Raw genomic sequence first — 56,624 nt, forward strand, 5'->3', positions numbered from 1 at the left:
TACTGCAGGGGGGACCCTGTGGGAGAGTAGGACGCCGCCGAACAATCATTGCGAGGAAACCCCGCACCGGGAACGGTGCGGGGTTTTCTGCGTTTACTGTCTTTGTATGCACTACGACCTGGTTATCTTCGACAACGACGGCGTCCTCGTCGACAGCGAGCCGATCTCCAACCGGCTGCTGGCCGGCTATCTGACCGAGCTGGGGCATCCGACGTCGTACGACGACTCCTTGAGGGACTACATGGGTGCGGCGATGCACCGGGTTCATGACCTCATCCTGGAGCGGACGGGCCGACGGCTGCCTGTGGACTTCGACGACGTGTTCCACGGGCGGGTGTTCGCCGCCTTCGAACGGGACCTGGAGCCCGTGCCAGGGGCCGTCGGTGTGCTCGAGAAGCTGGCGGCGGACGAGGTGGCGTACTGCGTGGCCTCTTCGGGGAGCCATGAGCGGATTCGGGTGGGGCACCGGAAGACCGGGCTGGACCGGTGGTTCGACGACGCACGGATCTTCAGCTCCCAGGACGTGGGGCGGGGCAAGCCGGCGCCGGATCTCTTCCTGCACGCCGCCGAACGGATGGGCGTCGCGCCGGAGCGGTGCGTCGTGATCGAGGACAGCCCGCTCGGGGTGCGGGCGGCTGTCGCGGCCGGGATGAAGGTGTACGGGTTCACCGCGATGACACCCGCCGCCAAGCTCACGGAGGCCACCCGCCTCTTCGGGGACATGGGGGAGTTGGCCGACCTGCTGGCGCGCTGACGAAACTGAGCGGAATTCAGCTTTGGCTGGATCTACCCACGGGTAAGCCAGAGCTCTACGCTCGCCGCCATGACTGATGTGCTGCGGCGCGGCAGGGTCTCGTTGGCGTTCGGCTTCTTCGCCCAGGGCGTGGCCTTCGCTCTGCTCGTCACGCGCATCCCGGCCATCCAGGACCGGTACGGCGTCTCCGACGCGCTGCTGCCCGCCTTTCTCGCCGCCGTGCCGATCCTGGCCGGTGCCGGGAGCGTGGTGACCGGGCGCCTGGTGCGGCGGGTGCGGCCGAGCCGGCTGCTGCGCTGGTCCCAGCCCGTGGTGCTGTTGGCGCTGCTCGGCGTCGGGGCCGGGGACCGAGTGGCGGTGCTGGCCGTCGCGCTGGGTGTCTTCGGGCTCGCCGTGGGCGCGTTGGACGCCTCGATGAACATGCTCGGGGTGAGCCTGCAGCGGGCGTACGGCCGCAGCATCATGCTGGGATTCCATGCGGCGTACAGCCTTGGCGGGATTCTGGGGGCCTCGCTGGCCTGGGTGGGGGCGCACTGGGACCTGCCGCTGTGGGTGTCGTATCTGCCGGTCGTGGCCGTGCTGTTGCCGGCCGCGTTGGTGGGGAGCCGGTGGTACGCCGACAGAGAGGGTGGTGGTGGCGAGGCCGGGGCCGTGGGGCCGCGGAAGGGGGAGGGGGAGGGCCGTGCCGGCGTCGGGTTCAGGGTGCTGTTGCCGCTGTGTCTGGTGATGACGGTCGCGTACATCGGGGACTCCACGGTCTCCAACTGGAGTGCCAAGTACCTCCAGGACGTGTTGGGGAGTTCGGAGCAGCTGGCCACCGTCCCGTACAACGTGTACATGGTGACCACGCTGGTGGGACGGGCCGTCGGGGACTTCTGGGTGCGGCGGTTCGGGGCCGTGGCGGTGGTGCGTGGTGGAGCTGTCGTCGCCGCTGGTGGGTTTGCCGTGGTGGCGGGGGCCCCGGGGGCTTGGATGGGGATGCTCGGGTTCATGCTGCTGGGGCTGGGGCTGTGTGTGCTGGTACCGCAGACGTTCGCGGCGGCGGGGCGGCTCGCGGCGGAGCGGGACGGCCGTCCAGGGGCGTCCGATGCGGCGGTGGCGCGGCTCAATGTCTTCAACTACCTCGGCTTCCTCATCGGTTCGCCGTTGGTGGGGGCGCTCGGAGACGCCTGGAGCTATCGCGGAGCCATGCTCGTACCGATGGTGTTGGTGCTGGTGACGGTCGTGTACGCCCGGTCGTTCGAGGCTCAACCGGACCGATACGGTGACGGGCATGAGCGGCCGCGCACAGCTGATGTGGGACGAGGCAGTAACGGGCTATGACTTCGGTCCGGACCATCCGATGGATCCGGTCCGGCTCGCCCTGACGCGGGGACTGGTCGGTGCCCTGGGGCTCGACCGGGAGGTGGAGGTCGTCGCGGCGCCGCCGGCCGGGGAGTCGACGCTGCGGCTCGTCCATCGGGAGGACTACATCGACGCGGTGAAGGCGGCGTCGGTGGATCCCGGGGCGGCGGACGGGTCGTACGGGCTCGGGACGATCGACGATCCCGCATTCGCGGGGATGCACGAGGCGTCCGCGCTGATCGCCGGGCAGTCGGTGGGGGCGGCGGAGGCGGTGTGGCGCGGGGACGCGACGCACGCGGTGAACTTCGCGGGCGGGCTGCACCACGCGATGCCGGGCGCGGCTTCGGGCTTCTGCGTGTACAACGACGCGGCGCTCGCGATCGCCCGGCTGTTGGAGCTGGGGGCCGAGCGGGTCGCGTACGTGGATGTGGACGTGCATCACGGCGACGGGGTGCAGGCGGTGTTCTGGGAGGATCCGCGGGTTCTGACGGTCTCGCTGCACGAGCATCCGCGGACGCTGTTCCCGCAGACCGGGTGGCCGGAGGAGACCGGGGCGGACTGCGCGGAGGGCTCGGCGGTGAATGTCGCGTTGCCGGCCGGGACCGGGGACGCGGGGTGGCTGCGGGCGTTCCACGCGGTGGTGCCGGAGGTGATCGCGGACTTCCGGCCGCAGGTGCTGGTGACGCAGCATGGCGCGGATACGCACTTCGAGGACCCGCTGGCGCACCTGGCGGTGTCGCTGGACGCGCAGCGGGCGGTGCAGGTGGCGTGCCATGAGCTGGCGCACGAGTACGCCCGGGGGCGGTGGGTGGCGCTGGGGGGTGGTGGTTACGCCGTGGTGGATGTGGTGCCGCGGTCGTGGACGCATCTGGTGGGGATCGCGGCGGGGCGGCCGGTGGAGCCGGAGACGGTGATCCCGGAGGGGTGGCGGCAGGAGGTGTTCGCGCGGACGCGGCAGCTCGGGCCGATGCGGATGACCGATGGGCGGTGGCCGGTGGGGTGGGCTTCGTGGGAGGCGGGGTACGACCCCGCAGATCGGCTGGACCAGGCGGTGGTGGCGGCTCGGCGGGCGGTGTTTCCGTTGCGGGGGCTGTTGGCGTAGCGGGCTTTGATACCGGCTCCGGCTCCGGCTCCGGCTGCCGCTGCCGCAGCCGGAGCCGCAGCCGGAGCCGCAGCTGCCGGGGCGGCCGGAGCCGGCCGGGGGGTGGGTGTCGCAGCCCGGCGTTGTGGGGCGCCCCCCAGAGGAAGTCCCTCCAGCGCCCGCCCGTGCAGCCCGCGGGGGTACCTTTCGGGCCGTTCAGGAACTGAGGGAGGCATGACCGCCCGCGGCGGAGGGCCGGAACGTTACGCCGACCGTGGGTGGATTCACGCGTTCCCCGGGCCGGGGGCGGGCGGACCCGGCAGCATCGTTTTCGTGCTGACCCGCGGAGCTCTTCGGGCTCATCTTCTGGACGTTCGTCTTGCCGGGGTCGTGGCGACTTCTCGGGAGGCGAGTCTGCGGAGTTACCGGTTGTTCGCCGCGCGGGATCCGCGTGTGCTGATCGGGATCGACCCGGCGGGCGACTGGGGGCAGCGGGACCTGCTGGGGCTGATGGCGGAGAGGTGCGGGGTTTCGGCCGATCCGTACGACACTTCGGGCCAGGATGTGATCGATCCGGAGAGGACACTGGCGGCCCTGGACGCGTTCGCCGGTCGGCTCGCCGCGGTCGCTCAGCGTCGCGGGCCGGTCCTCCTCGGCACCGGGCACCCCCATCGACTGCTCGGCTTCTACGCCGCCTTGGCCGAGGCGTTGTCGGCGGCGGGATGTGCTGTCCTCACTCCGGCGCAGGGTCGCTGTGTCGACATAACGACCCGGTTCGGTCTACGCACGTACAACCTCGACTACGTCCGGGGAGTCGCGTTGGTGCGGGAGCCCGGCGCCGGGCGCGCCGGTGGTGAGCCCGGCGCGCACACGCATTCGCCGCTCCCGGTTCGTACCGCGCTGGCCGCCGCGGCGGAGGCGGGCGGGCCGCTTCCCGAGCTGGTGATCGGGGACCACGGTTGGGCTTGCGGAGCAGGTCAGCTGGGGTTCGAGGCCATCGGGCCGGCCGATACGAACGATCCCGCGCTCTTCGTCGGTGAGTCGGAGGGGGCCGTGTCCGTCGCCGTTCCACTTGATGACGCTGTGCGGTCTGAGCACTACCGACCGCTTACCCGCTACGTACTCAATCGGGCGTGTCTGTCACGGTAGGGAAGCGATGGGTGTACCTCTTCCCCATTCGCATCACCCGCCCCTACATTGGGGAGTGAGCACGCAGCGACGAAGAGTCACCGGAAGGGGAAGCCGGTGGCCGTCGAGTGCGGAAGGTTCAGGTGTGACATGGCTGCAGCTGGCGAAAGGCCTCTGAACGAGGTTCAGTTCCTTACCGTGGCGGAGGTCGCCTCGGTGATGCGCGTGTCCAAGATGACCGTGTACCGGTTGGTGCACAGCGGTCATCTGCCCGCGATCCGGGTGGGACGGTCGTTCCGCGTCCCGGAGCAAGCGGTTCACGAGTACCTCCGCGAGAGTTACGTGGGGGTGGAAACGGCCTGACGACCTCGATTACGAGCTCAGCGCTCGGGCGGGTAGGCTGGCCCCTCGTAGGTCGTGTGGGCCCATGGCGCCCAACAACCGAGTGATGAGAAGTGAGCGAGGGTAGTCGTGGGCTCTGTTATCAAGAAGCGGCGCAAGCGGATGGCCAAGAAGAAGCACCGCAAGCTGCTGAAGCGCACGCGCGTTCAGCGTCGCAACAAGAAGTAGGCGACGCTGCGCCGTCAGCGTGTCCTGTGGCCCCCCACCGCATCCGGTGGGGGGCCACAGTCGTATCCGCGACGCGGGCGTGCGGCACGACCGCGAATTCTCGTCACCTGCTGCATCCGGCGGTCATCACAGCGCGACACCGACCGGCTAAGTTGGCCCGCGGACGGGGAACGCGGCAGGCTACGGAGTAGTGCGGAAGGAAGGCGCTGATCTTGGGCAAGGTCGTGCTCGTGACCGGAGTGGCCCGTCAGCTGGGGGGCCGTTTCGTACGGCGCATCCAGCGTGATCCCGACGTGGACCGGGTCGTCGGCGTGGACGCCGTCGCGCCGGAGCACCATCTGGGCGGCGCCGACTTCGTCCAGGCCGACATCCGGCAGTCGGCCATCGGGCGGGTGCTGGCGGAGACGGGCGCCGACACGGTCGTGCACCTGGATGTCACGGGAACGCCGCTGGGCAGCGGCAGCCGTACGTCGGTCAAGGAGACCAACGTCATCGGCACGATGCAGCTGCTCGGGGCCTGCCAGAAGTCGCCGACCGTGCAGCGGCTCGTGGTGAAGTCCAGTACGAACGTCTACGGGTCCGCGCCCCGCGATCCGGCCGTCTGCACCGAGACCACCGCGCCCAAGTCGCTGCCGAGTGGCGGCTTCGCCAAGGACGCGGTCGAGGTGGAGGGGTATGTGCGCGGGTTCGCGCGGCGTCGGCCCGATGTCGCGGTGACCGTGCTGCGGTTCGCCAACATCCTCGGCCCGGCCGCGGACACGCCGCTCGCCTCGTACTTCGGGCTGCCGGTGCTGCCGACGGTGTTCGGCTACGACCCGCGGCTGCAGTTCGTGCACGAGGACGACGTGATCGAGGTGCTGCGGATCTCCTCGCACGAACCGCGGCGGGGCACGCTGAACAGCGGCACCTTCAACATCGCCGGAGACGGTGTTCTCCTGCTCTCCCAGTGCTCGCGCCGGCTGGGCCGCCCCACGGTGCCGCTGCTGCTGCCCGCGGTCACCTGGGCGGGCTCGCTCGTGCGTACGCTGGGGATGACGGACTTCTCGCCCGAGCAGATCCGGTTGCTCACCCACGGGCGGGCGGTGGACACCACGCAGATGCGCGAGACCCTGGGTTTCCGGCCGAAGTACACGACGGCCGGGGCGTTCGCGGACTTCGCGCGCGGCCGCGGCGCCGGACTGCTGCCGCCCGAGGCCCTCGCGGGGGCCGTCGACCGGATCGTGGAGCTGTCCCTGCGGGGCAGCGGCCACCTCCCGACGCAGAGCGCCAACTGAGGAGCGCATCAACGATGGCGGACGCCAAGGTCATTCCGTTCGACGACGACCGGTCGCGGGGGAGCGGTGGGAACGCGGCGCAGCGCCCGGCGCGGCGCCGCGGCACGGGAAGCCGGCGCAAGGGCACGGCCGAGTCCGCGCCGGTGCGCGGCGTGGAGCCCCTGCCGGTGCGGGGTGCCGCGCAGGATGACATGCCCGTGACGGAGGAGCCGCCGGGGGAGCCCGATCCGGGGCCGGAGGAAGCGGAGGGCGGCCTGGAGCGGCGTATCGCGGGCGGGCTGGCCTTCCTGCGTCGCCGGCTCACCGGCGACTACGAGGTCGACGACTTCGGCTACGACGAAGAGCTCACCGACCAGGTGCTCATGTCCCTGCTGCGGCCGGTGTACGAGAAGTACTTCCGGGTCGAGGTGAAGGGTGTGGAGAACATCCCCGCCGAGGGCGGTGCGCTGATCGTCGCCAACCATTCCGGGACGCTGCCGCTGGACGGGCTGATGATGCAGGTCGCCGTCCACGACCGCCATCCGGCCGACCGGCATCTGCGGCTGCTGGCGGCGGACCTGGTGTTCGTGCTGCCGGTGGTCAACGAACTGGCACGCAAGCTCGGGCACACGCTGGCCTGTGCGGAGGATGCCGAACGGCTGCTCGGTCAGGGCGAGCTGGTCGGGGTGATGCCGGAGGGCTTCAAGGGCGTCGGCAAGCCGTTCAGCGAGCGGTACAAGCTCCAGCGCTTCGGGCGCGGCGGCTTCGTGTCGACCGCGCTGCGGCAGGGGGTGCCGATCGTCCCGTGCTCGATCGTCGGCGCGGAGGAGATCTACCCGATGATCGGCAACTCCAAGACGCTGGCGCGGCTGCTCGGGTTCCCGTACTTCCCGCTCACGCCGACCTTCCCGTGGCTGGGTCCGCTGGGTGCGGTTCCCTTGCCGACGAAGTGGACGATCCAGTTCGGGGAGCCGATCCCCACGGACGGCTATCCGCCGGAGGCGGCCGAGGATCCGATGCTGATGTTCAACCTGACCGACCAGGTGCGGGAGCAGATCCAGCACACGCTCTACAAGTTGCTGGTGCAGCGGCGGTCGGTGTTCTTCTGAGGAGCGGTGGTACGGCGGTGGGGGCGCCCCTGGTGTGCGGCGCGGGGCACCCCCACCGGACTCAGTCCGCGTCCTCCGCCTCGATGCCCAGGCCGGGCAGGAGGCCCGGCAGGAGGGGCGGGAGGGTGACGTCCGGCTCGGTGGGCGGGGTGTTTCCGCCCGTCGGCGGGGAGGCGCTGCCGGTGTCCTTCGGCGGGTCGAGCAGGCCGCCCGTGTTGCCGCCGAGCAGGCCGTCGTCGTCGCGGCCGGAGTCGGCCGACTCGCTGGGACCGCCGCTGTCCGTGCGTCCGCGCTCGGACGTCCCGTCGTCGCCGTGGCTGGGGGCGGACGAGTGGCCGGAGCCGGGGACGTCGGTGGTCGCCGACTCGGAGCCGCCCTGCCGGCCGCCGGCTCCCTCGTCGTCCTGGGCGGGCGGCTGCGGCAGCATGGACTGCAGTGGCGCCACGTCGTCCTCTATGGCGTCGAAGACCGACGACACCTGCTCGCTGACGTCCCCGAGCTGCACGGGCAGTCGCTCGCGCAGTGCTCCCCAGGCCTCCCGGTGGGAACGGGAGAAGGCGGAGAGGGCCTGCATGGGGGCCAGTGAGTCGGGGTCGCGGGCGTAGGCCGCGCTGAGGAGGCGATGGCCCTCGGACGCGTCGTGCCGCATGCCGGACAGGGCACGGCGGACCTCGCCGAGGGACTCGTGGTCGAGGGGCCCGCTGCGACCGCGCTCCATCAGCCGGCGTGCTTCGTTCAGTCGGGTGGACGCCAGGTCCAGGTAGGCCCGGCCGCGCTCGTCGTCCCCGTCGGCGAGGCCGAGGCGGAAGTCCTCTATGCCGCGTTTGAGGCCGTAGAGCGAGTCGCCGGGCAGGGCGTCCGAACTCGCTGCGGCGACTCCGCCGAAGGCTCCCGCGGCCACGCTCACGCTCAGTCCGCCCGCGGTGAGGCCTTTGGCCAGCCTCGAGCGCGGCCGGAACCTCTTCAGCGGGGCCGCCCGGTGGGTGCCGCGCGCCCGGCGTTGCTCCGGGACCGAAGTGTCCGCCGCCCCGTCGCCCGCGGTGCCCTCCTGGAGCATGGCCTCGAACGCGGCCACCAGCTGGGCTCGCTGGACGACCTTGACCTCGGGATCCAGCACGGGCCGGGGCAGCGTCTCCAGGCCGGTGGCGAGGGTCAACAGACGACCCTGCTCGGTCTGTTCCGCGGCGGCCCCGGCAGCTGCCGGTCCTCCGGACTGCTCGGCCGCCGCCCCGGGATCGGACTGCTCCTCCAGAGCCTGGGCGAAGGCGTTCGCCCGCCGGTGTGCCGATACGTTCGCGATCACTGGCGGCACCTCCTCTCGTCATGACGGTCGACTCCCCAGGGGGTCCTGAGGGTTGCACCCCCTGATCGGAACCACCCGATCGTGTGATCGGAGCCGGCCAGGGAGTGACCACAGGGAGCCTGCATCCCGCACAACGAGCGTCGCGGCACTTGGGTTACGGACGGTGGATGAGCGGACCGCGGACCCCAACGGACTTTGACCGTTGGTGATTTGGCGAACGCGGAGGGTGGCGGTGACGGATGGCTGCGGCGGGTCGTGGTGGTCGCGGCGCCCCGGAGCGCCGGAGGCTCAGCGGGCGTCGTCCGGCAGCAGCCGGGCGAGGGTGCGTACGGCCCGGTACTGGAGCGTCTTGATGGCGCCCTCGTTCTTGCCCATGACCCGGGCGGTCTCGGCGACCGAGAGGCCCTGGAGGAAGCGCAGGGTCACGCACTCCTGCTGCTGCGGGTTGAGCCGGCGTACGGCCTCCAGCAGGGCGGCGTTGGAGAGTGATTCGAGGACGGAGTCCTCGGGGGACCGCTCGACCTCGTTGGCGTCGAGCATCTCGCCGGTGGTGACCTCCAGCCGGAAGCGGCTGGACTTGAAGTGGTCGGCGACGAGGTTGCGGGCGATGGTCACCAGCCAGGCGCCGAAGTCGCGGCCCTGCCAGGTGAAGGTGCCGATGCGCCGCAGGGCCCGCAGAAAGGTCTCGCTGGTGAGGTCCTCGGCGGTCGCCTTGCCGCCCACGCGGTAGTAGATGTAGCGGTACACGGTGTCGCTGTACTGGTCGTAGAGCCGCCCGAAGGCGTCGGCCTCGCCGGCCTGGGCGCGCTCGACCAGGTCCATCATGCGGGCGCTGTCGCTGTCCGCGGCGGGGCGGCGGTGGGTGGTGGCGGCGGCCCCGGACGAGGACGACCGCGCTCGTCTGCCGACGGCGGCGCTTCCGTCGGCCAGTGCATAGCACGGGCCCACGGGGGCGGTGGCCGCGGCGAGGGCGGGGACGGCGTACGCGGTGGGGACGAAGCCGCGCAACAGGTCTTGGGCTGATTTGACCGTTGCGCGCAGCGTAGCCAGGCCCGAGGCGTCAACCCCGACGTGTGGGTACACGGGACTCCCAGAGGCAGAGCTTCCATCACGTGCAGTACGGAACCATTCACCCGTCGTAGCGAAGGTGGGGTACCGGAATGCGTCTGAGGAGAATAACGCTTCGTGCAGGCCCTGCTACGCCCAGTTGCTCAAATCATCGATTACGTCGCTTCTGTGGCCGATTGACGCTCGATCAGTTGCGACAGAGTGATCAGTTAATGACCGGAATGGTTCGGGTTCCTTGTGACTACAGAGCGTGTTGTGGTCGATGTGAGGAAAGGGGACTGGAGAGGGTGTCCTGCGGGTACATCACACCGATTGGCTCAACGGCCGGCGTTCAACGGCCGGCGCGGGTCAACGGCGGCGGCGGTGCAGGGCGATGGCCGCCGCGGTGCCACCGGCCACGGCGCCGACGCCCGCGGCCGCCGGGATGCCGACCTTGGCCGCCTTGCGGCCGGTGCGGTAGTCGCGCAGGCGCCACTCCAGTTCCCGGGCGTGCTTGCGCAGCTTGGAGTCCGGGTTGATCGCGTACGGGTGGCCGACCAGCGTCAGCATCGGGATGTCGTTGTGGGAGTCGCTGTAGGCGGCGCAGCGGGTCAGGTCCAGGCCCTCCGCCGCCGCCAGCGCCCGTACCGCCTCGGCCTTCGCCGGGCCGTGCAGCGGTTCGCCGACCAGCTTGCCCGTGTACACGCCGCCGATCGACTCGGCGACCGTGCCCAGCGCGCCGGTCAGGCCGAGGCGGCGGGCGATCACCTGGGCGATCTCCACCGGGGCCGCCGTGACCAGCCAGACCTTCTGGCCCGCGTCCAGGTGGGCCTGGGCCAGGGCGCGGGTGCCGGGCCAGATCCGCTCGGCCATGTACTCGTCGTAGATCTCCTCGCCGATCGACCTCAGCTCGGAGACGCGGTGGCCCTTGACGATCGACAGCGCGGAGTCGCGGGCGTCCTGCATGTGCTCCGGGTCCTCGAACCCGGCCAGCCGGAACCACGCCTGCTGCCAGGCGAACCGGGCCAGGTCGCGGGTCTCGAAGAACTTCCGCTTGTACAGGCCCCGGCCGAAGTGGAAGATCGCGGCGCCCTGCATGACTGTGTTGTCCAGGTCGAAGAAGGCGGCTGCCCGGTCGTCGCCGTGGACGGGGAACTCGGCTTCCGCGCCCGTGTCGGGGACCGTGTCCGCCGCGGACTGTGCGGATTTGCGGGCTGCCTCCGCCGAGGCCTCGCCTGCCAACACGCTCCGCGCCGTGGCGGAGCGCCTACGGGGGGTGAGCCATCGAAGAGCGGCCATGCCCGTGAGCATAGCCAGTTTGTTCGGAGGGTTCGGAGTCGAGAGGTTCGGGGGCCGTGAACTCTGGGCGACCGTGTCGTTAAAGGGCTCGCCGAAGGAGCGGCCGCGCGGGCGCGTCGGCGGGCCGGTCCGGCAGGCGGCCCGGCCGTCGCCGAGGGCTCGGCCCGCGCCGCCGCGCGCGCGAGAATGGCCGGCATGAGTCCCCTCTTCCGCCGAAAGCCCCCGCAGACCCCGGGGGCCCCGCAGCCCGCGCAGTCTCATGAGCACTCCGAGAACCATCTCGTCACCCTCATCCGCAAACCCGGCTGTCATCTGTGTGATGACGCACAGCTCGTCGTCGAGAAGGTGTGTGCCGAACTGGGTGTCCCCTGGGAGGGGAAGGACATCACCCGGGACCGCCAACTCCACGACGAGTACTGGGAACAGATTCCGGTCGTCCTCGTGGACGGCAGGCAGCACACCTTCTGGCGTGTGAACGAGGAACGCCTGCGCAAGGCACTGACCGAGCAGTCCAAGTAGTCCGGATGGTCGCTTAGGATCGATGGTGACTTGGTCTCGGGGGCGTTGATCGTGAGGAGCGTGTGCGGCTTTGCCCCCGATGGGAGAGGAACGCGTGTACGCGTGCGCCGGTTCCCGCTTCGTGCGCCGGGCGCGCGTGAGCCCGGTCACGTTGGCCGGGCAAATCGGACACCATCTTTGTGCACGCGTTCACAAAGACATAGCCTGCATTCGACGGGGCGGTCATGTAGGGACGTATGACCGCCTACAGCCCCGCTCTACCCGCAGGAGCACCGTGGCAACTGGCCGAACACACCGACCGGCGACCCGCAGCCGAGGGATTCCCGAGGCCACCGTCGCCCGGCTTCCGCTGTACCTCCGCGCCCTCACCGCGCTCTCCGAGCGCTCGGTGCCCACGGTCTCCTCCGAGGAGCTGGCGGCCGCGGCGGGAGTCAACTCCGCGAAGCTGCGCAAGGACTTCTCCTACCTCGGCTCCTACGGGACCCGGGGGGTCGGCTACGACGTCGAGTATCTCGTCTACCAGATCTCCCGCGAGCTGGGGCTCACCCAGGACTGGCCGGTAGTGATCGTCGGTATCGGCAACCTCGGCGCCGCGCTCGCCAACTACGGAGGGTTCGCCTCCCGCGGTTTCCGGGTCGCGGCCCTCATCGACGCCGATCCGGGAATGGCCGGAAAGCCCGTCGCCGGCATCCCGGTGCAGCACACCGACGAGCTGGAGAAGATCATCCAGGACGACGGTGTCTCGATCGGTGTGATCGCGACCCCCGCCGGTGCCGCCCAGCAGGTCTGCGACCGGCTCGTGGCCGCCGGTGTCACCTCCATCCTCAACTTCGCGCCGACCGTCCTGAACGTCCCCGAGGGCGTCGACGTGCGCAAGGTCGACCTCTCCATCGAGCTGCAGATCCTCGCCTTCCACGAGCAGCGCAAAGCGGGCGAGGAGGCCGCGGGCGACGCCGGCGTCATGCCGCCCGTCGCCGCCCGCAAGCAGCAGCGCTCCGCCGACTCCGCCGACAAGGGACCCGACGGGGACGTGCCCGCCGTGATGCCGGCATGAGCCTCCTCGTCGTCGGGCTGAGTCACCGCAGCGCTCCCGTCAGCGTCCTGGAGCGGGCCTCGCTGAGCGCGGACGCGCAGCTCAAGCTGCTCCAGGACACGGTCGCCACCGAACCGGCCACCGAGGCCGCGGTGCTGGCCACCTGCAACCGCATCGAGCTGTACGCCGACGTGGACAAGTTCCACGCCGGTGTCGCCGAGCTGTCCACGCTCCTCGCCCAGCACAGCGGGGTCGGCCTGGAGGAGCTCACTCCTTATCTTTATGTGCACTACGAGGACCGGGCCGTCCACCATCTGTTCTCGGTGGCCTGCGGGCTCGACTCGATGGTGGTGGGCGAGGGCCAGATCCTCGGCCAGATAAAGGACTCCCTGGCCCGCGCGCAGGACCTGCACAGCGCCGGCCGGCTCCTGAACGACCTGTTCCAGCAGGCGCTCCGGGTCGGCAAGCGGGCCCACTCCGAGACCGGCATCGACCGCGCCGGGCAGTCCCTGGTCACCTTCGGCCTGGAGCAGCTGTCCGCGGGAGCCGACGTCCAGCAGTGGGCGCGGGGCAGGAAGGCCCTGGTCATAGGCGCCGGTTCGATGTCCTCGCTGGCCGCCGCCACGCTGGCGCGCGCCGGTGTCGCCGAGATCGTCGTCGCCAACCGCACCTTCGAGCGCGCCGAGCGTCTCGCACGGATCCTGACCGAGGGCGACGACACGGACGTGCTGGCCCGCGCGGTACCGATGGACTCGGTGCCGCTCGAGCTGACACGTGCCGACGTGGCCGTCTCCTGCACCGGTGCGACCGGGCTGGTCCTCACGGCCGACGCCGTGGCCGCGGCGGTGGAGGGGCGCACCGGTGCGTTCGCCGCTGAGCCGGACGGTGGGCGTCCCGCCGTGGACACCGCCGCCCCCACCCCCGTACGGGAGGGTGGCGAAACGGCACTGCCGAGCGCCGGCGCCGACGAGAACTGCCCGCTGGACCTGTCCTCCGTGCCGTCCGGCTTCTCCGTCATGGGGGAGGCCGCCGTGGCCGGCATGGACGCGGCGACGCTGGAGCAGCACGGGGCCTGGGCCGCGAGCGGTACGACGGTGGACCGGTCGCGCGAGAACGGGCGGACGGGCGCCGAGGCGGACGCCGAGCTGATCACCGCGCTCGCCGCGACGGCGACGCGGGTCGGCCGCATCCCCGAGCGCCGCCGGCCCGAGCCGGTCGCCGGGGTGCCGCGCCCGCAGCCGGTCCTCTTCCTCCTCGACCTCGCGATGCCGCGCGACATCGACGCCGCCGCGCACCGGCTGGCCGGGGTGCGCGTCGTGGACATCGAGTCGCTGGCCGACGCCTCCGCCGACGCGCCGATGGCTTCCGACGTCGAGATGGTCCGCCGGATCGTCGCCGACGAGGTCGCCGCGTTCGGGGCGGCCCAGCGGGCCGCGCACATCACGCCCACCGTCGTCGCGCTGCGCAGCATGGCCGCCGACGTCGTGGCGGGAGAGATCGCCCGGCTGGAGGGGCGGCTGCCGGGCCTGGACGGCAAACACCGCGCCGAGATCACCCAGACCGTCAAGCGTGTGGTCGACAAGCTGCTGCACGCGCCGACGGTACGGGTCAAGCAGCTCGCCGCCGAGCCCGGCGGTGCCGGGTACGCGGACGCGCTGCGCACCCTGTTCGACCTCGACCCCGAGACGGTGGCCTCCGTCTCCCGCGCCGAGAACAGCACTGAGAAGAACCGAGGGCCGGCATGACTGAGAAGGCACTGAGGCTGGGGACCAGGCGGAGCAAGCTCGCCATGGCCCAGTCCGGGCAGGTGGCGGACGCCGTGAGCCAGGTGACCGGTCGGCCCGTTGAGCTGGTCGAGATCACCACGTACGGCGACGTCTCGCGTGAGCAGCTGGCGCAGATCGGCGGCTCGGGCGTGTTCGTGGCCGCGCTGCGCGAGGCGCTGCTGCGGGGTGAGGTGGACTTCGCGGTTCACTCGCTCAAGGACCTCCCCACGGCGGAGCACGAGGGCCTGGTGGTGGCCGCCGTACCGGAGCGCGAGGACCCGCGGGACGTGGTCGTCGCCCGGGACGCGCGCAAGCTCACCGACCTGCCGCGCGGGGCGCGCATAGGTACGGGTGCGCCGCGCCGCATGGCGCAGCTCAACGCGTACGCCCGCACCCACGGGATGGAGATCGAGACGGTCCCGATCCGGGGCAACGTCGACACGCGCATCGGATACGTCCGCAGCGGCGAGCTGGACGCGGTCGTGCTGGCCGCCGCCGGGCTGAACCGGGTGGGCCGCATCGACGAGGTGACCGACTTCCTGTCGGTCGACACGGTTTTGCCGGCTCCCGGCCAGGGGGCCTTGGCGATCGAGTGCACCGCGGACGACACGGAGCTGATCGCCGCGCTCGCCGAACTCGACGACCCGTTCACGCGGGTCGCCGTAACGGCCGAGCGGTCACTGCTCGCCGCCCTGGAGGCCGGCTGCAGCGCCCCTGTGGGCGCGCTGGCCGACCTTCCTCCACTCTCGGCTCCGCTCGAGCGGGGGGACTCCCAGGCCGCCAGGCAGATTGTCAAGGAAATGCGCCTGCGCGGCGTCGTCGGCACGACCGACGGCTCGACGCTGGTGCAGCTGTCCACCACCGGTCCCGTGCCTGAAACGCACGAGGCGGCACTCGCACTCGGTCGCGAACTCGCCACCGAGATGCTCGCCCAGGGCGCGGCCGGTCTGATGGGGGAGCGAGCACATTGAGCCCCACCACCTTTCCCGCCGGTCCGGAACACGGGCACGTCACCTTCCTCGGTGCCGGACCCGGAGATCCGGGACTGCTGACTCTGCGCGCCGTGGAGGCGCTGGCGCACGCGGACGTACTCGTCGCCGAGCACGAGGTGCTCGACGTCGTACGCACGCACGCGAGGCAGGGCGTGTCCGAAGTGCACACGGATGCCGATCCGTCGGATCCGGGCACAGGCGCGCCCCAACTGAAGGTAGTTGACGGAGCGTCAACGACCTCGGGCGTCCCCGCTGTGCGGGATGCCGCACATCTTGTCATGGAGGCCGCGCGGGGCGGCAGGCGGGTCGTGCGTGCGGTGACCGGGGACCCCGGGCTCGACGCGTACGCCGCCGAGGAGATGCTGGCGTGCGCCGCGGCCGGGGTGCCCTTCGAGGTCGTCCCCGGTATCGCGAACGCCGTCGGCGTGCCCGCGTACGCCGGTGTTCCGCTGCGGGACGCCGAGGGTGCCGACGTGCGGTTCGTGGACGCCCGTACGGCGTCGGACCGCTGCTGGACCGAGGTGGGCGCCTCCGACGGCACGGTCGTGGTGTCGACGACGCTGGACTCGGTGGCCGCGGCTGCCGGCGAGCTGGTGTCGGCCGGCCGCAAGCCGGACACCCCGATGACGGTGACGATCGCGGGTACGACGACGCGGCAGCGCACCTGGGCGGCGACGCTCGGCACGGTCGCGCAGACGCTGAAGCAGGCGAAGGTGCTGCCGTCCCCGGACGGCGGCCGCCCGGTGATAGCCGTGGTCGGCGAGCGCTCCGCCTCCGCCCGGCGCGATCAGCTCTCGTGGTTCGAGTCCAAGCCGCTGTTCGGCTGGAAGGTGCTCGTGCCGCGTACCAAGGAGCAGGCGGCGTCGCTCTCCGACCAGTTGCGCTCCTACGGCGCCGTGCCCAGCGAGGTGCCGACCATCGCGGTGGAGCCCCCGCGCACCCCGCAGCAGATGGAGCGGGCGGTCAAGGGCCTGGTGACGGGCCGCTACGAGTGGATCGCCTTCACCTCGGTCAACGCGGTGAAGGCGGTGCGGGAGAAGTTCGAGGAGTACGGTCTCGACGCCCGTGCCTTCGCGGGCATCAAGGTCGCGGCGGTCGGCGAGCAGACCGCCAGGGCGCTCATCGCCTTCGGTGTGAAGCCGGACCTGGTGCCGAGCGGCGAGCAGTCGGCCGCCGGTCTGCTGGAGGACTGGCCGCCGTACGATCCCGTCTTCGACCCCATCGACCGGGTCTTCCTTCCTCGTGCCGACATCGCGACCGAGACCCTGGTCGCCGGGCTGATCGAGCTGGGCTGGGAGGTCGACGACGTCACCGCCTACCGGACGGTGCGCGCCTCGCCGCCGCCGGCCACGACCCGCGAGGCGATCAAGGGCGGCGGCTTCGACGCGGTCCTGTTCACCTCGTCGTCCACGGTGCGGAACCTGGTCGGCATCGCCGGAAAGCCGCACAACGTGACGGTGATCGCGTGTATCGGCCCGGCGACCGCCAAGACGGCCGAGGAGCATGGCCTGCGGGTGGACGTCATGGCTCCCGAGCCGTCGGCGCTGAAGCTGGCGGAGGCCCTGGCCGACTTCGGCCTGCGGCGCCGCGCGTCGGCCTTGGAGGCCGGGGATCCGGTGACGCGGCCGAGCGAGCGGCGGCCGGGGGCGCGGCGGCGGCGGACTTCGACGTGAGGTGAGGCGGGGCGCTCCTGGCGGGGCGCCCCGCTTCGCTCTGTCCCGCGAGGCGGCGGCACCCCGGCCGTCGGCGCGGGCCCGACGGTCCGGCTCACTTCGGTCCGGCTTACTTCGGTCGGCTCACTTCGGTCGGCTCACTTCACGTGGCGGCCGAGGAAGTCCCTGACCAGCGCGGCGATCTCCGGGCCGTGCGTCTCGAGGGCGAAGTGCCCGGCGTCCAGGAGGTGGATCTCGGCGTCCGGCAGGTCCCGGGCGAAGGCTTCGGCGCCCGCGGGACCGAAGATCTCGTCTCCTCGTCCCCAGGCGGCGAGCAGCGGGGGCCGGTGGGTGCGGAAGTACTCCTGGAAGACCGGGTAGCCGTCCAGGTTGAACTGGTAGTCCCAGAAGAGCTGGAGCTGGATCTCCTTGTTGCCGGGCCGGTCGAGGCCGGCCTGGTCGAGGGTCCAGGTCTCGGGGCCGATTCGGTCGAGCCGGTCGGCGGGGACGCCGTGGGTGTACTGCCAGCGGGTGGCCTCGGCGGTGAGGAGTTCCCGGACGGCGGCCTCGTTGGCCTCCCGGTCCTTGGCGTGGGCGAACAGGACGTCCCAGAACGGGGTGAAGCCCTCCAGGTAGGCGTTGCCGCTCTGGGTGACGATCGCGGTGATCCGCTCGGGCCGGCGGGAGGCGATGCGGAGGCCGACGGGGGCGCCGTAGTCCTGGATGTAGAGGGCGAAGCGGTCGATGCCCAGTTGGTCGATGAGGCCGAGAGTGATCTCGGTGAGCCTCTCGAAGCTGTAGGTGAAGTCCTCGACGGAGGGGGCGGCCGAGGAGCCGAAGCCGATGTGGTCGGGTGCGATCAGGTGGTACGCGTCGGCGAGGTCGGCGATCAGCCCGCGGTACATGTGCGAGCTGGACGGGAAGCCGTGCAGCAGGACGAGGGTGGGGTTGGCCGGGTCGCCGGCCTCCCGGTAGAAGACCTCGAGGCCGTCGACGGTGGTGGTGCGGGCGCGCGTGGCGAAGGCGGACATGGCGTTCTCCGTACCGTGAGGGGGAGAACGAGCGTTCTCCCGGCGTCTGGCTGTAGAGTAGGAGAACGATGGTTCTCTGCGCAAGGGGTGATGTCGGTGGACGCGGAAACCGCGGAACTGAAGGTGCTCGACACCGCCGAGCGGCTCTTCGACGCGCGCGGGGTGCAGGCGGTCGGCATGGACGCCATCCGCAGCGCCTCGGGGGTCTCCCTCAAACGGCTCTATCAGCTCTTCCCCTCCAAGGACCTCCTGGTCGAGACCGTTCTGCGGCGTCGTGACGAGGCCGTACGGACGTCCCTGGCCGCACACGGAGCGCGGACCGCCGAGGGGCCGTACGAGCGGGCCCTCGCGGTCTTCGACTGGCTCGCCGGCTGGTTCGCGGAGCCCGGGTTCCGTGGTTGCGCCTTCATCAACGGCTTCGGGGAGCTCGGCGGGGTCTCGCCGGCGGTCGTCGCGATCTCCCGCGACCACAAGGAGGCCATGCGGGCGTACTTCGCCGAGCAGACCGGCGCTCTCGGCGTCCCGCCCGTCCTCGCCGACCAGCTGTCCCTGCTCGCCAACGGCGCCATGGCCGTCGCGGGCATCACCGGCTCTCCCGAACCGGCCGCCCAGGCGAAAGTCGCCGCCCGCGTCCTCCTCGACACCGCGCGCCGGCACGCCTGAGGGCCGCGCACGGGACGGACGCTTTCGCGTCTTCGGCGGCGGCCCGGGCAGCGCGCTGCCGAGCGAGGTCGCCCGCCACGCGGAGCGCGGCGGCGTCGTGCCCGCCGTGGACACCGTCCACCCCCTCGGACGTGTCGCCGACGCGCGCACCGGGCTCCTGAGTCCGGTGGTGTCCGGGGCAGGCAGTCGTCCGGATCGGGCAGGGGGGACAACCGGCGGCGCCGAAAGGCGCGTTGACAGGCGGCGGGCCGGTGCGTGTAATGAGGGTGGTGACGCGTGGCGCCGGTCAAAGAGCAGTGGGCCGGCCGGCGATCGGGCGAGCGCCCTTCACCCAAGGGGTACGTGATGAGTTCCCACTCCGCGCCCTGACACGACGTAGCGCTGCCGCACGTCGTCGTCCTCTCTTGATTCTCTTCCCCCTTTCCGGCACCGTGCCGCGCGCCGCGGCCTGCCGTCATGGAGACACGGAACCGTATGCCCACGCCCTCCCAGCCCGCCCAGTCCTCCCAGACCCCTCAGCCCTCCCAGACCCCTCAGGCCTCCCAGACCCCTCAGTCCTTCCAGCAGTCCGTCATCGACGAGTTCCGCGCCAACAAGGGGAGGGTCGGCGGCCCCTTCGAGGGCGGCGACCTGCTCCTGCTGACGACCACCGGCGCCAGGTCCGGGGCCGCGCGGACCACCCCGCTCGGCTACGTCCGCCACGGGGACTCGCTCCTGGTCGTCGGGTCCAATCTCGGCGGCCCCCGGCATCCCGGCTGGTACCACAACCTCCTCGCCCATCCCGTGGTCCGCGTGGAGATCGGTACCCGGAGCTTCGAGGCCCTCGCCGTCCCCGCCGAGGGGGCCCGGCGCGAGGAGTTGTTCGCGCACGTCGTGCGGGCGGTGCCCGGGTACGGCGACTACCAGGCGGGAACCGACCGGCTCCTGCCGGTCGTGGTGCTGGAGCGGGCCGAGCCCGACGGGTGGGAGGGGCCGGGCGAGGTCCGCACCCTCGCCGACAAGCTCCTGGAGGTCCACACCTGGCTGCGGGGGCAGTTGCGCCAGGTGCGGGCCGAGGCCGACGCGTACTTCGCCGCGCGCGCCGCGCACCAGGGGCCCGGTGTGCCGCCGGCCCCGGGTCTCGGACTGCAGATACGGCAGCGCTGCCTCGCCTTCTGCCAGGCGCTGGAGTTCCATCACCTGAGTGAGGACGAGCACATGTTCCCCGGAATCGCCCGCCACCATCCCCACCTGACGGACACGTTCGAGCGGCTCGGCGAGGAGCACCGCACGGTCGCCCGCATCCAGAGCGAGCTGGTGGCCCTGCTGGCCGGCGTCACCATCGCCGACCCGCAGCGCTTCTGGACGGAACTGGAGGCGATGTCGGCGCAGCTCAACGCCCACCTCGACCACGAGGAGGACTCACTGCTGCCGCTTCTCACCGGCGTGCCGTGGCCGCCGGCCGGGCCCGGGGACACCCGGAACGGCGCTCTGCCGTAGGCCCGCGGGGGCCGTGCGTTCCGCTCAGGCGCGCTGGATCCAGTCCCGGTCCAGGAGGCCGGCCAGGCCCGCGGCGGTGAAGGCGGCCTCCAGCTCGTCGCGGCCCTCGGTGAAGTGGGCCCAGCTGTCGTGGTGGACGGGAACGACGCGGCGGGCGCCGAGGATGCGCGCGGCCTCGGCGGCCCGGGCGCTGTCCAGGACGAGCGGCGCGCCGTCGTACAGGGCGGCGAACCGGGGTGCTCCGGCGAACAGGAGGGCGGTGTCCACCGGGGCGAAGCGGCCGGCGATCTCCTCGACCGCGTCCAGGGAGGCGTTGTCGCCGCTGACGTAGACCGTCGGCAGCCCTTCGCCGGTGAGGACGAAGCCGACGACCTGGCCGGAGAAGCGCTCGACGTACTCGCGCGGGCCGGGCCCGTGGATCGCGGGGACACCGGTCACGGTGACCGTGCCGCCGCCCGGGCGCTCCAGCTCGGTCGACTCCCAGTCGGCCAGACCCCGGGCCCTCCCTCCGAGTCGCCGTCCGCCGTCCGGCGTGGTGAGGGTGAGCGGCACGTCGGCGAGCAGGGCGCGGCCAGAGGTGTCGAGGTTGTCGGGGTGTTCGTCGTGCGAGAGCAGGACCACGTCGATGCGGCCGAGGTCGGCCGGGTTGCCCGCGGAGGGGGCGGTCTTGGTCAGCAGCCTGCCGCCCGGCACCTGGTAGTCGCCGGGGCCGTCGAAGGTCGGGTCGGTCAGGAAGCGCAGGCCGCCGTACTCGAACAGGGCGGTGGGGCCGCCGAAGGCGCGGACCGGGAACTGCTGGGCGCTGTGCTGGGACATGCTCACCACTCCTCGCTTCTCATGGAAACACTTCTCTGTTTCCGTGATGCAAGGCTAGGCGGCTGTCACGGAAAAAGGCAAGGGCTACCATGAGGGGATGGATGAAACCCCGGCCGCCGCCGTCGAAGAGGCCGTTCTGCCCCCGGCTCCGGGGACCGACCGGTACCGCTCCCTGGATTTCGTCGACACCGTCGCGAGCCTCCCCGCCGGCCAGGTCCACGACCTGCTCGCCGCCCCCGAACCGGCCATGCGCTGGCTCGCCGCCCACGGCCTGGCCACTCCGGACGTGCGGCTGTACGAGATGTGCACCCAGCGGATGCGCACGCTGCGCGGCCACATCCGTACCCTGTTCGCCTCACGCGTCGACGGCTCCGCACCCCCCGAGGAGTCGCTGCGGGCGGTGAACGAGGCTCTGACCGCCGTACCCACGGCGCCCCTGCTCGCCTGGGACGGGACGCAGGGGCCGCGGCGCGTCCAGGCCCACCCCACCGACCAGGCCGTCAACCACGCGCTCGCGACCCTCGCCGCCGACGCCGCCGACCTGCTCACCGGCCCTGACGCCGGCCTCCTCGCCGCTTGCGGCTCCGCTCCCTGCGACCGCTTCCTCCTGCGCACCCACGGCCGCCGCCACTGGTGCTCCACCCGCTGCGGCGACCGCGCCCGAGCCGCTCGCGCCTACGCCCGGCGCAGCGCCGCCGCGGGCTGACGCGCCGGGAGGAGGGCGCCCGCCGGGGCCGGCGGCAGTTGTCCCAGGGGGCCGCCGGAAGGCCGGTTCCGGCCGGGGCCAAGCGTCACGCGGGCCGACTCCTCGTCGGCAAAGGCATGGGCCGGGCGGGCGTAGCGTAGGCGGTATGTCGACGTACGGATCCTTTCCCGGTACCCGGCCCCGGCGGCTGCGGAGCACTCCTGTCATGCGTCGGATGGTCGCCGAGACCCGGTTGCACCCCGCCGACCTCATCCTCCCGGCCTTCGTGCGCGAGGGCGTGAGCGAGCCGGTGCCGATCGCGACGATGCCCGGGGTCGTGCAGCACACCCGGGACACGCTGAAGAAGGCCGCCGCGGAGGCGGTCGAGGCGGGGGTCTCCGGGATCATGCTCTTCGGGGTGCCGGAGGAGGAGAAGAAGGACGCGGCCGGCACGGCCGGTACCGATCCGGACGGGATTCTGCAGGTCGCGCTGCGCGATGTGCGGGCCGAGGTCGGGGACGAACTGCTCGTCATGTCCGACCTGTGTCTCGACGAGTTCACGGACCACGGGCACTGCGGGGTGCTCGATGCCGAAGGCCGCGTCGACAACGACGCCACCCTCGAGCGGTACGCCGAGATGGCGCAGGTGCAGGCCGACGCGGGTGCCCATGTGGTCGGGCCCAGCGGGATGATGGACGGCCAGATCGGCGTCGTCCGGGACGCCCTCGACCAGATCGGGCGGGAGGACGTCGCCGTCCTCGCCTACACGGTCAAGTACGCCTCCGCCTTCTACGGGCCGTTCCGGGAGGCCGTCGGGTCCTCGCTCAAGGGCGACCGGAAGACCTACCAGCAGGACTCCGCCAATGCGCGGGAGTCGATGCGGGAGCTCGCCCTCGACCTGGAGGAGGGCGCCGACATGGTGATGGTCAAGCCGGCCGGTCCCTACCTCGACATCCTCGCCAAGGTCGCCGAGGCCGTGGACGTGCCCGTCGCCGCCTACCAGATCTCCGGCGAGTACTCGATGATCGAGGCCGCCGCCGAGAAGGGCCTGATCGACCGCGACCGGGCCATCCTGGAGACGCTCACCGGGATCAAGCGGGCCGGTGCGCGCAACATCCTGACCTACTGGGCCACCGAGGCCGCCCGCACGCTGCGCTGAGCGGCCTCGCCCGGAGCTTCGTGCAGGCGGTGCGGGAACCCCTTCAGTACCCGAGGGCGTCGTCCATGCTGGTCTGCCAGTACGTGACGGTCAGCGCGGTGTCGACGTACACGCCGCCGGCGGGCAGGGCGACCGTGGCGATGGAGCCGTCCTCGAAGGGGATGGTGAGGGTGTCCGTCTCGTAGCCGTTCTCGCCGCTGCCGTCGCCGGACGACAGCACCACACCGGCGTAGCCGGACTTGCCGGGCTCGACACCGGTCAGCGACTGCGGCTTGGTCGCCTCCGCGACCGGCGGCACCGACTGGGCCTCGCCGAAGCGGGCCGCCGGGTACGGCGGGAGCATGCAGGTCTTCGAGCCGGTGTTGGTGGCGGTCAGCAGCAGGTGGTTGAGGGGGCGGGACACCTTCTTCGCTGTGATCTTCACGTCGGAGGCGGAGCACTTCCCGGGCATGTCCCCGTCGTCCTGGCCGCCGGTGTCCGAGCCGGAGTCCGACGAGTCGCCGCCACCGGCAGAGCCGCCGGCGCCCGAGGTGCCACCGCCCGAGGTGTCACCGCCCGAGGTGGTGCCCGAGCCGGTGGAGCCGCCGGAGCCGTTCGCGCTGTCGGTTCCCTTGCCACCGTCCGACTCGCCTTCGCCGGTGGACGGCTTGGCCTGCTCGCCGGCCGGGGCGGAGGAGGACGGGGCCGAGGCGCCGGTGTCCGATCCGTCGCCCTCGCAGGCCGTCAGGGCGAGGGCGGCCAGCGCGACCGTGGTGGCGGCGAACAGGCGGGTGCGGGTGGTGCGTGCGGACATGAGCGGGCCCCTTCGGGTGGAGTCTGGGTGAGCCGCTCGACCGTTCGCCGGGAGCGGCTGCTTGGATGACCACAGCTTGGGTCCGGCTGCGTCCCGCCCGCCAGCGGTGCCGGGACATGCGGGACAATGGGACGCCGGGAGCGGTTCTGACCTGCGGAAATGACGTCCCCCTGGGATGCGGTACGGGGACGTCGGGAGAGGGAGAAACGGTGGCGGGGGACGACTTCGCGGGACTGCTGCGGGAGCTGAAGGAGCGGTCCGGGCTCAGCTACGGGGCACTGGGCAAGCGGCTGCACATGAGTGCGTCGACACTCCACCGGTACGTCAGCGGGGAGGTCGTACCCGTCGAGTTCGCGCCCGTCGAACGGCTCGCCCGGGCGTGCCGGGCGACCCCCGAGGAGCTGCTCGAACTCCATCGCCGCTGGATCCGCGCGGACGCACTGCGCGGCGTGAAGAAGGACGAGGAGAAGGCCGGGGAGAAGGACGAGGGGAAGGGGGCGGCCGGGGAGAAGGGGGCGGCCGGAGAAGCGGGAGGCAAGGAAGAGGAAGGCAAGGAAGAGGGAGGCAAGGGGGAGCAGCGGGAGGAGGCCGGCGTCTCCGTGGCGGCGGCGGGCACACCGCCCGCGACAGCCGGGCCCGGCGACCGGCCCGCACCGCACGACGCGCCCGCCCCGCCCGCGCCGGACGGCGAATCCGGCCCGTCCCGGCGCCGGGTCCCGCGTGCCGCGCTCTACGCCGCGACCGGCGTCGTCGCCGTCACCGCCGCCGTGGCGCTCGCGGCGAACCTCGTGTCCGGCACCGACGGTGGCGGACGGCACGGCACGGCCGGGGCGGCCGCGGCGACGTCCGCGCCGGTGTCGGGGGCCGCGACCACCGGTTCGGCGGCCCCGAGCCCGAGCGTCTCCTCGCCGCCGTCCGCGACCGCGTCCTCGTCCCCGTCCGGGTCCCCCTCCGCCCCCGTGCCGCGCCCGGACGCCGCCACGCCGAGCCGCCCCGCACCCGCCGACGGTCCCGCGCTGATCGTGTCGACCACTCCGTACCACTGGGACGTGCCCTGCGACCACGCCTTCCTGGTCGACCGCAGCCCGCAGAACGTGCCGAAGCCTCCCCCTCAGCAGGACGCGGTCGGCTGGGCGGCCCCCCTCAACGCGGTGTCGGCGAACCGGCAGATGGTCGTGCTCACCGTGCAGGGCACCGGTCCGGAGACGGTGGTCCTGAAGGACCTGCACGTCCGGGTGGTGAGCAGCGGGCCGTCGCTCGACTGGAACCAGTACGTGATGGGCAACGGCTGCGGCGGCCAGGTGGACACCAAGGCCTTCGACGTCTCGCTCGACCTGGGCACTCCCCTGGCGACGCCGATCGGGGGACAGCGGGACTTCCCGTACAGCGTCAGCGAGTCAGACCCCGAGGTCTTCCACGTCAACGCGCACACCAGCGGCCACGACGTGAGCTGGTACCTGGAACTGGAGTGGTCCAGCGGCGGCCGGCACGGCACCATGCGCGTCGACGACCACGGCAGTCCGTTCCGCACCAGCGCCTCCCGGGACGGCTCCTACTACGCGTACCCCCTCGGCGGTGACGGCTGGGAGCCGGTCGAGGCCGGCTGAGACGGGGTCGGGTACGGGCACCGGAGCACCGTCAAGTCCAGGCGGAGGCTAGGTTGTTGGCCAACACTCCGGTTCGCTTCGTCAGGAGAGCCCATGCCCGGTGACGCCCTCAGCCAGGACCCCGCGGAGCTGAGAAGGAGGATCGACAGCAGCAAGGCGCACCCGGCCCGTGTCTACGACGTCTTCCTCGGCGGCAAGGACCACTACCCCGCGGACCGGGACGCGGCCGCCGCCGGGCTCGCCGCCAACCCGCGCGGCTACCTCGACGTACGGCACAACCGCGACTTCCTGCGCCGCGCGGTCACCATGCTGGCCGAGGAGCAGGGCATCCGGCAGTTCCTCGACATCGGCACCGGCCTGCCGACCGCCGAGAACGTGCACCAGATCGCCCAGCGCACCGCCCCCGAGTCGCGCGTCGTCTACGTGGACAACGACCCCGTCGTCCTCGCCCACGCCCGCGCCCTGCTCACCAGCGGCCCCGAGGGACGCACGGACTACATCGACGCCGACCTGAAGAGCCCGGCACGGATCCTCGAACAGGCCGCCCGGACGCTCGACTTCGGCCGTCCCGTCGCGCTCTGCCTCGTCGCCATCCTGCACTTCGTCGAGGACGAGGAGGCGTACCCGATCGTCCGCGAGCTGATGGACGAGCTGCCCGCCGGCAGCCGGCTCGTCCTCAGCCACCTCACCGAGGACCTCAACCCGGAGAACATCCGCGCGGTCCAGCGGACGTACACCGAGCGGGGCTTCACCTTCGTGCTGCGCTCGCACAAGGACGTCGAGCGCTTCTTCACGGAGACCGGGCTGGAGCTCGCCGAGCCGGGTGTCGTCCCGGTGCACCACTGGCGCCCGGACCACGCGGCGCCGGTGCCCGAGCAGCCGGAGAAGTCCTACCTGGCCGGCCTCGACGAGATCGAGAAGGTCCGGTACAAGGACATCAACGACGTCACGGACGCCGACATCAACGTGTACGGGGGACTGGCCGCCAAGAGCTGACGCCTCGTCAGTCACGCCTCGTCAGTCACGCCCCGTCAGTCACACCCGTCAGTCACACGCGTGTCCGCATCGCGGAAAGTACCGTGTAGGCGGCACGTACTTACCTAGGGTGCGGGCATGACCGTGACCGAGAACGTGTCCGCCCCCGCCGCCTCCCTCCCGCCGCTCGCCGCGCGGGTCCGGTCGACCGGCGGTTCGCCCGTACGGGACATCCTCGCCGTCACCGCCCGCCCCGAGGTGATCAACTTCGCGGGCGGGCTGCCGGCCCCGGAGCTGTTCGACGCGGAGGGGATCGCCGCCGCGTACCGGGACGTCCTCGCCGAGGCGCCCGCGCGGGCACTCCAGTACTCCACCACCGAGGGCGAGCCCGTCCTGCGGGCCGCGCTGGCCGCCCGCACCTCGGCGCGCGGACTGGACACCGACGCCGACGACCTCCTCGTCACCACCGGCTCGCAGCAGGCCCTCTCACTGCTCGCCACCGCCTTGATCGAACCCGGTGACACCGTCCTCGTCGAGAGCCCCTGCTACCTGGCCGCGCTCCAGGCATTCGGCTTCGCGGGCGCCCGCGTCGTCGCCGTACCCGGTGACGAGGACGGGATCGACCCGGCGGCCCTGGAAGAGCTGGTGGTGCGCGAGCGGCCCAGGCTGCTCTACACCGTGCCCACCTTCTCCAACCCCACCGGGCGGACCCTGCCCGCCGAACGCAGGGCCGCCGTGGCCGAGGTCGCCGGGCGGTGCGGAGTGTGGATCGTCGAGGACGACCCCTACGGCGAGCTGCGTTTCGAGGGCGAGCGGGTGCCGTGGATCGCGTCGTACGACGGCGCCGGGGACCGGACCGTGCTGCTGGGCTCCTTCTCCAAGGTCATGGCCCCCGGCCTGCGCCTCGGCTGGCTGCGGGCGCCCGCCGCACTGCGCCGGGCCTGCGCGGTCGCCAAGCAGGCCGCCGACCTGCACACCCCGACCGTCAACCAGCTCGCCGCCGCCCGGTACCTGGCCGACCGGGACCTGGACGCGCACGTCGCACGCGTCGGCGCCGCCTACGGCGCACGCCGGGACGCCATGCTCGCGGGCCTGGCGGACGCGCTCCCGGCGGGGTCGGCCTGGACCCGCCCCGAGGGCGGCATGTTCCTGTGGGCGCGCCTGCCCGAGCGCTACGACACCACGGCGCTGCTCCCGGAGGTGGTCCGGCACGACGTGGCGTACGTCCCCGGCGCCCCCTTCCACGCCGGTGAGCCCGACCGCGCCACGCTGCGGCTGTGCTTCGTCACGCAGACGCCGGACGAGATCGCGGAGGGGCTGCGGCGGCTGGGGGAGGGGCTGCGGGAGGCACGGCGGGGGGCGCCGCGGAAGGCGTAGGCCCACGGCCTAGGGCGAAAAGCCGAGGTGGGGGCGCCGCATCCGAACGTACGGTGAAACCATGTCTGACAGCGCACGGACGGCGACGTCCTTCGATCTCGACGCGTACCTCGACCGGATCGGCTGGACGGGGGCGCGGCGGCCCGACGCGGCCACGCTGCGGGGCGTGCACCTCGCCCATCTGAGGGCCGTACCGTTCGAGAACCTCGACGCCCTCGGCGGTTCGGCCCCCTCCCTCGACCTCGCCGACCTGACGGCCAAGCTGGTGCACGGCCGCCGGCGCGGCGGTTACTGCTACGAGCACAACACGCTGTTCGCGGCGGCCCTGGAGGCGCTGGGATTCCGGGTGACCCGGCTGGCCGCGCGGGTCGTCGTCGGCGCGGACCGCTTCGAGGACCGCCCGCGCACCCACATGGCCCTCCTGGCCGAGGTCCCCGGCGACTCGCGGCCGTACCTGGCCGACGTCGGCTTCGGAGCCATCGGCTCCCTGCTGGAACCGGTGCCGTTGACGGCGGACACGGAGTTCCACGACGCCGGACGCCGGCACCGGCTGGTGCACGCACCGCACCCCGGGCCACTGGAGATGTGGGTCCTGGAGGCGTACATGGGCCGCGAAGGGTCTTCGGACGGTGACTGGGTCGCGCAGTACGCCTTCACCCTGGAGCCGTTCGAGCAGCCCGACTACGAGGTCATCAACTGGCACATCGCCACGAACCCGCGCTCTCCGTTCTCCCGGCGCCCGTACGTCCAGTTCCTCACCCCGGACGGGCACGTGCTGCTCGACGGCGACCGCTTCACCGCGACCGGCGCCGACGGCACGGTGGCCGAGCGGAAGCTGACGGACCCGGCGCGGGTCCGCCGACTGCTCGCGGAGGACTTCGGCATCGACGTGCCCGAGGGCCTGACGCTACCGGGGTGAGGCCGGCGAGGGTGTGCCGGACGGCTCCACGCGCGCTTCGGCGCACTCCCGCTCGCCGTCGGACCCCGTGGGCCGGAAGCAGGCCCGGACGACGGCCCCCGGGCCGGTCGCGGTCATGACGGTGTACACGTAGGACTCCGCGTCGACCTCGTCCGAGACCTCCGCACGGCGGGTCGGTCCGCCCGCCGTCATCTCCAGCCGGTCGCCGACGCGCGTGCCCCACATACGGGCCCAACCGGCCCCGCACTTCTCGCTGTGGCGCAGCTCCACCCGGGCGCCGGTGGTGGTGCGGTGCGTGGTGAGGGTGTCGGAGTCGCCTCCGCAGAACATGTGCATCGGGTCCTGGCCCTCGCAGGCGGTGCCGTGGCAGCGGGGGCCGACGGCGGAGGCCGAGGGGGACGAACGGGGCTCGCCCTCCCCCCGCGGCAGCAGGACGAGGGCCGACGTGACGCCGCCGACGGCCACGGCGCACCCCGCCACCAGCACCGCCACCAGCCGGCCCCGGCCGTGCGGGGACCACGGCCGGGACCGCGCCGTCGACCGTGCCGGCGGCTTCGGCCGCGAGGGCCCCGTCGACTGCGACTGCGACTGCGACTGCGACCGCGACTGCGACTGCGAGGGCGAGGGCGAGGGCGAGGGCGAGGGCGAGGACCGGGGCGGCGGCGGGTGTGGTCGCGGCTCGGCACGGGCTGCGGCGGGTTCCCCCGTGCGCCCGCTCCACTCCGACTCCGCGATCTCCCACAGCGCCAGCAACCGCCCGTCCGGTTCCCGGGCGAGCCGGCACAGATCCTGCACCGCCTGGCGCGGCGGCATGGTCCTGCCGTTGAGGTAACGCTCCCACGACGACTTGCTGTACGCGGTGCGCTCCGCCAGCCCCGCCAGACTCAGCCCCGTACGCGTCCGCAGCTCCCGCAGCGCCGTGGTCAGCCGGGTGCGCGCCGGTGTCACGTCGGGGTCATCTCCCGCAGGGCCTTCCAAGTGTGCGGGCCGACGATGCCGTCCACGACCAGCCCGTCCCGCTTCTGGACGCGTTTGACCGCGCGCTGCGTCAGCGGGCCGTAGATCCCGTCGATCTCTCCCGGCGAGAGGCCCGCCCGGCGCAGCAGACACTGGGCCTCGGCCACCTCCGGCCCGGCGTGGCCGTACGCCAGGATCGCTTCCCGCGTGCGGCTGTTGCCCGCGTACCAACGGCCGTCGACCCGCTCCACCCGGCAGGTGTACGTGACCGGCGACCGGGAGGCCGCGGAGGCGGCCGGGGGCGACGCCGCCACCGCCCGGCCGCCGCGGTCGCCGTCGCCGGAACCGGAGGCGCCGGTGAACCGCACGGCCGACACCAGGACCGCGGCCGCGGCCAGCACCAGGGCCACCGCCCCCGCCACGACCGCGACGCGCCGCGACCGCCCGTGCGACGGCCCCTCCCCGGGTTCGGGCCCGGGTTCGGGCCCGGGTTCGGGCTCGGGTTCGGATTCGGGTCCGGGCAGGAGGCCCGCCGGCATGCTCGCGGACCCGGCGGGCGTGGCACCGCGTGTCTCCCGCCAGCGGTCCGCGGCGACCTCGTGCAGCGCCAGCAGCCGGGTCGGCTCGTCACCGGCGATCCGGGCCATCGCCTCGACGGCCTCCCGCGGCGGCAGCGATCTGCCGTTCAGGTACCGCTCCCACGACTTGGCGCTGTATCCGGTCTTCGCGGCCAGTTGCCGCATGTTCAGGCCGCCGTGGTCCTTCAGTCTGCGCAGGCGCACCACCAACTGACGTACGTGTGGATGCAGTTCGGTCGGCAGCTCTTTCCAACGCGACATGTTCCCCCACTCGCGTTCGGGCTCGCTGGTCCAGGTCTCCGTTCCCCCGGGCTCATTCTGCATCAGTGACCACGACGCACACCGGACGGCGGTTCCCGGACCCGCGCGGAATCGGCCACCGCCCGTCCCGGCCGTCCCGCCGCGCCGACTCCGCGGATGGTGTCCCCGCAGGTCAGGGGGTGGGACGTCTCGTGAGTGCGCCAGTTCCGCGGCAACTGTGGAAGCCCTGGCCCGGTGTCCCGCAGTCTCGTTGCCGAGCCGGTCCGTACGGGCCGGCCCACCCAGACCTCGAAGGGGGAACAGCATGCGTATCACCCGGAAGCTCGCTGTCGTCGCCAGTGGCGTCGCCATGACCGGTGGCCTGCTGGCCGGAAGCGCGGGGAGCGCCGGAGCGGCACCGACCGCGCCGGCGGCGCCGACGGCGGCGAAGGACTGCCCGTCGGGCTGGTTCTGCGTCTGGGCCGGGCAGAACTACACCGGCAGGATGCAGAAGGTCGCCGGCAAGAACGCGGACCTGACCAAGTACTCGGTCTTCCAGGGCTTCAAGTCCTGGTACAACCACGGCGCGTCCTGCGACTTCAAGTGGTACTCGGCGAAGAACTACGGCGGGTCCAGCGGCGTCGTCCCGAGGGGCTACAAGAAGAGCGACAACTCGTACCACTACATCAAGTCCAACACCTGGGTGAACTGCCGCTGACCCGCGGCTCCGACCGACCGCCCGAACCGCCGCGGCCCGTCCTCTCTACGGGGGAGAGGACGGGCCGCGTGCCGTGTGCCGCCGGGAGGCGTCAGAGCCGCTCGGGCGTCCGGATACCCAGCAGGGCCATGCCCTGGTGCAGGGTGCGGGCCGTGACGTCGGACAGGAAGAGGCGGTTCTCCGCCACGTCGCGCGGGGGCGCCGGCTTGATCACCGGGCACTTGTCGTAGAACGACGTGAACAGCGACGCCAGCTGGTAGAGGTACGCCGTCAGCTTGTGCGGGGCGTACTCGCGGGCCGCCTCCGCCACCGTCTCCGCGAAAGCGTCGAGGTGCAGGCCGAGAGAGCGCTCCGCCTCGTGCAACTCCAGCTCCGGGTGGGCGCCGGGACGTACCTCGCCGGCCTTGCGCAGGATCGACTGGATCCGGGCGTAGGCGTACTGGAGGTAGACGGACGTGTCACCGTTCAGCGAGACCATCTGGTCCAGGTCGAACTTGTAGTCCCGGTTCGCCGACGTCGACAGGTCCGCGTACTTCACCGCGCCGATGCCCACCTGGGTGCCCCGCTCGGCGATCTCCTGCTCGGAGAGGTCCTGCGCCTTCTCCCGGACGACGGCGGACGCGCGGTCGATCGCCTCGTCGAGGAGGTCGACCAGGCGGATCGTCTCGCCCGCACGGGTCTTGAACGGCTTGCCGTCCTTGCCGAGGACCGTGCCGAAGGCGAGCTGGACCGCCGTCACGTCGTCGTTCAGCCAGCCGGCCCTGCGGGCGGTCTCGAAGACCATCTTGAAGTGCAGGGACTGGCGGGCGTCGACCACGTAGAGCAGCGTGTCCGCCTTGAGGTTGAACACGCGGTCGCGGATCGCGGAGAGGTCGGTGGCCGCGTAGCCGTAGCCGCCGTCCGACTTCTGCACGATCAGCGGGACCTGCTTGCCGTCCGGGCCCTTGACGTCGTCGAAGAAGACGCACAGCGCGCCCTCGGAGCGGACGGCGACGCCCGACTCCTCCAGCATGCGGCAGGTCTCGGCCAGCATGTCGTTGTAGCCGGACTCGCCGACGATGTCGGGGTCGCGGATCTCCATGTCCAGCTTCTCGAAGACGGAGAAGAAGTAGATCTTCGACTCGTCGACGAACTTCTGCCACGCGGCGAGCGTCTTCGGGTCCCCGGCCTGGAGGTCGACCACCCGGCGCCGCGCCCGCGTCTTGAACTCCTCGTCGGAGTCGAAGTGCCTGCGCGCGGCCTTGTAGAGGCGGTCGAGGTTGGACATCGCCTCCTCGCCGCTCACCTCGCCGGCCTCGTGGTCCAGCTCGTGCGGGTGCTCCTCCAGGTACTGGATGAGCATGCCGAACTGGGTGCCCCAGTCGCCGATGTGGTGCCGGCGCACGACCGTCTCACCGGTGAACTCCAGCAGCTGGACGACCGAGTCGCCGATCACCGCGGAGCGCAGGTGGCCGACGTGCATCTCCTTCGCCACGTTCGGCTGGGCGTAGTCGATCACCGTCGTGCCGGGGTGCCCGGCGTGCGGCACACCGAGGCGGCCGGTGTCGTCCGCGTACCGCGCGGCGAGGTTCCCGGTGATCGCCCGGTCGCCGATCGTGATGTTCAGGAAGCCGGGCCCGGAGACCTCGACGTCCTTGATCAGGTCGCCGGTGACGATGTGCGAGACGACCTCGGTCGCCAGCTCCCGCGGGTTCGCCTTCGCCTTCTTGGCCAGGGCGAGGATGCCGTTGGCCTGGTAGTCCGCCCGGTCGCTTCGGCGCAGCAGCGGGTCGACGCCGGCGGCCTGGGGCCGGGTGGCCGTCAGGGCGGACGCGAGGTGCTGCTGGACGGAGTCGCTGAGGGACGTGACCGAGGCCATGGAGTGGCTGCCGTTCTGCTCGGGTTCGGTGGTACTGCGGAAACCGAGTATCCCATGCGGTGAAAAGCGGTTTTCGCGGATGCGGGCCGGGCTGGGAGAATGGAGCGGTCAGCCGTGCGACCGTACCGGCTGCTCCAGGAGAAGTTTCAGGAAAGAGGACGTGCCGATCGTGGCTCAGAGCACAGAGACCACCGACTGGGTCTCCCGTTTCGCGGACGAGGTCATCGCCGAGTCGGAGCGTCGTGCCCCGGGCAAACCTGTGGTCGTCGCGTCCGGGCTGTCCCCGTCCGGTCCCATCCACCTGGGCAACCTGCGCGAGGTCATGACCCCGCACCTGGTCGCCGACGAGGTCCGCCGCCGCGGCCACCAGGTCCGGCACCTGATCTCCTGGGACGACTACGACCGCTACCGCAAGGTGCCGGCCGGTATCGCCGGGGTGGACGACTCGTGGGCCGAGCACATCGGCAAGCCCCTCACCTCGGTCCCGGCCCCCAAGGGCTCGGCGCACCCGAACTGGGCCGAGCACTTCAAGGCCGCGATGGTCGAGGCGCTCACCGAGATGGGCGTGGAGTTCGACGGGATCAGCCAGACCGCGCAGTACACCTCCGGGGTCTACCGCGAGCAGATCCTGCACGCCATGAAGCACCGGCGGGACATCGACGCGATCCTCGCCCAGTACCGGACCAGGAAGGCTCCCGCGAAGAAGTCGCAGAAGCCCGTCGACGAGGCCGAGCTGGAGGCCGCCGAGGGCTCCGGCGCCGCCGCCGAGGACGACGGTTCGGGCTCGGCCGCCGGGTACTTCCCGTACAAGCCGTACTGCGGCAACTGCGAGAAGGACCTGACGACGGTCACCGGGTACGACGACGACTCGACCGAGCTGACCTACGCCTGCACCGAGTGCGGCTTCTCGGAGACGGTCCGGCTCGGCGAGTTCAACCGCGGCAAGCTGGTCTGGAAGGTCGACTGGCCCATGCGCTGGGCCTACGAGGGGGTCGTCTTCGAGCCCAGCGGCGTGGACCACTCGTCCCCCGGGTCGTCCTTCCAGGTCGGCGGGCAGATCGTCGGCATCTTCGGCGGCGAGCAGCCGATCGGGCCGATGTACGCCTTCGTCGGTATCAGCGGCATGGCGAAGATGTCCTCGTCCAAGGGCGGGGTGCCCACCCCGGCCGACGCGCTGCAGATCATGGAGCCGCAGCTGCTGCGCTGGCTGTACGCCCGCCGCAGGCCCAACCAGTCCTTCAAGATCGCCTTCGACCAGGAGATCCAGCGCCTGTACGACGAGTGGGACCGCCTCGACGCCAAGGTCGCCGACGGCAGCGCCCTGCCCGCCGACGTCGCCGCCCACTCGCGCGCCGTGCGCACGGCCGCCGGTGAGCTGCCGAGGACGCCCAGGCCGCTGCCGTACCGCACGCTCGCCTCCGTGGCCGACATCACCGCCGGACACGAGGACCAGGCGCTGCGCATCCTCAGCGAGCTCGACCCGGCCAACCCGCTGGGCGCGCTCGGGGAGGCCCGGCCGCGGTACGACAAGGCCGAGGCGTGGATCAACACCCACGTCCCCGCCGACCAGCGCACCATCGTGCGCGACGAGCCGGACGCCGAGCTGCTGAAGTCCCTCGACGAGCGGGGCCGGGCCTCGCTGCGGCTGCTGCTCGACGGGCTCGCCGGCCACTGGTCCCTGGACGGGCTCACCCACCTCGTCTACGGCGTGCCCAAGGTCCAGGCCGGCTTCCCCGCCGACGCCACGCCCAAGGAACTGCCGCCGGAGATCAAGACCGCCCAGCGGTCCTTCTTCGCGCTGCTGTACCACCTGCTCGTCGGCCGCGACACCGGCCCGCGCCTGCCCACGCTGCTGCTGGCGGTGGGGCAGGAGCGGGTGCGGCGCCTGCTCGGCGAGTAGACCGCGTCGCGCGACAGGGGCGCCCGGCCAACGCCGGGCGCCCCTGTCGCGCGGGGCACGACGCGTTCCCTTCCCCCGCCGGCTCCGCCCCTGCGAGGTCAGCGGGTCAGCACGAAGCCGGCGAACAGGACGCCGACCACGCAGAAGGCGAGGAAGGCCTGGTGGCTGCCCGGGATCTTGATGTGATCCGTGGGCTCGCCCTTGCGCCATCGCTCGAACACCTCCCGGAACAGCGCTCTCTGCGGGAGCAGGCCGAGGGTCAGGCCGATGTGGGCGCTTGAGTACATGACGAGCGCCTCGGCCAGGCCGAAGCCCTGGATCCGGCAGACGGCGACCAGGACCGCTCCGCCGGTGACCATGGTCACCGGATAGGCGATGCGGAATTTCCGCAGGGGTATCCAGCTGCCCAGGAGGCAGCTGGACAGGGCGGTGGACGCCGCGGCCAGCAGCCACAGCCATGCGATGGGTACGGACGTCAGCATGGTGCCCTTCTGTCTGGGGTGAGGGACCGGCCGACGAGGACGGTCCCCACCCCCGGCCGCGATCAGCGATCGGCGCTCATCCTGTGATCACCCGAAAAGGGAACCCAGCGTACCGGTGATGGGCGAGATGATGTCGCTGCCGAGCTGCGTGGCCCGCTTGGCGACGGGCGACACCACGCTGTCCAGCGTGGCCCCGATCCACTTCGACTGGCCGAACGTGAGCAGCCCCAGGCCGGTTCCGACCAGGGAGCCCGCGAACTCGGAGCTGTCGAAGCCGTACTCGATGCCCGTGAACAGCGTGCTCAGCGCGGCCGACCCCACGGAGACCCAGCCGAGGACCGCCGCCGCGCCGGCGATGAACGGTGCGGCCGGTCCGGTCCACGGCGCGATGAAGGCGGCGCCCGCGGCGAGGAAGCCGGAGCCGATGCTGATCCAGTTGAACGCGTCGGCGTAGAACTTGGCGTCGTTCCACCACTCGTCCTTGTCGCCTTCGCTGCCGCCCGAGTTGGTCTTGTCGTGCGTCGGGCTGTCGGCCGGGTTCCTCCCCTCCTCCTTGGCCCGCTGGGCCGCCTCGGCGGCCTGGCGCGCTGCCTCCGCCGCCTCCGCCCTGCGCTTCTGGGTGACGATACGGCGGGCGTCGGTGGCCGCCGCCGCCGCCGTCCTCGCGTCCTGGCCCGCGGCGATCGCGGACTGGCGCGCGCTGTTGGCCGAGGCCTGGGCGCTGTAGGCGGAGCGCACGGCGCTGCGCGCCGAGTCGATGGCACGGTTGGCCGAGTAGTTGGCCGAGCGGCCCGCCTTGCGGGCCGTCTCCGCCGCGGTCTTCGCCCGGTTCGCGGACGCCTGGGCGGCCTGGGCCGACTGGTCCGCGTCGTCGGCGTACGCGTCGGCCTTCACGGCGTACGCGTCGGCCCGCTTCGCCGAGGCGATCGCCTTGTCCGCCCAGTCCCTGGCCTGGTCGGCCGCGTTGCGCGCCTCCGCGGCCGCCGCCGAGGCGCGTTCCGCGTTCTCCTGCGCCTTGTAGGCGATCTTCGCGGCCGCCGCGATCGCACCGCTGATCGCGGCGATGTGCGTGGCGGAGTCGTAGTCGAGCTGAGCCGACTTGTGCTTCACGAGGGTGACGAAGTTCCGCCGCATCCACGTCGGGCCCTCCATGGCGACCTGCGCGTACGCCTCGGTGTAGATGCCCCCGGAGCTGAGCAGGGCCGAGGTGGCGACCCCGTCGTCGTCCAGCAGCGCCTCGGGGTAGGTGCGGTCGAAGAAGTCCTGCAGTGCCTGTGGCGTGTTCGTGTCGAGCGCGGCGTTGGCCGCGGCCTTGACGGCCGACCCGGGTTCCCCGGCGAGGATGCCGGCGATGGTGACGCGGCGGTCGTCGGCCACGGCCTGGAGCAACCCGTCGGTCAGGAAGGCCCGCACGGCGCCGTCGGTCTGGCTCGCCAGCGCCGTGTGGGCGGCGTTTCCGACGTCGGGGGAGCCCACCTCCGCCATGTGCAGGGCCGTCTCCCGGTCGTCCTGCTCCTTGGCGAGGGACCGGTCGGTGTCGATCCAGGCATGGATGTCGGCGTCCGTGCCGGCCAGTGCGAACTGGGCGGCCTCCCGCGACCAGGAGCCCGTCGAGGCCGCCACGCCCATGGCCGCCTTGCGGCCCAGCGTGGCGGCCAGCCCCAGGTCTCCGTCCGCCAGCGCCTTCTCGGCGCTCGCGATCCGGTCCTTGAGGGCCTGCGCGGTCTGCTGGTCCTGCGTGCGCCGGTTGGCCAGCGCCGCCCGTTCCTCCGCCTCCAGCCGGGCGAGCAGTGCGGCCTCCGCCAGGCCGTCCTGTCTGTCCTCCTCCAGGCGCGCCAACTCCGCCTCCTGGGCCGCCTGGTGCACGGCCTCCGCGTCCAGGACGGCCTGGGTCGCGGTCTCGGCGGCCTTGATCGCCTCGCCCGCGTGCGCGGTGGACTTGTTGGCGTAGTCGAGGGCCTGCCCCGCGTACTTGACCGCTTCCTCGGCCGCGTCGGCGGCCTTGTCGGCGTGCGCCGCCGCCGAGTTGGCGGCATCGCGTGCCGCGCGGGCGGCGGAGGCCGCCTTGTTGGCCAGGGCCTGTGCGGTGGAGGCGGCGTTGGTGGCGCGGTTCGCGGCGTTGTTCGCGATCGCGGCCTGGCGCTTGGCCTCGGCGGCCTCGGACTGGGCGACACCGGCGGAAGAGGCCGCCCGTGCCGAGGCGCTGGCGGCGGCGGCCGCGTTGCGGGCGGCGGACGCGGCGGCGGAACCGGCTCCGGCCGCCTGCGAGGCCGCTGTGGCCGCGTAGTCGGCGGCCTTGGCCGCCGTACGGGCACGCGCGGCGCCGTTGCGTGCCGCGATGGCCGCGTTCTTCGCCACCTCGGCCTTGTTCGCGTCCTTGGAGGCGGCGATGGCCGCGTTGTACGCGTGCGCCGCGGCGCTGCCCGCGTTGGCGGCGGCCTGTGCCGCGGCGGTCGCGGCGAACGAGGCGCGGCGCGAGGCCGCGACCGCGGCCTGCGAGGCGCCGATGGCGTTACGGGCGGCCTTCGCGGCGCCCTTGGCGGCGCTCGCCGCCTTGCGGGCCGCCGAACCGGCCTTCGCCACGTCGTCCTGGGCCGCGTCGGCCTCCGCCGCGGCCTTCTCGGCAGCGTCCTTCGCCTTCTCCGCGGCGGCCTTGGCACGCTCCGACGCCTCGACGGCGAGGTCGGTCTCCACCTGGGCGTGCTTGCCCTCGCGCTCCACGACGGCGACCAGTTCCTCGATCGTCGAGGCCTCCTGGTCGCGGGCGCGCGCGATGTGCTGCCCGGTGTCCAGGAACCACTCGACCTCCTGACGACTGCCGCTGAGCGCCCGGTTCGCGTACTTCTGCACCTCCGGGCCACCGGCCATCATCATGGTGGAGACCTGTACCCGCTGGTCCTCCTCGCGGGCGACGTACCGGCCGGTGGTCAGGAAGTCCGTGAGGGCCTGCTCGGTGCCGGCGTCCAGGGCCGCGGACGCTTCGCGCTTGACCCCCTTGCCTCCGGTGGCCGAGACCGTGGAGGTGGCCACCTGGAGGTCTTCCAGCAGTGCGGGCTTGAAGCCGCCGCCGAGGAAGGCGGTCACCGCGCTGTCCCCACCGTCCAGGGCCGCGGACGCCTCGCGGCGCAACCCCACTCCGGATCTGACGAGATAGGAGGAGACTGCGACGCGGTTGTCCTCCGCCACGACCTTCGGGAGCGTCGTGGTGACGAACGTCCGGACATCGGCGTCCGTGCCGTACAGCGCCTCCGCGGCGGCGGCCCTGGTCGCCTTGCCGCCGGTGAGCCACGCCCTGACCACCTCCGCCCGCTCGGTGTCCGGCAGTTCGAACGGCCTGGGCGGTTCGTCGGTCGCCGTGGCCGTCGCCGTCGCCGCGCGGGCCGGTGGGGCGAGCACCACCCCGGGGGTGGCGGCGACGGCCGTGACGGCGCCGAGGGTGCCGAGCAGCCGTCGCCGGCTCCAGAACACTGTATCCATAGGAATGTCGTCCTCCAGGTAAGTACCGTGCGGCACTCGACGAAATCAGTCGTGACGCGATCTCCTAGCCATTCATATTTCTTAGTGGTCGTCAATTACCGGGGTGAAGAAGAGAGAGTTGCCGGGGCCCGCTCGCGACGCCACTTTTCAGCCGCCGGTCGAGGCGATATCCGACTTCTCCGTAAACGCCGCGCAGCCCCCTCGAGCGGATGTATTCAAACTATGTGAAACTCAGACTGTGGATCTTCACAAACTCCCCATACTTGCCATCACAACCTTCCGGTGAGGTGACGGGAGTCACAGCAGTGTGCCGAATTTGCGTCCATTTTCGGCCGGTTGGCGATGTGGACAGGCGGTGAAGAGCCGGGGTTGCATGGGGCGCGAGCGGCTTTCACCGGGGCATGTGCAAGCCGTCTCTCCTTTGCGCGTTACGGCGAAGTGGAAACCCTGGTCCGGCGGTTTCGTCGCCGAGGGCGCTATCTGGCCTGACGTGTCATCGGATTGCCGTCCCCGCTCTTCTGCAATGTTTTGCCGGGGGACGGGACTGACGACTCCAGGAGCGCGATGAAGGCCCGTACCGAATCTTCGGAATTCACGAAGAAAAAGCAGGGGAAGAGATTCCTCGTGCGCACCCTGGCCGCCGCGACGGCCGCCGGTGCCTTGGCGTGACCGCCGACACCGCCACCACCGCGGTGGTCACCGGCAAGGACGGCGCCGCCGCGTGCATGGGGGACACCGGCGGCCCGCTGGTCCGCACCGGCGGCACACACCAGCTGGTCGCCCTGGCCAGCCGCTCGTACCAGGGCGGCTGCTTCGGCATCGACGAGACCGAGACCCGCACCGGCGGAGTCGTCGCCCGCGTCGACGACCTGGCCTCCTGGGTGCGCTCCAAGACCGGCGCCAACCGCATCACCGACTTCAACTGCGACGGCGCCGAGGACATCGCCGTCGCCGACCCGCAGGCCACCGTCGGCGGCACTCGGATCGGTGCCGAAGGCCGGCGCCGTGCACGTCTTCTCGCTGCTGGGCTCGCCCGGCGCCAACGACAAGTGGGTGGAGTCGGGCGACGGCGACGGCATCCCCGGGGCCCCCGGAGCCGACCAGCGGGTCGGTTCCAGCATCCACTTCACCGGCAGCCGTCGTCCGCACCGCCGGTCAGGCGATGTGCTCGTCCTCCAGCTCCGCGCTGTGGCGGTTGGTGAACCGGCTCACCAGCCGCTTGGCCTCGGGATCGGCGAGCGGTGTGCCGAACGTCGCCTCCACGTTGTCGCCGAACTCGCGGGGCGTCGGGTAGCTGCCGTTGATCGACTGCTTGAAGACCTGGTAGTAGGCGTCCTCGTCCGGGGCCTGGGGCTCCGGCGTGCCGCCGCCCTCCCCCAGCTCGCGGGTGCGGTGGGGGCCGACCGGTATGGGGAAGCTGCCGGTGTCCTCCGGGGACGGCTCCTGGACCGGGGGCTCCTCCTCGAACTGCTGCCGGTACTGCTCGGCCTGCCGCTGCTCCGCCTCCCACTGGGCGTACTGGTCCGGGTCGTACGCGGGGTCGTAGTCGCCGTGGTACTCGACGGACTGCGGGTCCCGGGCGTGCAGCCACGGGTTCTGGTCCGAGGCGGGGTTCCGGCCCTCGGCGGGGTTCCGGTCCGCGGCGGGGTGCTGGTCCGCCGCGGGTTCCTCCCGCACGGGCCGCGGAGCCGTCTCCCGGCCGCCGGCCAGCTCGGGGCGCTGACCACCGGCGGGCTCCGCCTTCCGCAGGGAGGGCGGCGTCCCGGTGGGGGCCCCGCCGTCCGTGAGCGCGTCGGCCTGCGGCGCCGGCGGCAGCAGCGCCGGTTCGATGCCCGCCGCGGCCAGGCCCGCCGGGGCCGTCTGAGCCAGCGGCACGCCGTAGCGGGCCAGGCGCAGCGGCATCAGCGACTCCACGGGCGCCTTGCGGCGCCAGCCCCGCCCGAACCGTGAGCGCAGCCGGGCCTGGTACACCAGACGCTCCTGCTCCAGCTTGATCACCTGCTCGTAGGAGCGCAGCTCCCACAGCTTCATGCGGCGCCACAGCAGGAAGGTCGGCCCCGGCGAGAGCAGCCAGCGGGTGAGGCGGACGCCCTCCATGTGCTTGTCGGCGGTGATGTCGGCGATCCGGCCGATCGCGTGCCGGGCGGCCTCGACGGACACCACGAACAGGATCGGGATCACCCCGTGCATGCCCACGCCCAGCGGATCGGGCCACGCCGCCGCGCCGTTGAACGCGATCGTCGCCGCCGTCAGCAGCCAGGCCGTCTGCCGCAGCAGCGGGAAGGGGATGCGGATCCAGGTCAGCAGCAGGTCCAGGGCCAGCAGCACGCAGATGCCCGCGTCGATGCCGATCGGGAAGACGTAGCTGAAGTTCCCGAAGCCCTTCTGCAGTGCCAGTTCCCGCACCGCCGCGTACGAACCCGCGAAGCCGATGCCGGCGATGATGACGGCGCCGAAGACGACGATGCCGATGAGAACGCGATGCGTCCGTGTCAGCTCCAGTGGCGCGGCCACCCGTACTCCCCTCCCAGTGCCTGTTGTTGCGCGCAACAGAGTGGCACATGTGTGCGGGGGACGGGTGGCCGGTGGGTGTTTCGGAGCTTCGCGGCCCTGGTTTGAGGGCCGGCGCCGCGCACGGGCCCTGCTGCCCGCCCCGCTCCACCTGAACCCGAGTCGGCGGTCAGGGGGCCGGGCAGGGGGGCGGTCAGCTCGACTTCGAGGTCTTCGAGGACGTCTTCGAAGACGACTTCGAAGACGACTTGGACGACGACTTGGACGGTGCCTTCGAGTCCGAGCCGGACGCCGGCTTGGACGGCGACGACGAGGTGCCCGACTTGCCGGTGCCGTTGGCCTTCGTCACCGCGGCCACCGCCTCCTTGGCCGCCTTCTGGGCGTCCTCGGCCAGGTCGTCGGCGTCCGGTGTCTTTTCGCCGGCCAGGCCCGCGCCGTTGTAGTCGACGGTGACGACGACGTTCTCGACGCGCGCCACGACCGTCTGCTGCTTGAAGGTGCCTTCCTTCTTCTTCAGGTCGTAGCGCACCATCGACGCCTCGTCGCCCGTGCCGCTCACCGGCGTGGTCTTCACGCTCTTCGCGCCCTGTGCGGACTGGGCGTCCTGCAACTGCTTCGTGTAATAGTCGCGCGCCAGCTTGTCGCCCTCGCCGCGGGTCACGTCCGACTCGAAGCGCAGCATCGACACGCTCAGCCAGCGGAACTGAGAGCCCTCGACGCCGTTGTCGTCCAGGCTGTCCCAGGAGCAACCGGCGCGCGACGCGGTGTCGTCGGACGCGCCCTCCTTGCCGGACCCGGCCTTCGGCACCAGGTCTTCCAGCGTCTTCTCCGAGAGTGCCGAGCACGGCTCCGGAAGCTTCCCGTACGCCGCCGCCCGCACCGTCGGGGACGGGCTGGCCGACTTGGACGCGGCCTTCTTGTCCGCGGCCTTGTCCTTGCCGCCGTCGGAGCCGGAGTCCGAGGAGCAGCCGGCTGCCACCAGCATCACGGGGACGGCGGCCGCGCAGACAAGGACTCGGGAGAGTCGCTTGGCCTGCTGATTTCGCTGTTCACGCTGGGCTCGTCGCTGCATGGTTCCTTCACTCATGGCACTCGTGGTTCCTGCGGTCGGAACGGGTCCGAGGGGCCACGGTACGCGGTGGGGAAACCGCGCGGCCCCGCTTCGGACGCGTCGCGCGCGGACGCGAGGCGCCCCGGCCGGGCTCAGCCGCTCAGTGAATCCGCCAGCTGGGAAGCCAGTTTCCGCGCCATGTCCTGCATTTCCTCGCTGTCCGGCACGACACCGAGCGTCGCGGACTGCTCCGCGTACTCGATGGTCACCATGACGTTCGACGTGCGGAACGCCACAGTCACCGTGCGCCGCTTCGCCGTCGAACCGGAGCTGCTCAGCTCGTCGTCCACGAACGCCTCGTCACCCAGGTCGTCCAGGAGCCGGGGCTGGAGTTCGGCGGGCGTGGCACCGGCGGACGTGCTGGACGAAGGCGCGGTGGACGACGCGGAGCCGGAAGCCGAGGCGGAGGGCGTGCCGGACGGCGACCCGGATTCGGACGAGGAAGCCGACTCGGAGCCCGACTCCGACTCCGAGACCACCGGTTCGGGGAGGTCGGCAGCTTCCACCTGCTTGGCGAAGAGCGTCTCGGCCTCGCTGTCGTCGCTCACGGAGTTGTCGTACGACACCACCCGCTCGAAGTCGACGAAGAGGTGGTTGGTGGCGTCCGCCGACTCGACCTTCCAGCGGCAGCCGACCTTGCGGTCGGTGTCGTACGCGAGCGTGGGCTCGCCCGCGTACGCCCTCTCGCGCCGCTTCTCGTCCGCGATCTCCTCGATGCCGGGCAGGAGCGAGTCGAGCGCCTTGTCGCCGACCGCGCCGCACGGCTCCGGAAGGGTGCGGTACTTGCCGGGCTCGGCCGCCTCGGTCGCGACGCCGGGCCGGCCCGGGTTGGAGTCGTCCGCCGTGGCGCCGTCGCCCGAGCCGCCGGTGCAGCCGGCCAGCAGCGCCGCCAGGAGGGCGGCGACGCCGGGTACGTAGGCCTTCCGCTGCACGGTGCGGCTCCTCTCGCCGGGTGTGGCTGTGGTCGGTACTCCAGTGTCCCCGCTGGTTATTCGCTTGCCGCGCGGGGGCGTCCCCTGGAGACAATGTGTATCGCACGCGCTGCCGTGAACGCCGGTCGGTTGTCCCTTTGGCTGTCCTTGGCGCCGGTTTTGCGCTTTGAGACTTCTGTTTGTTTCCGGGGGAATGAGGACGATATGTCGTACGTGGAGATGCCCGGCGCGAAGGTGCCGATCCGGATGTGGGCCGACCCGGCGACGGTCGAGGAGGGCGCGCTCCAGCAGCTGCGCAATGTCGCGACCCTGCCGTGGATCAAGGGCCTCGCCGTCATGCCGGACGTGCACTACGGCAAGGGCGCGACGGTCGGGTCCGTGATCGCGATGCAAGGCGCGGTGTGCCCGGCGGCGGTGGGCGTGGACATCGGCTGCGGCATGTCGGCGGTGAAGACGTCCCTGACGGCGAACGACCTCCCGGGCGACCTGTCGCGGCTGCGGTCGAAGATCGAGCAGGCGATTCCGGTGGGGCGGGGGATGCATGACAGTCCCGTCGAGCCGGGGCGCTTCCACGGGCTGGCGACGGCGGGGTGGGACGACTTCTGGGGGCGGTTCGACGGGGTGGCGGAGGCGGTGAAGTTCCGTCACGAGCGGGCCGGGAAGCAGATGGGGACGCTCGGATCCGGCAACCACATGATCGAATTCTGTCTCGATCAGTCCGGTGCGGTCTGGCTCATGCTGCACTCGGGCTCGCGGAACATCGGCAAGGAACTTGCCGAACACCACATTGGCGTTGCCCAGCAGCTTCCGCACAACCAGGGCTTGGTCGACCGTGACCTCGCGGTCTTCGTCGCGGACACCCCGCAGATGGCGGCATACCGCAACGACCTGTTCTGGGCGCAGGAGTACGCGAAGTACAACCGTACGTTGATGATGGCGCTCTTCAAGGACGTGGTCCGCAAGGAGTTCAAGAAGGCGAAGCCGGTCTTCGAACAGGAGGTCTCCTGCCACCATAATTACGTGGCCGAAGAGCAGTACGAGGGGATGGACCTGCTGGTTACGCGTAAGGGTGCGATCCGTGCGGGTTCCGGCGAGTACGGCATCATTCCCGGCTCCATGGGCACCAGCTCTTACATCGTGAGAGGGCTCGGGAACCGGAAGGCCTTCAACTCGGCATCGCACGGTGCGGGTCGGCGTATGAGTCGCAATGCCGCGAAGCGGCGTTACACCGTACGAGACTTGGAAGAGCAGACGCGGGGTGTCGAGTGCCGCAAGGATTCTGGGGTGCTGGACGAGATCCCGGGTGCTTACAAGGACATCGACCAGGTAATGGAGCAGCAGCGCGATCTCGTCGAGGTCGTGGCGAAGTTGAAGCAGGTCGTGTGTGTGAAGGGCTGAGGTGAATGGCCCCCGGATCAACCGGGGGCCTCGGTCATCCGATCACTGTTCGCTGGGCATGGGCATGGGCATGGGCATGGGCATGGGCATGGGCACTACCCGTTCGGGTAATCGGATCCGCTTCACCCCTGTGAGTTACTCACCGGCGTCAGCCCTCCCGGTGCACCTTCGTGTTCGACGCCTGGGCCCGGGGCCGGACGACCAGGAGGTCGATGTTGACGTGGGCGGGGCGGGTGACCGCCCACGTGATGGTGTCGGCGACGTCGTCGGCGGTCAGGGGGTCGGCCACGCCCTGGTAGACCTTGGCGGCCTTGTCCTCGTCGCCGCCGAAGCGGGTCAGGGCGAACTCGTCGGTCTTCACCATGCCCGGCGCGATCTCGACGACGCGGACCGGGCGGCCGACGATCTCCAGGCGGAGGGTCTCGGCGAGGACGTGCTCGGCGTGCTTGGCGGCGGCGTAGCCCCCGCCGCCCTCGTAGGTGGCGAAGCCGGCGGTCGAGGAGACGACGACGATGGTGCCGTCGCCGCTCGCCTCCAGCCTGGGGAGCAGGGCCTGGGTGAGGTTGAGGGTGCCGAGGACGTTCGTCTCGTACATGCGGCGCCAGTCGTCCGGGTCGCCGGTCGCCACCGGGTCGGCGCCGAGCGCTCCGCCCGCGTTGTTGACCAGGACGCCGACCGTCTTGAACGCGGTCGCGAACTCGTCGACCGCCGCGCGGTCGGTGACGTCCAGCGGGTAGGCCGTCGCCTTGTGGCCGGCCGCCTGGATCTCGTCCGCCAGCGCCTCGACGCGGTCCTTGCGGCGGGCGGTGAGGACGACGCGGTAGCCGGCCGCGGCGAGCTGCCGGGCCGTGGCGGCGCCGATGCCGCTGCTCGCACCGGTGACGACGGCGATGCGGGAGGCGGCGGACGGGGCGGCTGCGGGGGCCATGGGCTGCTCCTGGTGCGTGATGAGGGGCGGGGCAACCGGTCGTCGGCGGTGCGACCGGTCGCCGCCCAGGGTAGTCAGCCGCCGTTCCGGGGCGCCCACATGATCACGGCCATCCCGGCCAGGCAGATCAGCGCACCGGTCACGTCCCAGCGGTCGGGCCGGTAGCCGTCCGCCACCATGCCCCACAGGATCGAGCCGGCCACGAAGATCCCGCCGTACGCGGCGAGGACGCGGCCGAAGTGGGCGTCGGGCTGGAAGGTGGCGACGAAGCCGTAGGCGCCCAGGGCGAGGACACCGCCGGTGGCCCACAGCCAGCCGCGCTGTTCGCGCACGCCCTGCCAGACCAGCCAGGCGCCGCCGATCTCGAAGAGGGCGGCGACGACGAAGAGGGCGGCGGACCGGAGCACGAGCATGCGGGCAGCTTCGCACGACGGACCGCACGGCCCCGTACAGGGCCGGGCCGGACCGCTCGGGGGCTCGGCTGTCGGCGTCGCAGTGCTCCCGGGCCGCACGCGGCGGTCCTCGGGGCACCGGCACCGGCACCGGCGCCGGCCTGGGCGGGTGGTGGCGGGGCGCGGGTGGAATAACGACTGCGGGCCGATCGTTGGGCGGTATAGTTGAACCGTCAACAACTCGGAGGTTGAGCGACCATGCAGTTCGGCATCTTCACCGTCGGCGACGTCACGCCGGACCCGACCACGGGGCGTACGCCGACCGAGCGTGAGCGCATCAAGGCCATGGTCGCCATCGCGCTGAAGGCCGAGGAGGTCGGGCTCGACGTCTTCGCGACCGGCGAGCACCACAACCCGCCGTTCGTGCCGTCGTCGCCCACCACGATGCTCGGCTACATCGCCGCGCGCACCGAGCGGCTGATCCTCTCCACCTCCACCACCCTCATCACCACGAACGACCCGGTGAAGATCGCCGAGGACTTCGCGATGCTCCAGCACCTGGCCGACGGCCGGGTGGACCTGATGATGGGGCGCGGCAACACCGGCCCGGTCTATCCGTGGTTCGGCAAGGACATCCGCGAGGGCATCGGCCTCGCCGTCGAGAACTACGCCCTGCTGCACCGCCTGTGGCGCGAGGACGTCGTGAACTGGGAGGGGAAGTTCCGTACGCCCCTGCAAGGGTTCACATCCACGCCCCGGCCGCTGGACGGCGTCGCGCCGTTCGTCTGGCACGGGTCCATCCGGTCGCCGGAGATCGCCGAGCAGGCGGCCTACTACGGCGACGGCTTCTTCCACAACAACATCTTCTGGCCCGCCGACCACACCAAGCGGATGGTCGAGCTCTACCGGGCCCGCTACGCCCACTACGGGCACGGCACCCCCGAGCAGGCGATCGTCGGCCTCGGCGGCCAGGTGTTCATGCGGCAGAACTCGCAGGACGCGGTGCGCGAGTTCCGGCCGTACTTCGACGTCGCGCCCGTGTACGGGCACGGGCCGTCCCTGGAGGACTTCACCGAGCAGACGCCGCTCACGGTCGGCTCGCCGCAGCAGGTCATCGAGAAGACGCTGGCCTTCCGGGAATACGCCGGTGACTACCAGCGCCAGCTGTTCCTGATGGACCACGCCGGGCTGCCCCTGAAGACCGTGCTGGAGCAGCTCGACCTGCTCGGCGAGAAGGTCGTGCCGGTGCTGCGCGAGGAGTTCGCCAAGGACCGCCCGGCGAACGTGCCGGACGCGCCGAACCACGCGTCCCTGCTGGCCGAAGCCCGCAAGGAAGGAGTACGGGCATGAAGCTCGTCGTCGTCTCCGCGGGACTGGGCGTCCCGTCCTCCACCCGGCTGCTCGCCGACCGGCTGGCCACCGCCACGGCCGGCCGGGCCGGCGCCGGCGTCCAGGTGATCGAGGTGCGCGACCTCGCCGTGGAGATCGCGCACACCTTCACCAGCGGCTTCCCGGGACGGAACCTGTCCGCCGCCTTCGACGCGGTGGCCGGGGCAGACGGCCTGATCGTCGTCACGCCGGTGTTCTCGGCGTCGTACAGCGGGCTGTTCAAGTCGTTCTTCGACACGCTGGGCGCGACCGACGCGGACGCCCTCGCCGGGAAGCCGGTGCTGATCGGCGCGACCGGCGGCAGCGCCCGGCACTCGCTGGTGCTGGAGCACGCGCTGCGTCCGCTCTTCGCCTACCTCAAGGCCGTCGTCGTCCCGACCGGCGTGTACGCCGCCTCGGAGGACTGGGGTGCCGGGGGCCTGGACGGGCGGATCGAGCGGGCGGCGGGGGAGCTGGCGGCGCTGATGGGCGGGCCGGCGGCGGTGCCGGAGCCGGCCGCGGAACGGGCCGCCTCCGCCGACGAGGTCGTGCCCTTCGAGGAGCGGCTCGCCGCGCTGCGGCCCGCAGGGTGAGATCTCGGTAAGAAGCCCGGCCATCCGGTCGTGGGGCCCCTGGCCTTGGCAGACTGGGCGCGTGCCCCGGACTGTTCTGCTCGCCGAAGACGACCGCGCGATCCGGCACGCCCTGGAGCGCGCCCTGACCCTGGAGGGCTACCGGGTCACCGCGGTCGCGGACGGCGTGGAAGCGCTGGCGCAGGCCCACCGCGGCCGGCCGGACGTCCTCGTGCTGGACGTGATGATGCCGGGCATCGACGGCCTCCAGGTCTGCCGGGTGCTGCGCGCCGAGGGCGATGCCACGCCGATCCTGATGCTGACGGCGCTGGTGGAGACCGCCGACCGCATCGCGGGTCTGGACGCGGGCGCCGACGACTACGTGGTGAAGCCCTTCGAGGTCGAGGAGGTCTTCGCCCGGCTGCGCGCCCTGCTGCGCCGCACGGCCCGCGACGAGACGGGGCCGCCGGACGAGACCGCCCCGCCGCGGCCCCTCCCCGAACCGGCGGAGCCGGATGCCGGACGGTACCTGGAGGCGGCCGGACTGCGCATGGACCCGCAGGCCCGCCGTGCCTGGCGGGGCGGGCGCGAGGTGGAACTGACCCGCACCGAGTTCGAGCTGCTGGAGCTGCTGGTCCGCAACGCGGGCATCGTGCTCGACCACTCCACCATCTACGACCGCATCTGGGGCTACGACTTCGGGCCCGGCTCCAAGAACCTCGCCGTCTACGTCGGCTATCTGCGCCGCAAGCTCGACCAGCCGGGGGCGCCACAGCTGATCCAGACCGTGCGCGGGGTGGGTTACGTGCTGCGGGAGGACTGAGTGGGCCCCTCCCCGCTCGGGCGCCGGCCCCGGCTGCGGTCGCTGCGGACGACGTTCGCGGTGTCGTTCGCGACGGTCACCGCCGTGGTCACGGTCCTCGTCGGCGTGCTGTCGTACAGCGCGGCCGCCCGGCTGGTGCGGGTGGACCAGGAGACCGTGTTCGATCAGGTCGTGCAGGACCTGCGCGCCGAGGTGCGCCTGCAGCGGCTGACACCCGTCGACTTCTCGTCGTCCGCGCCCGGCCACGACATCGTGCGCCCGGCACGCACCGACGTGCAGGTGCTCGGGCCCGACGGTGAGGTCTTCGACCCGGCCGGTCCACGGCTTCCGGTCACCGACGCCGACCGGCGGACCGCGGGCGCCAAGACGGCCGGGCGGATGGTCCAGCACGAGGACGTCGACGTCGGCCGCGACGTGTTCCGGGTCGCGACCGTCGCCCTCGGCGGTGGCCGGGGCGCGGTGCAGGTGGCGCAGGAGTTCAGCGACACCGAGGACCTGCTGCGGGCGCTGCAACGGCGGACGCTGCTTTTGATGGGCGCGGTGGTGACGGGCGCCGGGCTGTTCGGCTGGTGGCTGGCCCGGCGCATCACCCGGCGGCTGGTGGCGCTCACCTCCGCCGCCGAGGACGTCGCGCGCACCCGGCGGCTGGGCATCCAGGTCCCGGTCACCGGCCACGGCGAGGTGGGCCGTCTCGGCCGCGCCTTCGACCTGATGCTGGGGCGCCTCGCCCAGTCGGAGGAGGACCAGCGGCGCCTGGTCCAGGACGCGGGCCACGAGCTGCGGACGCCGCTGACCTCGTTGCGGACCAACATCTCGCTGCTGCGCCGGATCGACGAACTCCCGCCCGGCACCCGCGAGGAACTGGTCGCGGACCTGGGGCAGGAGGCCCGTGAGCTGACCGACCTGGTCAACGAGCTGGTCGAGCTGGCGGCCGGGCAGTCCGCCGACGAGCCCCCGCGCCGGGTCGACCTGGCCGAGCTCGCGCACGAGGTGGCGGCCCTGGCCCGGCGCCGTACCGGGCGGGAGATCGGCGTACGCGCCTGCGGCGAGACGACGACCGACGGGCGGCCCGCCATGCTGACCCGCGCGATCTCCAACCTGGTCGAGAACGCCGCGAAGTTCGACCCCGGGGGCGCCCGTCCCATCGAGGTCGTCGTGGCCGGACCCGCCGTCCCGGGCCCGGTCCGCGTCGAGGTCCTCGACCGCGGTCCCGGCATCCGCGACGCCGACCTGACCCGCGTCTTCGACCGCTTCTACCGTGCCGCCGACGCCCGCTCCCAGCCCGGCTCCGGGCTGGGCCTGTCCATCGTGCGGGAGGTGGCGCTGGCGCACGGGGGAACGCCGTTCGCCCACCGGCGGGACGGTGGCGGGTCGGTGATCGGGTTCACGGTGGGCGGCGGGCTCGCGGGGGACGGGGACGACGGGCACGCGTGAGGCGGCGGGCGGTGCGTGAGGCGACGGTGTGCGTGACGGTGACGGGTGCGTGAGGCGACGGGCACGCGTGAGGCGATGGGCACCCGTGAGGCGACGGTGCGCGTGACGGTGACGGGCGCGTGAGGCGCGGGGTGACGGGAGCGTGAGGCGACGGGTGCGCGTGACGGTTTGGGGGGCCGGAGTGGGGAGGGGGGCGCTGGCCGCGTCTGGGGTGGCGGATGCGGGTGAGGATCACGGCCCGTGCCCCCGGGGCCGGAAGCGGTTCGGAAGCGGTTCGGAAGCGGTGCACGGCTGGCACCGGAAGCAAGGCCGCTGATGCCCTGGGACCATGACGACGTCACCAGCGGCCCGGCACGTCTCCGTCGCCGCGGCCCGCGCTGCTGCCGGTGCCGGTGCCGGTGACGCCGGCGGTGCTCACGCCGGTGCCGCCGGTCCGCGAGGTGCGCAGGAACCTGCCGAGCTCGGACAGGTCGGTCCTCTCCAGGTCGGCCGGACGGATCACGACGCGCAGTTCCGGCGCGGTCGTCGGCTCCCGGCGGCAGTGCGCGGCGAAGCTCTCCACGATCATGATCAGCAGCTGGGTGCGGTCGAGTTCCACGACGCGGGCCAGTCCGGAGCCGATCAGCGGGATCGCGACCGGCTTGTACATGCCGTACCGGGCGACGGCCGGCCAGAGGGCGTCCAGGCCGGCCCGGAGTTCGGCCGGCGCGGAACGGGCGACGAGGTCGTTGCCGAGCCGGGAGTAGGCCACGGCGAAGACCCGGCGGCCGTCGACCGGCAAAGGGACGGTGGTGCCGAGCGGGTAGCGGACGCGCCGGCCGCGGGGCTTGTCCTGCGGCCGTTCCGTGCACAGCGGGGTGAACGCCTTCAGCCCGGCCTGGATCCGGTCGTCCAGCAGCTTGCGCTCGCCGCCGAACAGCCGCTCCACCAGTTGCCCCTGCACGCTCTCCCGGCTGATCACGAGGTCCTGCTCGGTGGCGGTGTCGAAGGTGTCGGTGAACCCGACCACGAGATTGGCGTCCTGCTGGTCGAACAGATCGCCGCGCACCACCACGAGGTCCCCCGCGCCGGGGACCGGCTGCCGCAGCAGTTCCTGTCCGTGCCGCTCCCGCAGCCGGGCCCGCAGGGAACCGAGCAGTTCGGCGACGTCCTGGTCGTCCGGCCGCTCCCGGGCCATCCGTTCCGCGACCGGCAGGGCGAGGTCGTGGCGGCCCAGGTCCACACGGCTGCGGATCAGCTGGCGGCGGGCCGTCTCGTGCAGTGCGGTGAGCCGGTGGATCAGCGGCTGGGCGAAGTCCTCGTCGCCCACTTCGGCCAGCGGACGGCCGCGGACGAGGCCGAGCGCCGCCGCCAGCCGGTCGGCGGCCGACGCGGGAGGCGCGAGCAGCGCGGAGTTGACCAGGTCGGTGAACTCCGCGCAGTCCAGCTCGTCCGGCCCGAGCACCAGCCGGTACGCGGTCTCGGGCGCCGGTGCGGCCAGCAACTGCTCGGTGCGCAGCACCCGGGCGGCGTCCCCGTTCTGGGCGGGGTCGAGGGCACGGCGCAGTTCGAGGACGCGCTTTTGCACGTCGTTGCGGTGGCGCCCGGACTGGTGCGGCTGCTCGCCGGCGACCGCCCACACGTCCCGGTGCAGCCGGCGTACCGGCACGGGTTCACCCTCCGCCACCACCAGGCGGACCAGCAGGCGTGTGGTCAGCGGGGTCAACCGGACGGGCGCGCCGTCGACTTCGAGTTCTGCCGGTCCCAGGACGCTCACACGGATGCGCGCCATACAAGTGGTCTCCACTCGCTTCACTCTCTCCCGCCGAGCGGTGACGGGGGAGGTTTCGGCAGCGTATCAATCGTCCGTTTGGGGGAGTTGTGTATTCGGTCGGTTCGCGTCGGGCCGGTCCGGTCGTACGTCGTCCGTCGCGGCGGAGCGGCCGGCCGGGCCCCGGGAGACGGCGGGGCCGTGGCGTCCGCCGCGGGCCGTTCGGCGGGCCGCGGACCCGGCGGGTGTTCGCCGGCAGTGTGATGGCGGCCTTCGGCGGAGTGTCGGCGGTCGTCCAGTTCGTCGGGCAGCTGTGGCCCGCGGCCATTCCCGCCCCGGGCCCGGTGACGGCGGCGTCGGCGCTGCTGTGCCTGGCCTGGGGTGTGCTGCGCAGCCGGCCGACGGTGGCCGTGCGCCAGGAGTTCCGGCGGCCGCAGATGGCCGTGACGGTCGGTCCCGGCGACCTCTTCGAGGAGTCCGCCCACCTTGTCGTCGGGTTCTGCGACACGTTCGACACCGACGTCCGCGACGGTGTCGTCATCAGCGGCGCCAGCGTGCAGGGACAGTTGCTGGAGCGCCGGTACGACGGTGACGCGCGGCGGCTGGACGACGAGCTCGACGCGGCCCTGCGCACGGCCGTGCCGGTCGCCCGGGAGTCCCGGCAGGACAAGCCGTACGGCAAACTGGGCCGCTACCCGGTCGGCACGGTGGCGGTGCTCGGCAGCCGGCCGCGGCTGGTCTTCGGGGTCGCCTACAGCCGGATCGGCAACGACTGCGTCGCGCGGTCCAGCACGGAGGAGCTGTGGCTCAGCCTCAGCCGGGTGTGGGACGCCGTCTACCGGCACGGCCAGCTGGACTGCGTTGCCGTGCCGCTGATCGGCTCGGGGCTGTCCCGGCTGCACGGGCTCGACGAGGAGAGCCTGCTGCGTCTGATCCTGCTCTCCTTCATCACCCACTCCCGGGAGCGGGTGATCTGCCGCGAGCTGCGGGTCGTACTGCGGCCCGCCGAACTGGAACGGGTCGACCTGGCGGAGGTCGCGGCGTTCCTCGGGGTGCTGGCGGCGGCGGATTCCGGCGGTGCGGGATAGAACGGGGACGGGCGGGGGCGCCCGGGGGAGGGGCCGGCCCCCGAGGGCCTGCCGGTCCCTCGGCGGGGCGCCGGACCCCGGACGCGTTCCGTGGTGGCTGGACGCGCCCGGGGGCCGGTTGCGCCGGTCCCCCGATCGGCGCCGGATCCGCCGGGCTACGGCCGGCGGTGGTAGGCGGAGAAGTGCTGGAAGGGGTAGGTGTGGCGCCAGTCGGAGCCGGTGTCGTTGACCGTGCAGCCCGCCAGCTTCAACCGCTCCACGACCTTGCCGAGCGCCGTTTCCGAGCCGTCGAATCGGATGACGTTGCGGCCCGCGATGTCGGCGATCGGCCGCAGGCCGCCGACCTCGACGATCAGCGTGCGCTCGGGGTACGCCATCAGCACCATGCCCAGTTCGATCAGGACGTTCGGGCGGGGCTGGCACACGGGCCGGGTCTCGTGGTCGGGCTCGTTGTGCCCCCGCAGGTCCGGGTGGAGTGTGACGATGTCGTCCGGCGTGAGCAGGACGAGCGCCGCCTGGGCCTGAGCGGGGGCGGCGGCCACCACGTCGCCGAGGAAGGGGGAGGCGTGGCCGGTCGCCCGGACCAGGTCCTCCCACTCCTTGGGGCGCAGATCGAGCCGCCGCAGCAGCTCGTACATCTCGCGCCGCACCTGGTCGTCGCGGCCGTGGACGACGAAGACGCTCCGCGCCCGGTCGGCGTCACCGGGCACCGCGGCCGGGCCGTGCCGCCATCCGCCGGCGTGCGGCGGCCCGGCCTGGCCGGCCTGGCCGGCCAGGCCGGATGGGCCGGACGGAGCGGGCCGTACCGGGGAGTTGTCGCCGAAGGTCTGGGTGGTGTCGGTGTTGCCGACGCTCTGGTTGCCGCCGAGGTTGTTGTTGCCGCCCGGACCGAAGCTGTTGCCGTGGAACCGCTGGCCACTCATGCCGGTCGTGCCTCCCTGGTGATGCCGGAGTTGTTGCCGAACGTCTGCGTGGTGCCGGTGTTGCCGACGCTCTGGTTGCCGCCGAAGTTGTTGGTGCTGTGGGCACCGAAGTTCTGCTGGAGGATGTTGGTCTGGTTGGCCTCGTGCTCACTGGTGTCGACGTCGTGGTCGCACAGGAAGTCGCCGACGATCTGCAGCAGATGACGCTCGATGATCTGGATGTACTTGATCGCGTCGGTCTCCTGGAAGAAGTGGTGGAAGTCGCTGTTGGGCGCCAGTTCGCGGACGCTGGTGAGTGCGCCGCAGTCCACGACGGTCAGCGCGTAGCGGCCGAGCCGGAACTCGCTGGTGTCCGCCGGCTGGCGCACCAGCGCCCGGACGGTGTCGGAGCCGGAGCGGCTGGGCAGCCGTTCGCGCAGCGGGTTGGTGATCAGCCGCAGGAGTTCGCCGGGCGCGCTGCGGGTCACGTCCCAGGCGATGCGCCACATGAGCCTGCCGTCGATCGTGGCGGGCAGCCGGTCGGCGAGGTGGAAACTCTCCGGCACGGGACCGAGCACGTAGGTGTAGAACTCCGTGTGCAGTGTGCTGCCCTTGATGTCGAAGCCGATGAACACGGAGGTCACCAGCTCCTGTTGCCACGCTCCGATCCGGATGCACAGGTACTCGCGACTGGCGTCGTAGTCCTCCCGCCAGTGCTCGCCGGTGTGGTCGGGGCCGGGCGGGTCGAGGAGCGCGGCGAGGGACTCGCTGCCCTCGGTCGTCCGGACGGCCTTGGCGAACCGGCGCCGGTCGATGGAGAGCAGCTGGATCCGGTCGCTGGGGGCGGGCTTGGTACGCAGTTCCTCGAGCATCTGCTCGCAGACGCGGCCGGTGATGTCCTCGACGGTGAAGGGGATGACCGGCTTGCGTTCCGCCGGTCCCGGGTCGCCCGCGCCGTTCGCGGGCCCGTGCCGGGCGGGGACGTGCCCGTTGAGCAGTCCCTGGCCGAGTGCGCCGCCGCGGGACACCGGGGCGCCGAGCAGGAGTTCCGCGTTGGCCCACCGCCGGATCGAGTGGCCCGCGCCGACGAACGGCTTGTAGCCGCCGTAGTACACCGTGCCGGAGGCCTGCTCCCGGTCGATCTTGCCGACCAGTTCCGGGGTCAGACGCGAGGTCATCGGGTAGCCGCCGACGAATCCCGTCCGGTCGTCCGCCGGCGGCGCGAGGTGCTCGGCGAGGGTCTGCAGGATGGCGAGCCGGCGCAGGAACATCGTGGCCCAGGCGAGCCAGAAGACGAACAGGGCCGCCGAGAGGCCGCTGAGCAGTCCCGCCGCGAGCAGCAGCGTGATGACGGCGGTGCCCGCCCCGAGGGCGATCAACTGGTTGCGGCGCAGGTTGTGGGCGGCGAGGGCGTGCGCCAGCACGGGCGCCGCGTCGTAACCGTAGGAGGGGGCCACCACCCGGTACCGGTGGGTCAGCAGCTCCCGGATCACGGCCTTGCGGTAGACGGGGTCGAGGTAGGTGCCCGCGCACAGCAGCCGGGTGGCGTTGCTCGTCGCGTCCGGGGGCGGCGGCGGGGCGGCGTGGGTGGTCATGGCTGCTGGTTCCCTTCCCGCATGTCCGCCGAGGTGATGACGCCGTCGGTCACCGTGTAGGTGCCCTCGTACGTCGTCCGCGTGCCGTCGGACTCCTGGGCCACGACCCTGAGCGACACCTCGTCGCCCGCCGTGCCGGTCACGGTGACCTCGTCCCGTACGGTCGTCTCGAAGCCCGCGACGAAGTGGTCGTAGTCCTGGTCGAGGTTCTTGCCGCCCAGCTCCCAGGCGGTCGCGAAGTCGCGCTCGTTGATGGCCTCGAAGTACGCGGTCACCGTCGCCTGCGGGCCGTCCTCGGCCGTGAACGGGGAGTCGGCGGGGCCGTCGGTGGTCGTGTCCTCGGTGGCCGGGCCGTCGGTGGTGCCGTCGAGGGGCTCGTCGGTCGTCCCGTCGTAGGCCCCCTCGGTCGGTGCGCCGTTCGTCTCCTCGGCCCAGGGCGGGGTGTCCTCGTCGGCCGGGCCGCCCCAGCCGTCCGGATTGGTCCCGTCGTCCGTGGTCCCGCTGCCGTCCGTTCCGTCCAGCCAGTCCGGCAGGGCACCGCTGTCGTAGAGCCCGTCGCCGGCGGGCCCCCCGTCGTCGCGGCCGGTGGCGGCCAGTACGACGGCCAGCACGACTATGAGGACGAAGGGGATCGCGATGACGGTCAGGGCCTGGTTGCGTACGTGGCCGGGCGCGAGGGCCAGCCCCGGTGCGGGGTAGGTGCCCCGGGCCCTCCGGGGGCTCCCGTCACTCCGGGGGCTCCCGTCGCTCCGGCCGCCTGGCGGAACTCGTGTACTACTCATCTGTCACCTCATTGCCGCCGGTATCCGGCTGAGCGGATACGGCACGCGCCCCGAGTGGGCCGATGTGCCATGTGCATCGCCTGATCCGACCAGGGTCAGCGCTTCCGGAACCAGTTTTCGCGGCTTCCGATGCGCTTCCGATCGGCTTCCGGTATGAGGTGAGTCCCGGACGCCGGCCACTGGGCGATCCCGAGGGATCCGTCCTCCCCTCCCGCCCTCCCGCACGCACGCCCGCAAGCACGCACGCCCTCCCGCAAGCACGCACGCCCAGCACTGCCCCGGCGGCCTGCCGACGACGCCTCCTTGACGCCCTGTTGGCGCGTTCGTGACGGCCGCCCGGCATCCAGGTGCCGGTGAACGCTGCCGGGAACCGGCAATGCGCGAGGGGGAAACGGTCGTACATCATGGGCGTACGGGGAGCACTGCGGGGGGTTTCCGGCATCGGAGCCCGACCCGGCACGAGTGCACCGGTCA

49 protein-coding genes and 1 pseudogene are annotated in these 56,624 nt (G+C 72.1%); 30 read left to right on the plus strand and 20 right to left on the minus strand.

Annotated elements, in window-relative coordinates; translation table 11 throughout:
* Positions 1-106: 106 nt before the first annotated feature.
* From ACZ4V1_RS04035 to ACZ4V1_RS04070, 8 genes are all read left to right on the plus strand, one after another.
* Positions 107-754, plus strand: coding sequence for an HAD family hydrolase (locus ACZ4V1_RS04035; protein ID WP_468328994.1), 648 nt, complete (start codon positions 107-109; stop codon positions 752-754).
* A 69-nt stretch (positions 755-823) separates the two neighbouring features.
* Complete coding sequence (locus ACZ4V1_RS04040; protein ID WP_468328998.1) at positions 824-2,077, plus strand: MFS transporter; 1,254 nt, start codon at positions 824-826, stop codon at positions 2,075-2,077.
* Positions 2,028-3,200 carry an acetoin utilization protein AcuC gene (locus tag ACZ4V1_RS04045; protein WP_468329001.1) on the plus strand — a complete coding sequence of 391 codons (1,173 nt, stop codon included), beginning with the start codon at positions 2,028-2,030 and terminating at the stop codon, positions 3,198-3,200. Before ACZ4V1_RS04040 ends, ACZ4V1_RS04045 begins: the two co-directional genes overlap by 50 nt.
* A 312-nt stretch (positions 3,201-3,512) precedes the next feature.
* A complete protein-coding gene (locus ACZ4V1_RS04050; RefSeq protein ID WP_468330876.1) occupies positions 3,513-4,328 on the plus strand; it encodes a phosphatase in 816 nt (271 codons plus the stop codon).
* 129 nt (positions 4,329-4,457) lie between these two features.
* On the plus strand, positions 4,458-4,670 hold the full coding sequence (locus ACZ4V1_RS04055; RefSeq protein WP_004984898.1) for a helix-turn-helix domain-containing protein: 213 nt from the start codon (positions 4,458-4,460) through the stop codon (positions 4,668-4,670).
* A gap of 108 nt (positions 4,671-4,778) precedes the next feature.
* The gene (locus ACZ4V1_RS04060) at positions 4,779-4,877 is read left to right on the plus strand and encodes a 30S ribosomal protein bS22 (protein WP_003948845.1); all 99 of its coding nucleotides are present in this window, start codon (positions 4,779-4,781) and stop codon (positions 4,875-4,877) included.
* Positions 4,878-5,089: 212 nt separating this feature from the next.
* A complete protein-coding gene (locus tag ACZ4V1_RS04065) occupies positions 5,090-6,151 on the plus strand; it encodes an NAD-dependent epimerase/dehydratase family protein (protein WP_468329004.1) in 1,062 nt (353 codons plus the stop codon).
* Between the two features lie 14 nt (positions 6,152-6,165).
* Positions 6,166-7,239: a lysophospholipid acyltransferase family protein gene (locus ACZ4V1_RS04070; RefSeq protein ID WP_468329007.1), complete on the plus strand. Its 1,074-nt coding sequence runs from the start codon at positions 6,166-6,168 to the stop codon at positions 7,237-7,239.
* Between the two features lie 61 nt (positions 7,240-7,300).
* Here ACZ4V1_RS04070 and ACZ4V1_RS04075 read toward each other — a convergent pair whose 3' ends face one another.
* The 3 genes from ACZ4V1_RS04075 to ACZ4V1_RS04085 form a co-directional block, all read right to left on the minus strand.
* Positions 7,301-8,542 (minus strand): DUF5667 domain-containing protein, encoded by a 1,242-nt coding sequence (locus ACZ4V1_RS04075; RefSeq protein WP_468329009.1) that lies wholly within the window; start codon positions 8,540-8,542, stop codon positions 7,301-7,303.
* 288 nt (positions 8,543-8,830) lie between these two features.
* Positions 8,831-9,625, minus strand: coding sequence for an ECF subfamily RNA polymerase sigma factor, BldN family (locus ACZ4V1_RS04080; protein ID WP_468329011.1), 795 nt, complete (start codon positions 9,623-9,625; stop codon positions 8,831-8,833).
* 333 nt (positions 9,626-9,958) lie between these two features.
* Positions 9,959-10,888 (minus strand): HAD family hydrolase, encoded by a 930-nt coding sequence (locus ACZ4V1_RS04085; RefSeq protein ID WP_468329014.1) that lies wholly within the window; start codon positions 10,886-10,888, stop codon positions 9,959-9,961.
* Between the two features lie 186 nt (positions 10,889-11,074).
* Between ACZ4V1_RS04085 and ACZ4V1_RS04090 the strand changes: the two genes are divergently transcribed.
* From ACZ4V1_RS04090 to ACZ4V1_RS04110, 5 genes are all read left to right on the plus strand, one after another.
* Positions 11,075-11,407, plus strand: coding sequence for a glutaredoxin family protein (locus tag ACZ4V1_RS04090; protein ID WP_468329017.1), 333 nt, complete (start codon positions 11,075-11,077; stop codon positions 11,405-11,407).
* A 274-nt stretch (positions 11,408-11,681) separates the two neighbouring features.
* Positions 11,682-12,461 carry a redox-sensing transcriptional repressor Rex gene (locus ACZ4V1_RS04095; RefSeq protein WP_468329020.1) on the plus strand — a complete coding sequence of 260 codons (780 nt, stop codon included), beginning with the start codon at positions 11,682-11,684 and terminating at the stop codon, positions 12,459-12,461.
* Positions 12,458-14,185, plus strand: a complete 1,728-nt coding sequence (locus ACZ4V1_RS04100; protein WP_468329023.1) for a glutamyl-tRNA reductase — start codon at positions 12,458-12,460, stop codon at positions 14,183-14,185. The genes ACZ4V1_RS04095 and ACZ4V1_RS04100 overlap by 4 nt, the downstream gene beginning before the upstream one ends.
* Positions 14,182-15,177, plus strand: a complete 996-nt coding sequence (gene hemC, locus ACZ4V1_RS04105; protein ID WP_468329026.1) for a hydroxymethylbilane synthase — start codon at positions 14,182-14,184, stop codon at positions 15,175-15,177. Before ACZ4V1_RS04100 ends, hemC begins: the two co-directional genes overlap by 4 nt.
* Positions 15,174-16,871: a bifunctional uroporphyrinogen-III C-methyltransferase/uroporphyrinogen-III synthase gene (locus tag ACZ4V1_RS04110; RefSeq protein WP_468329029.1), complete on the plus strand. Its 1,698-nt coding sequence runs from the start codon at positions 15,174-15,176 to the stop codon at positions 16,869-16,871. The genes hemC and ACZ4V1_RS04110 overlap by 4 nt, the downstream gene beginning before the upstream one ends.
* Positions 16,872-17,008: 137 nt before the next feature.
* On the opposite strand, the gene ACZ4V1_RS04115 is transcribed toward ACZ4V1_RS04110, so the two are convergent.
* Positions 17,009-17,881, minus strand: a complete 873-nt coding sequence (locus tag ACZ4V1_RS04115; RefSeq protein WP_468329032.1) for an alpha/beta fold hydrolase — start codon at positions 17,879-17,881, stop codon at positions 17,009-17,011.
* A 96-nt stretch (positions 17,882-17,977) separates the two neighbouring features.
* On the opposite strand from ACZ4V1_RS04115, the gene ACZ4V1_RS04120 reads away from it, so the two are divergent.
* Together ACZ4V1_RS04120 and ACZ4V1_RS04125 are read left to right on the plus strand one after the other, a co-directional pair.
* Complete coding sequence (locus ACZ4V1_RS04120; protein WP_468329035.1) at positions 17,978-18,544, plus strand: TetR/AcrR family transcriptional regulator; 567 nt, start codon at positions 17,978-17,980, stop codon at positions 18,542-18,544.
* A 474-nt stretch (positions 18,545-19,018) separates the two neighbouring features.
* The gene (locus ACZ4V1_RS04125) at positions 19,019-20,023 is read left to right on the plus strand and encodes a nitroreductase/quinone reductase family protein (protein WP_468329038.1); all 1,005 of its coding nucleotides are present in this window, start codon (positions 19,019-19,021) and stop codon (positions 20,021-20,023) included.
* Between the two features lie 24 nt (positions 20,024-20,047).
* Here the strand turns inward: ACZ4V1_RS04125 and ACZ4V1_RS04130 are convergent, their stop codons facing one another.
* Positions 20,048-20,839, minus strand: coding sequence for an MBL fold metallo-hydrolase (locus ACZ4V1_RS04130; protein ID WP_468329041.1), 792 nt, complete (start codon positions 20,837-20,839; stop codon positions 20,048-20,050).
* A gap of 97 nt (positions 20,840-20,936) precedes the next feature.
* Between ACZ4V1_RS04130 and ACZ4V1_RS04135 the strand changes: the two genes are divergently transcribed.
* Both ACZ4V1_RS04135 and hemB read left to right on the plus strand, forming a co-directional pair.
* The gene (locus tag ACZ4V1_RS04135; RefSeq protein ID WP_468329044.1) at positions 20,937-21,545 is read left to right on the plus strand and encodes an ABATE domain-containing protein; all 609 of its coding nucleotides are present in this window, start codon (positions 20,937-20,939) and stop codon (positions 21,543-21,545) included.
* A gap of 145 nt (positions 21,546-21,690) precedes the next feature.
* Positions 21,691-22,683 carry a porphobilinogen synthase gene (hemB, locus tag ACZ4V1_RS04140; RefSeq protein ID WP_468329047.1) on the plus strand — a complete coding sequence of 331 codons (993 nt, stop codon included), beginning with the start codon at positions 21,691-21,693 and terminating at the stop codon, positions 22,681-22,683.
* Positions 22,684-22,726: 43 nt separating this feature from the next.
* Here the strand turns inward: hemB and ACZ4V1_RS04145 are convergent, their stop codons facing one another.
* On the minus strand, positions 22,727-23,476 hold the full coding sequence (locus ACZ4V1_RS04145; protein WP_468329050.1) for a DUF4232 domain-containing protein: 750 nt from the start codon (positions 23,474-23,476) through the stop codon (positions 22,727-22,729).
* Between the two features lie 209 nt (positions 23,477-23,685).
* Between ACZ4V1_RS04145 and ACZ4V1_RS04150 the strand changes: the two genes are divergently transcribed.
* The 4 genes from ACZ4V1_RS04150 to ACZ4V1_RS04165 all read left to right on the plus strand — a co-directional run bounded on the left by ACZ4V1_RS04150 (position 23,686) and on the right by ACZ4V1_RS04165 (position 28,354).
* A complete protein-coding gene (locus ACZ4V1_RS04150) occupies positions 23,686-25,083 on the plus strand; it encodes a helix-turn-helix domain-containing protein (RefSeq protein WP_468329053.1) in 1,398 nt (465 codons plus the stop codon).
* 93 nt (positions 25,084-25,176) lie between these two features.
* Positions 25,177-26,079, plus strand: coding sequence for an SAM-dependent methyltransferase (locus ACZ4V1_RS04155; protein ID WP_468329056.1), 903 nt, complete (start codon positions 25,177-25,179; stop codon positions 26,077-26,079).
* 117 nt (positions 26,080-26,196) lie between these two features.
* On the plus strand, positions 26,197-27,435 hold the full coding sequence (locus ACZ4V1_RS04160) for an aminotransferase-like domain-containing protein (RefSeq protein ID WP_468329059.1): 1,239 nt from the start codon (positions 26,197-26,199) through the stop codon (positions 27,433-27,435).
* A gap of 61 nt (positions 27,436-27,496) precedes the next feature.
* Complete coding sequence (locus ACZ4V1_RS04165; RefSeq protein WP_468329062.1) at positions 27,497-28,354, plus strand: arylamine N-acetyltransferase family protein; 858 nt, start codon at positions 27,497-27,499, stop codon at positions 28,352-28,354.
* Here the strand turns inward: ACZ4V1_RS04165 and ACZ4V1_RS04170 are convergent.
* Both ACZ4V1_RS04170 and ACZ4V1_RS04175 read right to left on the minus strand, forming a co-directional pair.
* Positions 28,343-29,302, minus strand: a complete 960-nt coding sequence (locus ACZ4V1_RS04170) for a helix-turn-helix domain-containing protein (protein WP_468329065.1) — start codon at positions 29,300-29,302, stop codon at positions 28,343-28,345. The two genes, ACZ4V1_RS04165 and ACZ4V1_RS04170, sit on opposite strands and share 12 nt — an antisense overlap.
* On the minus strand, positions 29,299-30,150 hold the full coding sequence (locus ACZ4V1_RS04175) for a peptidoglycan-binding protein (RefSeq protein WP_468329068.1): 852 nt from the start codon (positions 30,148-30,150) through the stop codon (positions 29,299-29,301). Before ACZ4V1_RS04175 ends, ACZ4V1_RS04170 begins: the two co-directional genes overlap by 4 nt.
* 304 nt (positions 30,151-30,454) lie before the next feature.
* Between ACZ4V1_RS04175 and ACZ4V1_RS04180 the strand changes: the two genes are divergently transcribed.
* Positions 30,455-30,847 carry a peptidase inhibitor family I36 protein gene (locus tag ACZ4V1_RS04180; protein WP_468329072.1) on the plus strand — a complete coding sequence of 131 codons (393 nt, stop codon included), beginning with the start codon at positions 30,455-30,457 and terminating at the stop codon, positions 30,845-30,847.
* A 91-nt stretch (positions 30,848-30,938) separates the two neighbouring features.
* On the opposite strand, the gene argS is transcribed toward ACZ4V1_RS04180, so the two are convergent.
* A complete protein-coding gene (argS, locus tag ACZ4V1_RS04185; protein ID WP_468329075.1) occupies positions 30,939-32,705 on the minus strand; it encodes an arginine--tRNA ligase in 1,767 nt (588 codons plus the stop codon).
* 160 nt (positions 32,706-32,865) lie between these two features.
* Between argS and lysS the strand changes: the two genes are divergently transcribed.
* Entirely contained in the window at positions 32,866-34,605 is a 1,740-nt protein-coding gene (gene lysS, locus ACZ4V1_RS04190) for a lysine--tRNA ligase (RefSeq protein WP_468329078.1), read from the plus strand.
* 98 nt (positions 34,606-34,703) lie between these two features.
* Here the strand turns inward: lysS and ACZ4V1_RS04195 are convergent, their stop codons facing one another.
* Both ACZ4V1_RS04195 and ACZ4V1_RS04200 read right to left on the minus strand, forming a co-directional pair.
* Positions 34,704-35,087, minus strand: a complete 384-nt coding sequence (locus ACZ4V1_RS04195) for a hypothetical protein (RefSeq protein ID WP_468329081.1) — start codon at positions 35,085-35,087, stop codon at positions 34,704-34,706.
* A gap of 87 nt (positions 35,088-35,174) precedes the next feature.
* Positions 35,175-38,564: an ALF repeat-containing protein gene (locus ACZ4V1_RS04200; RefSeq protein WP_468329084.1), complete on the minus strand. Its 3,390-nt coding sequence runs from the start codon at positions 38,562-38,564 to the stop codon at positions 35,175-35,177.
* Between the two features lie 605 nt (positions 38,565-39,169).
* Here ACZ4V1_RS04200 and ACZ4V1_RS04205 point away from each other — a divergent pair.
* Positions 39,170-39,541 (plus strand): annotated as a pseudogene (locus ACZ4V1_RS04205) (trypsin-like serine protease); the annotation flags it as partial.
* Between the two features lie 178 nt (positions 39,542-39,719).
* On the opposite strand, the gene ACZ4V1_RS04210 reads toward ACZ4V1_RS04205, so the two are convergent.
* The 3 genes from ACZ4V1_RS04210 to ACZ4V1_RS04220 form a co-directional block, all read right to left on the minus strand.
* Positions 39,720-41,078, minus strand: a complete 1,359-nt coding sequence (locus ACZ4V1_RS04210) for a DUF2637 domain-containing protein (RefSeq protein WP_468329087.1) — start codon at positions 41,076-41,078, stop codon at positions 39,720-39,722.
* A 190-nt stretch (positions 41,079-41,268) separates the two neighbouring features.
* Positions 41,269-42,162, minus strand: coding sequence for a DUF3558 family protein (locus ACZ4V1_RS04215; RefSeq protein ID WP_468329090.1), 894 nt, complete (start codon positions 42,160-42,162; stop codon positions 41,269-41,271).
* A 116-nt stretch (positions 42,163-42,278) separates the two neighbouring features.
* Complete coding sequence (locus ACZ4V1_RS04220) at positions 42,279-43,118, minus strand: DUF3558 domain-containing protein (protein WP_468329093.1); 840 nt, start codon at positions 43,116-43,118, stop codon at positions 42,279-42,281.
* A gap of 204 nt (positions 43,119-43,322) precedes the next feature.
* On the opposite strand from ACZ4V1_RS04220, the gene ACZ4V1_RS04225 reads away from it, so the two are divergent.
* On the plus strand, positions 43,323-44,516 hold the full coding sequence (locus ACZ4V1_RS04225; RefSeq protein WP_468329095.1) for an RtcB family protein: 1,194 nt from the start codon (positions 43,323-43,325) through the stop codon (positions 44,514-44,516).
* 148 nt (positions 44,517-44,664) lie between these two features.
* On the opposite strand, the gene ACZ4V1_RS04230 is transcribed toward ACZ4V1_RS04225, so the two are convergent.
* Entirely contained in the window at positions 44,665-45,444 is a 780-nt protein-coding gene (locus tag ACZ4V1_RS04230; protein ID WP_468329098.1) for an SDR family NAD(P)-dependent oxidoreductase, read from the minus strand.
* A gap of 74 nt (positions 45,445-45,518) precedes the next feature.
* Positions 45,519-45,857: a YnfA family protein gene (locus tag ACZ4V1_RS04235; protein ID WP_386312953.1), complete on the minus strand. Its 339-nt coding sequence runs from the start codon at positions 45,855-45,857 to the stop codon at positions 45,519-45,521.
* A gap of 237 nt (positions 45,858-46,094) precedes the next feature.
* Between ACZ4V1_RS04235 and ACZ4V1_RS04240 the strand changes: the two genes are divergently transcribed.
* The 4 genes from ACZ4V1_RS04240 to ACZ4V1_RS04255 all read left to right on the plus strand — a co-directional run bounded on the left by ACZ4V1_RS04240 (position 46,095) and on the right by ACZ4V1_RS04255 (position 50,033).
* Entirely contained in the window at positions 46,095-47,186 is a 1,092-nt protein-coding gene (locus ACZ4V1_RS04240; protein ID WP_468329101.1) for an LLM class flavin-dependent oxidoreductase, read from the plus strand.
* A complete protein-coding gene (locus ACZ4V1_RS04245; protein WP_468329104.1) occupies positions 47,183-47,797 on the plus strand; it encodes a CE1759 family FMN reductase in 615 nt (204 codons plus the stop codon). Before ACZ4V1_RS04240 ends, ACZ4V1_RS04245 begins: the two co-directional genes overlap by 4 nt.
* Before the next feature lie 61 nt (positions 47,798-47,858).
* On the plus strand, positions 47,859-48,599 hold the full coding sequence (locus tag ACZ4V1_RS04250; protein WP_468329107.1) for a response regulator transcription factor: 741 nt from the start codon (positions 47,859-47,861) through the stop codon (positions 48,597-48,599).
* Positions 48,600-50,033, plus strand: a complete 1,434-nt coding sequence (locus ACZ4V1_RS04255) for a sensor histidine kinase (RefSeq protein WP_468329111.1) — start codon at positions 48,600-48,602, stop codon at positions 50,031-50,033.
* Positions 50,034-50,370: 337 nt separating this feature from the next.
* Here the strand turns inward: ACZ4V1_RS04255 and ACZ4V1_RS04260 are convergent, their stop codons facing one another.
* Positions 50,371-51,804 carry a macro domain-containing protein gene (locus tag ACZ4V1_RS04260; RefSeq protein WP_468329114.1) on the minus strand — a complete coding sequence of 478 codons (1,434 nt, stop codon included), beginning with the start codon at positions 51,802-51,804 and terminating at the stop codon, positions 50,371-50,373.
* 224 nt (positions 51,805-52,028) lie between these two features.
* On the opposite strand from ACZ4V1_RS04260, the gene ACZ4V1_RS04265 reads away from it, so the two are divergent.
* On the plus strand, positions 52,029-52,871 hold the full coding sequence (locus tag ACZ4V1_RS04265; RefSeq protein ID WP_468329117.1) for a macro domain-containing protein: 843 nt from the start codon (positions 52,029-52,031) through the stop codon (positions 52,869-52,871).
* A 155-nt stretch (positions 52,872-53,026) separates the two neighbouring features.
* Here the strand turns inward: ACZ4V1_RS04265 and ACZ4V1_RS04270 are convergent, their stop codons facing one another.
* The 3 genes from ACZ4V1_RS04270 to ACZ4V1_RS04280 are packed head-to-tail and all read right to left on the minus strand — an operon-like array spanning position 53,027 to position 56,150.
* Positions 53,027-53,794 (minus strand): TIR domain-containing protein, encoded by a 768-nt coding sequence (locus ACZ4V1_RS04270; RefSeq protein WP_468329121.1) that lies wholly within the window; start codon positions 53,792-53,794, stop codon positions 53,027-53,029.
* Complete coding sequence (locus tag ACZ4V1_RS04275) at positions 53,791-55,368, minus strand: hypothetical protein (RefSeq protein WP_468329124.1); 1,578 nt, start codon at positions 55,366-55,368, stop codon at positions 53,791-53,793. Before ACZ4V1_RS04275 ends, ACZ4V1_RS04270 begins: the two co-directional genes overlap by 4 nt.
* A complete protein-coding gene (locus ACZ4V1_RS04280; protein WP_468329127.1) occupies positions 55,365-56,150 on the minus strand; it encodes a hypothetical protein in 786 nt (261 codons plus the stop codon). Before ACZ4V1_RS04280 ends, ACZ4V1_RS04275 begins: the two co-directional genes overlap by 4 nt.
* Between the last annotated feature and the right edge of the window lie 474 nt (positions 56,151-56,624).

Source organism: Streptomyces sp. NPDC028991 (assembly GCF_055564775.1).

Bases quoted from the DNA above. Each gene is read 5' to 3' on its own strand.
- ACZ4V1_RS04035 (WP_468328994.1), top strand. From the start codon at position 107: ATGCACTACGACCTGGTTATCTTCGACAACGACGGCGTCCTCGTCGAC.
- ACZ4V1_RS04040 (WP_468328998.1), top strand. From the start codon at position 824: ATGACTGATGTGCTGCGGCGCGGCAGGGTCTCGTTGGCGTTCGGCTTC.
- ACZ4V1_RS04045 (WP_468329001.1), top strand. From the start codon at position 2,028: ATGAGCGGCCGCGCACAGCTGATGTGGGACGAGGCAGTAACGGGCTAT.
- ACZ4V1_RS04055 (WP_004984898.1), top strand. From the start codon at position 4,458: ATGGCTGCAGCTGGCGAAAGGCCTCTGAACGAGGTTCAGTTCCTTACC.
- ACZ4V1_RS04070 (WP_468329007.1), top strand. From the start codon at position 6,166: ATGGCGGACGCCAAGGTCATTCCGTTCGACGACGACCGGTCGCGGGGG.
- ACZ4V1_RS04085 (WP_468329014.1), bottom strand. From the start codon at position 10,888: ATGGCCGCTCTTCGATGGCTCACCCCCCGTAGGCGCTCCGCCACGGCG.
- ACZ4V1_RS04090 (WP_468329017.1), top strand. From the start codon at position 11,075: ATGGCCGGCATGAGTCCCCTCTTCCGCCGAAAGCCCCCGCAGACCCCG.
- ACZ4V1_RS04100 (WP_468329023.1), top strand. From the start codon at position 12,458: ATGAGCCTCCTCGTCGTCGGGCTGAGTCACCGCAGCGCTCCCGTCAGC.
- hemC (WP_468329026.1), top strand. From the start codon at position 14,182: ATGACTGAGAAGGCACTGAGGCTGGGGACCAGGCGGAGCAAGCTCGCC.
- ACZ4V1_RS04115 (WP_468329032.1), bottom strand. From the start codon at position 17,881: ATGTCCGCCTTCGCCACGCGCGCCCGCACCACCACCGTCGACGGCCTC.
- ACZ4V1_RS04125 (WP_468329038.1), top strand. From the start codon at position 19,019: ATGCCCACGCCCTCCCAGCCCGCCCAGTCCTCCCAGACCCCTCAGCCC.
- ACZ4V1_RS04130 (WP_468329041.1), bottom strand. From the start codon at position 20,839: ATGTCCCAGCACAGCGCCCAGCAGTTCCCGGTCCGCGCCTTCGGCGGC.
- ACZ4V1_RS04135 (WP_468329044.1), top strand. From the start codon at position 20,937: ATGGATGAAACCCCGGCCGCCGCCGTCGAAGAGGCCGTTCTGCCCCCG.
- hemB (WP_468329047.1), top strand. From the start codon at position 21,691: ATGTCGACGTACGGATCCTTTCCCGGTACCCGGCCCCGGCGGCTGCGG.
- ACZ4V1_RS04145 (WP_468329050.1), bottom strand. From the start codon at position 23,476: ATGTCCGCACGCACCACCCGCACCCGCCTGTTCGCCGCCACCACGGTC.
- ACZ4V1_RS04155 (WP_468329056.1), top strand. From the start codon at position 25,177: ATGCCCGGTGACGCCCTCAGCCAGGACCCCGCGGAGCTGAGAAGGAGG.
- ACZ4V1_RS04160 (WP_468329059.1), top strand. From the start codon at position 26,197: ATGACCGTGACCGAGAACGTGTCCGCCCCCGCCGCCTCCCTCCCGCCG.
- ACZ4V1_RS04165 (WP_468329062.1), top strand. From the start codon at position 27,497: ATGTCTGACAGCGCACGGACGGCGACGTCCTTCGATCTCGACGCGTAC.
- ACZ4V1_RS04175 (WP_468329068.1), bottom strand. From the start codon at position 30,150: ATGTCGCGTTGGAAAGAGCTGCCGACCGAACTGCATCCACACGTACGT.
- ACZ4V1_RS04180 (WP_468329072.1), top strand. From the start codon at position 30,455: ATGCGTATCACCCGGAAGCTCGCTGTCGTCGCCAGTGGCGTCGCCATG.
- argS (WP_468329075.1), bottom strand. From the start codon at position 32,705: ATGGCCTCGGTCACGTCCCTCAGCGACTCCGTCCAGCAGCACCTCGCG.
- ACZ4V1_RS04195 (WP_468329081.1), bottom strand. From the start codon at position 35,087: ATGCTGACGTCCGTACCCATCGCATGGCTGTGGCTGCTGGCCGCGGCG.
- ACZ4V1_RS04200 (WP_468329084.1), bottom strand. From the start codon at position 38,564: ATGGATACAGTGTTCTGGAGCCGGCGACGGCTGCTCGGCACCCTCGGC.
- ACZ4V1_RS04215 (WP_468329090.1), bottom strand. From the start codon at position 42,162: ATGAGTGAAGGAACCATGCAGCGACGAGCCCAGCGTGAACAGCGAAAT.
- ACZ4V1_RS04225 (WP_468329095.1), top strand. From the start codon at position 43,323: ATGTCGTACGTGGAGATGCCCGGCGCGAAGGTGCCGATCCGGATGTGG.
- ACZ4V1_RS04230 (WP_468329098.1), bottom strand. From the start codon at position 45,444: ATGGCCCCCGCAGCCGCCCCGTCCGCCGCCTCCCGCATCGCCGTCGTC.
- ACZ4V1_RS04235 (WP_386312953.1), bottom strand. From the start codon at position 45,857: ATGCTCGTGCTCCGGTCCGCCGCCCTCTTCGTCGTCGCCGCCCTCTTC.
- ACZ4V1_RS04240 (WP_468329101.1), top strand. From the start codon at position 46,095: ATGCAGTTCGGCATCTTCACCGTCGGCGACGTCACGCCGGACCCGACC.
- ACZ4V1_RS04245 (WP_468329104.1), top strand. From the start codon at position 47,183: ATGAAGCTCGTCGTCGTCTCCGCGGGACTGGGCGTCCCGTCCTCCACC.
- ACZ4V1_RS04260 (WP_468329114.1), bottom strand. From the start codon at position 51,804: ATGGCGCGCATCCGTGTGAGCGTCCTGGGACCGGCAGAACTCGAAGTC.
- ACZ4V1_RS04270 (WP_468329121.1), bottom strand. From the start codon at position 53,794: ATGAGTGGCCAGCGGTTCCACGGCAACAGCTTCGGTCCGGGCGGCAAC.
- ACZ4V1_RS04275 (WP_468329124.1), bottom strand. From the start codon at position 55,368: ATGACCACCCACGCCGCCCCGCCGCCGCCCCCGGACGCGACGAGCAAC.
- ACZ4V1_RS04280 (WP_468329127.1), bottom strand. From the start codon at position 56,150: ATGAGTAGTACACGAGTTCCGCCAGGCGGCCGGAGCGACGGGAGCCCC.